This window comes from Arthrobacter sp. Soil_N43, assembly GCF_057655195.1.
Genome location: NZ_JBDGML010000104.1, coordinates 1 through 55,746 on the forward strand (window position 1 = coordinate 1; position 55,746 = coordinate 55,746).

General features: G+C 67.3%; 52 protein-coding genes and 2 pseudogenes (1 of these 54 only partly in view). 19 read left to right on the forward strand and 35 right to left on the reverse strand.

Annotated elements, in window-relative coordinates:
- Positions 1-1,689 (reverse strand): urocanate hydratase (hutU, locus tag AC3A3W_RS14010; protein WP_487443643.1); only part of this gene is annotated, 1,689 nt, incomplete at its 3' end.
- 285 nt (positions 1,690-1,974) lie between these two features.
- A pseudogene (locus tag AC3A3W_RS14015) lies at positions 1,975-3,647 on the reverse strand (HNH endonuclease signature motif containing protein).
- Positions 3,648-3,901: 254 nt separating this feature from the next.
- On the opposite strand from AC3A3W_RS14015, the gene AC3A3W_RS14020 reads away from it, so the two are divergent.
- Positions 3,902-5,455: an amino acid permease gene (locus AC3A3W_RS14020; protein ID WP_487443644.1), complete on the forward strand. Its 1,554-nt coding sequence runs from the start codon at positions 3,902-3,904 to the stop codon at positions 5,453-5,455.
- Between the two features lie 56 nt (positions 5,456-5,511).
- On the opposite strand, the gene AC3A3W_RS14025 is transcribed toward AC3A3W_RS14020, so the two are convergent.
- The gene (locus tag AC3A3W_RS14025; RefSeq protein ID WP_487443645.1) at positions 5,512-6,345 is read right to left on the reverse strand and encodes an IclR family transcriptional regulator; all 834 of its coding nucleotides are present in this window, start codon (positions 6,343-6,345) and stop codon (positions 5,512-5,514) included.
- Positions 6,346-6,544: 199 nt separating this feature from the next.
- Here AC3A3W_RS14025 and AC3A3W_RS14030 point away from each other — a divergent pair, with 199 nt between their 5' ends.
- The 3 genes from AC3A3W_RS14030 to AC3A3W_RS14040 all read left to right on the forward strand — a co-directional run bounded on the left by AC3A3W_RS14030 (position 6,545) and on the right by AC3A3W_RS14040 (position 8,180).
- A complete protein-coding gene (locus AC3A3W_RS14030) occupies positions 6,545-7,462 on the forward strand; it encodes an SDR family oxidoreductase (protein ID WP_487443646.1) in 918 nt (305 codons plus the stop codon).
- Between the two features lie 236 nt (positions 7,463-7,698).
- Positions 7,699-7,944 (forward strand): hypothetical protein, encoded by a 246-nt coding sequence (locus AC3A3W_RS14035; protein ID WP_205652166.1) that lies wholly within the window; start codon positions 7,699-7,701, stop codon positions 7,942-7,944.
- A gap of 41 nt (positions 7,945-7,985) precedes the next feature.
- Positions 7,986-8,180, forward strand: coding sequence for a helix-turn-helix domain-containing protein (locus tag AC3A3W_RS14040; protein ID WP_205652165.1), 195 nt, complete (start codon positions 7,986-7,988; stop codon positions 8,178-8,180).
- A gap of 36 nt (positions 8,181-8,216) precedes the next feature.
- Here the strand turns inward: AC3A3W_RS14040 and AC3A3W_RS14045 are convergent, their stop codons facing one another.
- From AC3A3W_RS14045 to AC3A3W_RS14055, 3 genes are all read right to left on the reverse strand, one after another.
- Positions 8,217-9,134, reverse strand: a complete 918-nt coding sequence (locus tag AC3A3W_RS14045; protein WP_487443647.1) for a hydroxymethylglutaryl-CoA lyase — start codon at positions 9,132-9,134, stop codon at positions 8,217-8,219.
- Entirely contained in the window at positions 9,134-10,405 is a 1,272-nt protein-coding gene (locus AC3A3W_RS14050; protein WP_487443648.1) for a CaiB/BaiF CoA transferase family protein, read from the reverse strand. The genes AC3A3W_RS14045 and AC3A3W_RS14050 overlap by 1 nt, the downstream gene beginning before the upstream one ends.
- 118 nt (positions 10,406-10,523) lie before the next feature.
- Positions 10,524-11,321, reverse strand: coding sequence for an IclR family transcriptional regulator (locus tag AC3A3W_RS14055; RefSeq protein ID WP_487443649.1), 798 nt, complete (start codon positions 11,319-11,321; stop codon positions 10,524-10,526).
- A gap of 210 nt (positions 11,322-11,531) precedes the next feature.
- Here AC3A3W_RS14055 and AC3A3W_RS14060 point away from each other — a divergent pair, with 210 nt between their 5' ends.
- The 3 genes from AC3A3W_RS14060 (at position 11,532) to AC3A3W_RS14070 (ending at position 14,370) form a co-directional block, all read left to right on the forward strand.
- Complete coding sequence (locus AC3A3W_RS14060; RefSeq protein WP_205652161.1) at positions 11,532-12,371, forward strand: ABC transporter ATP-binding protein; 840 nt, start codon at positions 11,532-11,534, stop codon at positions 12,369-12,371.
- Positions 12,372-12,463: 92 nt separating this feature from the next.
- Positions 12,464-13,213, forward strand: coding sequence for an ABC transporter permease (locus tag AC3A3W_RS14065; protein ID WP_487443650.1), 750 nt, complete (start codon positions 12,464-12,466; stop codon positions 13,211-13,213).
- Between the two features lie 74 nt (positions 13,214-13,287).
- A complete protein-coding gene (locus tag AC3A3W_RS14070; RefSeq protein ID WP_487443651.1) occupies positions 13,288-14,370 on the forward strand; it encodes an ABC transporter substrate-binding protein in 1,083 nt (360 codons plus the stop codon).
- A 45-nt stretch (positions 14,371-14,415) separates the two neighbouring features.
- On the opposite strand, the gene AC3A3W_RS14075 is transcribed toward AC3A3W_RS14070, so the two are convergent.
- Both AC3A3W_RS14075 and AC3A3W_RS14080 read right to left on the reverse strand, forming a co-directional pair.
- The gene (locus AC3A3W_RS14075; RefSeq protein ID WP_487443652.1) at positions 14,416-15,048 is read right to left on the reverse strand and encodes a flavin reductase family protein; all 633 of its coding nucleotides are present in this window, start codon (positions 15,046-15,048) and stop codon (positions 14,416-14,418) included.
- A 24-nt stretch (positions 15,049-15,072) separates the two neighbouring features.
- Positions 15,073-15,825: a 3-hydroxybutyrate dehydrogenase gene (locus AC3A3W_RS14080; protein WP_487443653.1), complete on the reverse strand. Its 753-nt coding sequence runs from the start codon at positions 15,823-15,825 to the stop codon at positions 15,073-15,075.
- Positions 15,826-15,954: 129 nt separating this feature from the next.
- Here AC3A3W_RS14080 and AC3A3W_RS14085 point away from each other — a divergent pair, with 129 nt between their 5' ends.
- Entirely contained in the window at positions 15,955-16,872 is a 918-nt protein-coding gene (locus tag AC3A3W_RS14085; RefSeq protein ID WP_487443654.1) for a LysR family transcriptional regulator, read from the forward strand.
- 28 nt (positions 16,873-16,900) lie between these two features.
- Here AC3A3W_RS14085 and AC3A3W_RS14090 read toward each other — a convergent pair whose 3' ends face one another.
- The 3 genes from AC3A3W_RS14090 to AC3A3W_RS14100 form a co-directional block, all read right to left on the reverse strand.
- A complete protein-coding gene (locus tag AC3A3W_RS14090) occupies positions 16,901-17,824 on the reverse strand; it encodes a spermidine synthase (protein WP_487443655.1) in 924 nt (307 codons plus the stop codon).
- Between the two features lie 112 nt (positions 17,825-17,936).
- Positions 17,937-19,520 (reverse strand): D-glycero-beta-D-manno-heptose 1-phosphate adenylyltransferase, encoded by a 1,584-nt coding sequence (gene rfaE2, locus AC3A3W_RS14095; RefSeq protein WP_487443656.1) that lies wholly within the window; start codon positions 19,518-19,520, stop codon positions 17,937-17,939.
- A complete protein-coding gene (locus AC3A3W_RS14100) occupies positions 19,517-20,944 on the reverse strand; it encodes an aldehyde dehydrogenase family protein (protein ID WP_487443657.1) in 1,428 nt (475 codons plus the stop codon). Before AC3A3W_RS14100 ends, rfaE2 (AC3A3W_RS14095) begins: the two co-directional genes overlap by 4 nt.
- A 224-nt stretch (positions 20,945-21,168) precedes the next feature.
- On the opposite strand from AC3A3W_RS14100, the gene AC3A3W_RS14105 reads away from it, so the two are divergent.
- On the forward strand, positions 21,169-22,401 hold the full coding sequence (locus tag AC3A3W_RS14105; RefSeq protein WP_487443658.1) for a glycosyltransferase family 9 protein: 1,233 nt from the start codon (positions 21,169-21,171) through the stop codon (positions 22,399-22,401).
- On the opposite strand, the gene AC3A3W_RS14110 is transcribed toward AC3A3W_RS14105, so the two are convergent.
- The 7 genes from AC3A3W_RS14110 to AC3A3W_RS14140 all read right to left on the reverse strand — a co-directional run bounded on the left by AC3A3W_RS14110 (position 22,367) and on the right by AC3A3W_RS14140 (position 29,273).
- Entirely contained in the window at positions 22,367-23,068 is a 702-nt protein-coding gene (locus AC3A3W_RS14110) for an SDR family oxidoreductase (RefSeq protein WP_487443659.1), read from the reverse strand. The two genes, AC3A3W_RS14105 and AC3A3W_RS14110, sit on opposite strands and share 35 nt — an antisense overlap.
- A gap of 81 nt (positions 23,069-23,149) precedes the next feature.
- Positions 23,150-24,592, reverse strand: a complete 1,443-nt coding sequence (rfaE2, locus tag AC3A3W_RS14115; RefSeq protein ID WP_487443660.1) for a D-glycero-beta-D-manno-heptose 1-phosphate adenylyltransferase — start codon at positions 24,590-24,592, stop codon at positions 23,150-23,152.
- Positions 24,589-25,314, reverse strand: a complete 726-nt coding sequence (locus tag AC3A3W_RS14120) for a D-sedoheptulose-7-phosphate isomerase (RefSeq protein WP_487443661.1) — start codon at positions 25,312-25,314, stop codon at positions 24,589-24,591. Before AC3A3W_RS14120 ends, rfaE2 (AC3A3W_RS14115) begins: the two co-directional genes overlap by 4 nt.
- Positions 25,311-26,558 carry a glycosyltransferase gene (locus tag AC3A3W_RS14125; protein WP_487443662.1) on the reverse strand — a complete coding sequence of 416 codons (1,248 nt, stop codon included), beginning with the start codon at positions 26,556-26,558 and terminating at the stop codon, positions 25,311-25,313. The genes AC3A3W_RS14120 and AC3A3W_RS14125 overlap by 4 nt, the downstream gene beginning before the upstream one ends.
- The gene (locus tag AC3A3W_RS14130; protein WP_487443663.1) at positions 26,555-27,655 is read right to left on the reverse strand and encodes a glycosyltransferase family 4 protein; all 1,101 of its coding nucleotides are present in this window, start codon (positions 27,653-27,655) and stop codon (positions 26,555-26,557) included. The genes AC3A3W_RS14125 and AC3A3W_RS14130 overlap by 4 nt, the downstream gene beginning before the upstream one ends.
- On the reverse strand, positions 27,652-28,728 hold the full coding sequence (locus AC3A3W_RS14135) for a glycosyltransferase family 9 protein (RefSeq protein WP_487443664.1): 1,077 nt from the start codon (positions 28,726-28,728) through the stop codon (positions 27,652-27,654). The genes AC3A3W_RS14130 and AC3A3W_RS14135 overlap by 4 nt, the downstream gene beginning before the upstream one ends.
- On the reverse strand, positions 28,725-29,273 hold the full coding sequence (locus AC3A3W_RS14140) for a D-glycero-alpha-D-manno-heptose-1,7-bisphosphate 7-phosphatase (RefSeq protein WP_487443665.1): 549 nt from the start codon (positions 29,271-29,273) through the stop codon (positions 28,725-28,727). Before AC3A3W_RS14140 ends, AC3A3W_RS14135 begins: the two co-directional genes overlap by 4 nt.
- 114 nt (positions 29,274-29,387) lie before the next feature.
- Here AC3A3W_RS14140 and AC3A3W_RS14145 point away from each other — a divergent pair, with 114 nt between their 5' ends.
- On the forward strand, positions 29,388-30,332 hold the full coding sequence (locus AC3A3W_RS14145) for a glycosyltransferase family 9 protein (RefSeq protein WP_487443666.1): 945 nt from the start codon (positions 29,388-29,390) through the stop codon (positions 30,330-30,332).
- Here AC3A3W_RS14145 and AC3A3W_RS14150 read toward each other — a convergent pair.
- A complete protein-coding gene (locus AC3A3W_RS14150) occupies positions 30,227-31,141 on the reverse strand; it encodes a sigma-70 family RNA polymerase sigma factor (protein ID WP_487443667.1) in 915 nt (304 codons plus the stop codon). The genes AC3A3W_RS14145 and AC3A3W_RS14150 overlap by 106 nt on opposite strands.
- A gap of 193 nt (positions 31,142-31,334) precedes the next feature.
- Here AC3A3W_RS14150 and AC3A3W_RS14155 point away from each other — a divergent pair, with 193 nt between their 5' ends.
- A complete protein-coding gene (locus tag AC3A3W_RS14155) occupies positions 31,335-32,381 on the forward strand; it encodes an NAD-dependent epimerase/dehydratase family protein (RefSeq protein WP_487443668.1) in 1,047 nt (348 codons plus the stop codon).
- Positions 32,382-32,438: 57 nt separating this feature from the next.
- Here the strand turns inward: AC3A3W_RS14155 and AC3A3W_RS14160 are convergent, their stop codons facing one another.
- Positions 32,439-32,972, reverse strand: coding sequence for a hypothetical protein (locus AC3A3W_RS14160; RefSeq protein ID WP_487443669.1), 534 nt, complete (start codon positions 32,970-32,972; stop codon positions 32,439-32,441).
- A 191-nt stretch (positions 32,973-33,163) separates the two neighbouring features.
- Between AC3A3W_RS14160 and AC3A3W_RS14165 the strand changes: the two genes are divergently transcribed.
- Positions 33,164-34,042, forward strand: a complete 879-nt coding sequence (locus AC3A3W_RS14165; protein ID WP_487443670.1) for a hypothetical protein — start codon at positions 33,164-33,166, stop codon at positions 34,040-34,042.
- A gap of 147 nt (positions 34,043-34,189) precedes the next feature.
- Positions 34,190-35,284: a YihY/virulence factor BrkB family protein gene (locus tag AC3A3W_RS14170; RefSeq protein ID WP_487443671.1), complete on the forward strand. Its 1,095-nt coding sequence runs from the start codon at positions 34,190-34,192 to the stop codon at positions 35,282-35,284.
- Between the two features lie 28 nt (positions 35,285-35,312).
- Here AC3A3W_RS14170 and AC3A3W_RS14175 read toward each other — a convergent pair whose 3' ends face one another.
- The 5 genes and pseudogenes from AC3A3W_RS14175 to lepB all read right to left on the reverse strand — a co-directional run bounded on the left by AC3A3W_RS14175 (position 35,313) and on the right by lepB (position 39,296).
- Entirely contained in the window at positions 35,313-36,068 is a 756-nt protein-coding gene (locus AC3A3W_RS14175; RefSeq protein WP_487443672.1) for a glycosyltransferase family 2 protein, read from the reverse strand.
- Positions 36,058-37,428 carry a PIG-L family deacetylase gene (locus AC3A3W_RS14180; protein ID WP_487443673.1) on the reverse strand — a complete coding sequence of 457 codons (1,371 nt, stop codon included), beginning with the start codon at positions 37,426-37,428 and terminating at the stop codon, positions 36,058-36,060. The genes AC3A3W_RS14175 and AC3A3W_RS14180 overlap by 11 nt, the downstream gene beginning before the upstream one ends.
- Positions 37,422-38,567, reverse strand: coding sequence for a hypothetical protein (locus AC3A3W_RS14185; RefSeq protein WP_487443674.1), 1,146 nt, complete (start codon positions 38,565-38,567; stop codon positions 37,422-37,424). Before AC3A3W_RS14185 ends, AC3A3W_RS14180 begins: the two co-directional genes overlap by 7 nt.
- Positions 38,568-38,586: 19 nt before the next feature.
- Positions 38,587-38,742, reverse strand: a pseudogene (locus tag AC3A3W_RS14190) (DNA starvation/stationary phase protection protein); the annotation flags it as partial.
- Positions 38,743-38,852: 110 nt separating this feature from the next.
- Complete coding sequence (gene lepB, locus AC3A3W_RS14195; RefSeq protein WP_487443724.1) at positions 38,853-39,296, reverse strand: signal peptidase I; 444 nt, start codon at positions 39,294-39,296, stop codon at positions 38,853-38,855.
- Between the two features lie 621 nt (positions 39,297-39,917).
- Between lepB and AC3A3W_RS14200 the strand changes: the two genes are divergently transcribed.
- Positions 39,918-42,080, forward strand: coding sequence for an FG-GAP-like repeat-containing protein (locus AC3A3W_RS14200; protein WP_487443675.1), 2,163 nt, complete (start codon positions 39,918-39,920; stop codon positions 42,078-42,080).
- Between the two features lie 100 nt (positions 42,081-42,180).
- On the opposite strand, the gene AC3A3W_RS14205 is transcribed toward AC3A3W_RS14200, so the two are convergent.
- Both AC3A3W_RS14205 and AC3A3W_RS14210 read right to left on the reverse strand, forming a co-directional pair.
- On the reverse strand, positions 42,181-42,858 hold the full coding sequence (locus tag AC3A3W_RS14205; RefSeq protein WP_487443676.1) for an O-methyltransferase: 678 nt from the start codon (positions 42,856-42,858) through the stop codon (positions 42,181-42,183).
- Between the two features lie 43 nt (positions 42,859-42,901).
- Positions 42,902-43,228 (reverse strand): thiamine-binding protein, encoded by a 327-nt coding sequence (locus AC3A3W_RS14210; RefSeq protein WP_487443677.1) that lies wholly within the window; start codon positions 43,226-43,228, stop codon positions 42,902-42,904.
- A gap of 110 nt (positions 43,229-43,338) precedes the next feature.
- On the opposite strand from AC3A3W_RS14210, the gene AC3A3W_RS14215 reads away from it, so the two are divergent.
- Together AC3A3W_RS14215 and AC3A3W_RS14220 are read left to right on the forward strand one after the other, a co-directional pair.
- Positions 43,339-43,959, forward strand: coding sequence for a TetR/AcrR family transcriptional regulator (locus tag AC3A3W_RS14215; RefSeq protein ID WP_487443678.1), 621 nt, complete (start codon positions 43,339-43,341; stop codon positions 43,957-43,959).
- Positions 43,960-44,217: 258 nt separating this feature from the next.
- Positions 44,218-44,442 (forward strand): hypothetical protein, encoded by a 225-nt coding sequence (locus AC3A3W_RS14220; RefSeq protein ID WP_487443679.1) that lies wholly within the window; start codon positions 44,218-44,220, stop codon positions 44,440-44,442.
- 62 nt (positions 44,443-44,504) lie between these two features.
- Here AC3A3W_RS14220 and AC3A3W_RS14225 read toward each other — a convergent pair whose 3' ends face one another.
- The 4 genes from AC3A3W_RS14225 to AC3A3W_RS14240 form a co-directional block, all read right to left on the reverse strand.
- Entirely contained in the window at positions 44,505-44,822 is a 318-nt protein-coding gene (locus AC3A3W_RS14225) for a hypothetical protein (protein WP_487443680.1), read from the reverse strand.
- 90 nt (positions 44,823-44,912) lie between these two features.
- Positions 44,913-45,224, reverse strand: coding sequence for an AzlD domain-containing protein (locus AC3A3W_RS14230; protein ID WP_487443681.1), 312 nt, complete (start codon positions 45,222-45,224; stop codon positions 44,913-44,915).
- Complete coding sequence (locus AC3A3W_RS14235) at positions 45,221-46,021, reverse strand: AzlC family ABC transporter permease (RefSeq protein ID WP_487443682.1); 801 nt, start codon at positions 46,019-46,021, stop codon at positions 45,221-45,223. Before AC3A3W_RS14235 ends, AC3A3W_RS14230 begins: the two co-directional genes overlap by 4 nt.
- Positions 46,022-46,052: 31 nt before the next feature.
- Complete coding sequence (locus AC3A3W_RS14240; protein WP_487443683.1) at positions 46,053-46,937, reverse strand: glycerophosphodiester phosphodiesterase; 885 nt, start codon at positions 46,935-46,937, stop codon at positions 46,053-46,055.
- A gap of 50 nt (positions 46,938-46,987) precedes the next feature.
- On the opposite strand from AC3A3W_RS14240, the gene AC3A3W_RS14245 reads away from it, so the two are divergent.
- Both AC3A3W_RS14245 and AC3A3W_RS14250 read left to right on the forward strand, forming a co-directional pair.
- Complete coding sequence (locus tag AC3A3W_RS14245; RefSeq protein ID WP_487443684.1) at positions 46,988-48,325, forward strand: DUF445 domain-containing protein; 1,338 nt, start codon at positions 46,988-46,990, stop codon at positions 48,323-48,325.
- A gap of 211 nt (positions 48,326-48,536) precedes the next feature.
- Positions 48,537-50,714, forward strand: a complete 2,178-nt coding sequence (locus AC3A3W_RS14250) for a M1 family metallopeptidase (RefSeq protein WP_487443685.1) — start codon at positions 48,537-48,539, stop codon at positions 50,712-50,714.
- A 21-nt stretch (positions 50,715-50,735) separates the two neighbouring features.
- On the opposite strand, the gene AC3A3W_RS14255 is transcribed toward AC3A3W_RS14250, so the two are convergent.
- The 3 genes from AC3A3W_RS14255 to AC3A3W_RS14265 form a co-directional block, all read right to left on the reverse strand.
- A complete protein-coding gene (locus tag AC3A3W_RS14255; RefSeq protein WP_487443686.1) occupies positions 50,736-51,485 on the reverse strand; it encodes a LamB/YcsF family protein in 750 nt (249 codons plus the stop codon).
- Entirely contained in the window at positions 51,469-52,296 is an 828-nt protein-coding gene (locus AC3A3W_RS14260) for a hypothetical protein (protein ID WP_487443687.1), read from the reverse strand. The genes AC3A3W_RS14255 and AC3A3W_RS14260 overlap by 17 nt, the downstream gene beginning before the upstream one ends.
- 100 nt (positions 52,297-52,396) lie before the next feature.
- Positions 52,397-52,987: a hypothetical protein gene (locus tag AC3A3W_RS14265; RefSeq protein WP_487443688.1), complete on the reverse strand. Its 591-nt coding sequence runs from the start codon at positions 52,985-52,987 to the stop codon at positions 52,397-52,399.
- A gap of 61 nt (positions 52,988-53,048) precedes the next feature.
- Between AC3A3W_RS14265 and AC3A3W_RS14270 the strand changes: the two genes are divergently transcribed.
- Positions 53,049-54,455 (forward strand): MFS transporter, encoded by a 1,407-nt coding sequence (locus AC3A3W_RS14270; protein ID WP_487443689.1) that lies wholly within the window; start codon positions 53,049-53,051, stop codon positions 54,453-54,455.
- 38 nt (positions 54,456-54,493) lie between these two features.
- On the opposite strand, the gene AC3A3W_RS14275 is transcribed toward AC3A3W_RS14270, so the two are convergent.
- A protein-coding gene (locus tag AC3A3W_RS14275) for a glycoside hydrolase family 65 protein (protein ID WP_487443690.1) crosses the window boundary here: on the reverse strand, positions 54,494-55,746 show its 3' portion. Its footprint extends 1,120 nt past the window's final position; the window shows 1,253 of its 2,373 coding nt (coding positions 1,121-2,373); its start codon lies beyond the right edge, outside the window — the gene reads right to left on this strand; its stop codon occupies positions 54,494-54,496.

The following is a 55,746-nucleotide window of genomic DNA, read 5'->3' on the forward strand; positions in this document are numbered from 1 at the left end:
TTCGTTCATGGGGATGCGGACGCCGCGTTCCTTGGCGACCTCGAGGGCGCGGTCGTAGCCGGCGTCGGCGTGGCGGATGACGCCCATGCCGGGGTCGTTGGTGAGGAGGCGTGCGAGTTTTTCGGCGGCGAGGTCGGTGCCGTCGGCGACGGAGACCTGGCCGGCGTGGATGGAGCGGCCGATGCCCACGCCGCCGCCGTGGTGCAGGGAGACCCAGGTGGCGCCCGAGGCGGTGTTGAGCAGGGCGTTGAGCAGCGGCCAGTCCGCGATCGCGTCGGAACCGTCGGCCATGGCCTCGGTTTCCCGGTAGGGGGAGGCGACGGAGCCGGAGTCGAGGTGGTCGCGGCCGATCACGATGGGAGCCTTGACCTTGCCCTCCTTCACGAGCTGGTTGAACAGCAGCCCGGCCTTGGCGCGTTCGCCGTAGCCCAGCCAGCAGATCCGCGCCGGCAGGCCTTCGAACTCGACGCGCTCACCGGCGGCGTCGATCCAGCGGTGCAGGTGCTTGTTCTCGGGGAAGAGCTCCTTAATCGCGGCGTCGGTGACGGCGATGTCCTCGGGGTCCCCGGAGAGCGCGACCCAGCGGAACGGGCCCAGGCCCTCGCAGAACAGCGGCCGGATGTAGGCCGGAACGAAGCCGGGGAATTCGAAGGCCCGGGTGTAGCCGCCCTTGCGGGCCTCGTCGCGGATGGAGTTGCCGTAGTCGAACACCTCGGCGCCGGCGTCCTGGAATTCCACCATGGCCTGGACATGCCTGGCCATCGAGGCCTGGGCCTTCTTGGTGAAGCCTTCCGGGTCGGCCTCGGCCTCGCGGTGCCATTCCTCGACCGAGATGCCCTCGGGCAGGTAGCTCAGCGGGTCGTGCGCCGAGGTCTGGTCCGTGACGATGTCCACGGTGAGCTCCCCTGCCTGGTGGCGGCGCAGGATCTCCGGGAACACCTCGGCGGCGTTGCCCACATACCCGACGGACCAGCCGCGGCGCTCTTCCTTGGCCGCCAGGACTTTGGCGATGGCGGCGTCGAGGTCGGTTTCCACCTCGTCGAGGTACCGCTTGCCGGCACGGCGGCGCAGCCGGGTCTCGTCGACGTCGACGATCAGGCAGGCGCCCTCGTTCAGGGTGACGGCCAGCGGCTGGGCCCCGCCCATGCCGCCGCAGCCGCCGGTGAGGGTCAGCGTGCCGGCGAGGGTGCCGTTCTCATCCCCGGTGAGCTTGCGGGCGATCGCGGCAAAGGTTTCGAACGTGCCCTGCAGGATGCCCTGGGTGCCGATGTAAATCCACGAACCAGCCGTCATCTGCCCGTACATCATCAGGCCCTCGGCCTCCAGCCGGCGGAACTCCGGCCAGTTGGCCCAGTCACCGACGAGGTTGGAGTTCGCCAGCAGCACCCGCGGCGCCCACTCGTTCGTGCGGAACACACCCACCGGCTTGCCGGACTGGACCAGCAGCGTCTCGTCCTTCTCCATGGACTCCAAGGTCCGGGTGATCGCGTCGAACGCGGCCCAGGAACGGACCGCGCGGCCGGTACCGCCATAGACCACCAGATCGTCCGGGCGTTCGGCCACCTCGGGATCCAGGTTGTTCATGAGCATGCGCAGCGGGGCTTCCGTCTGCCAGGACTTAGCGGTGAGCTCGGTGCCGCGGGCAGCTTTGACCGGGCGGGCACCGGTAGTGAAATCGGCGGGTGCCATAAGGGGCTCCTTCGTGTTGCTGGGTGGTTCGGGGAAGTGCTTCTGTATCAACTAAAGCCCCTCCCGGGCAGGCCGGACAGGGCTTTCGAGAGGGTGCTGTCCGGGATTCCAGACGGGGCGCACGCGCGGAATGTGACGGCAGCTGCCGCGGGAGATAAACCCAGGGTCCGTCCCGGCGGCGGCGATCGTGCCCCCCCCCAAGGGACACAGCTACCGCCGATGGCAGGACGAGGCGGCAAGGGACTCGTTTTCCTAGCAGCCGCTTTTTGTGCGGGCGGCGTGTGCCTAGCGGTCCGCGTATGCCTCTGACAGAAAGAGGGCCCAGTCGCGGAAAGGGTCCTCGGCCACGGGATGATCCGTCAGTTCGGCCTCGGGCAGTAGGTCCTCGAGTGTGATCACGTCCTCGGGTGTCACCGGGTCACTGTCCGTCCCCGGAGTTCCGGGCTCGGCGTAGTCACCGCGGTTCTCGACCTGCCCGGGCACGGCGGGCCCAAGGTTCTTAGCCATGGCAAGGAGCTGGCTTGGCCACCGCGGTGGTTCCCAGTCGGGTTGTTCACTGGCATATGTGCGGCCCGTGGGCGAGATCCAGCCAGGCGGATGATTGGCGCTGGCGCCGGTGGGCGTCCATGCGGTGGTATGTCTGAGGCGGTGGTGTTTGGGGCATGGTTGACCGAGGTTGCTGATCCCAGTGGACCCGCCGTGGGACCAGGCAAGGAGATGGTCTGCGTCGTTGTCCAGGGAATGGTTGCCGCAGCCGGGGAACGTGCATTTCGCGTCCCTCAGCCCAGCCATTGCCGCAGCGTTTTGGGAATCCGGTAGCTGGTCCGCCCGATCTCCAATGGCGCACCGTCGCGCGGATCAGTCAACACTCTCAGGAACGACGACGCCCCGTCGGCAACAAGGGCGCGCCCCATGGATGGTGGAATCGGGCCGTACCCGTCCAACATGGCCGGCTCCTCGGTCAATCCCAGCAGCGACAGCACCGGAACGGTGATGAGGACCTGGGCTGCCGGGGACGGAACATCGATAAATGATGGATGGCTGGCCGGCCCGCCCTCCAGCACGCCGTGCAGCAAGCCGTCTTCGAGGGCGCCGTCGTCGCTGCCTTTGGCAATGCCAGACGGCGTTTGTTCGAGTCCAGCGGTGAGGAGCCAGGTGGCGGCGACATCGGCACGAAGCTGCGCGAGGGTTCTAGCCTCCTCCGCTCCCTGCAGTGCTCTTGCGGCGGTGGTGATGCGGTCCCAGATGCCGGCGGCCTGGCCGGCAGGCAGGTAGGCGGAAAGCCAAGCCATGCCGTCGCGGTCCGGGGTGTACTCCACCCGGCGGTCGACGACGCTGCGGGCATGGCGCTTTTCGATGCTCACCGGGTGGTGCCGTTCCCTCCAGATCCGGGCCTTTGCACGGAACCGGGCCGGTGCAAGATCCCCGACCGGACAGCCCCTGGCGGAAGTGGGCGCCTCCTGGTCCAGGAAATGCGCCTCCATACCCGCAGCACCTCCGGCGTCGAGGTTGGCGGCTTCGTCGATCATGACCCGGGCGTGCTGCCACGAAATGCTCCCGGCCTGCAGCGCGGACAGTGTCAGCGGAAGAGCGGTGGTGAGCGTGTGGGCTTCAGAGAGAAGCGAGCCGGCAGTGCGTTCGCTGACCGTCAGGGCGCACGCGATCTCAGCGGTCACGGCCATGTCCTGGGCGGTATGTTCCTGCGGAGACAGTGCGGGTGCGGCCATGGCTCTGGCGGCGTTGGCATATCCTGCGGCAAAGTGCACTTTCAGGGCGGCCATTCTTGCTTCCACCCGGGCCACTTCAGCCATGCCGTCCAGGCACGCATCCGCCTGATTCCGAAGAGGGTCCACAGCGGCCGGGCCCAGGTTTTTCGCCCCGCCGCGGACCAAAACAGCCAGCGCAGCGACGGAGGCCTCGACGGCCTCCAACGTCTCCACAGCGGCTCTGCTTTCCATATGCAAAGCATCTCAGGAGGCACCGACATTAATGAGGACGCAGGCGGGGTCGCTACGCCGGGCCGCAAGTGCCCGTTCGCGCGGGGCCCCAAGTGTCCGTTCGCGCTTCGCTGCGCCCCCCGGATGGCGGATCGCGGATGGACGGCGGACAGTCTGGAATCAAAGACACGAAAGCTCCGTGAGGCTCATCACCTGCAGCCCGGAAATGGTCTGCTGGATAGCGATCCCCCTCCCAATGACGAGAAGGTATTGGCATGCAACAAGCGCCCACAGACAGCAGGACCACCACAGACGACGGTGCCACCACGGACGGCACGACAAGGGCGCCACAGGCCGCGGCCTCCTTCGGCGCGGCGCTGGAGAAATCCGCAGGTGCCGTCCTGAACCGCGGCCTCAACGTGCGCCACATCCGTTTCATGGCCCTGGGCTCGGCGATCGGCACGGGCCTGTTCTACGGCTCGGCCTCGGCCATCCAGAAAGCCGGACCCGCCGTGCTGCTCGCCTACATTATTGGCGGCGCGGCAGTGTTCATGGTGATGCGGGCCCTGGGTGAGATGGCCGTGCGGCACCCCGTCTCGGGCTCCTTCGGGCAATATGCCGGGCGGTATCTGGGGCCACGGGCCGGTTTCATCACCGGCTGGACCTACGTCTTCGAGATGGCGATCGTGGCTATCGCGGACGTCACAGCCTTCGGCATTTACATGGGCTTTTGGTTCCCTGACGTGGACCGCTGGATCTGGATTCTTGCCATCATCTTCTTCCTGGCCGCCCTGAACCTGCTCAGTGTCAAGGTCTTCGGCGAGCTGGAGTTCTGGTTCTCCCTCATCAAGGTGGCGGCCATCATTGCCATGATCGTCGGCGGGGCCGCCATCATCGTCTTCGGCTTCCAGGCCGGAGGATCCGCTGCCGCCCCCGGGCTGGGGAACCTCGTCGAACACGGAGGATTCCTTCCCAACGGCTTCGAAGGGCTCCTGGCCTCGTTCGCTGTGGTGATGTTCGCCTTCGGCGGGATCGAGACCATCGGCATCACGGCCGGCGAGGCCGCGGATCCTAAGAAGGTGATCCCGAAGGCCGTCAACACGGTCCCCGTCAGGGTGCTGCTGTTCTACGTGCTGACCCTCGGCGTGCTGATGAGCCTGTTCCCGTGGAATGAAATCGGCAGCAACGGCAGCCCGTTTGTACAGATTTTCAGCGGGCTGGGAATCCCGGCGGCACCCCACATCCTGAATGCCGTGGTCATCACCGCGGCGCTTTCCGCCATCAACAGCGACATCTTCGGCGCAGGGCGCATCCTGTTCGGGCTGGCGGGCCAGGGCCATGCCCCACAGAGCTTCGGAAAGGTGTCCCGCCACGGCGTTCCGTGGATGACCGTAGTCATGATGGCCGGAATCCTGCTGGCCGGCGTGGTCCTGAACGCGGTGATCCCGAAGGACGTCTTTGTGCTGATCGCCTCGATCGCCACGTTCGCCACCGTATGGGTCTGGGTGATGATCCTGGCCTCGCACGTTGCCATGAAGCGCGAGATTGCCCGCAGCGGCCTCCCGGCGTCCGAGTTCCCGTCCCCGTGGTGGCCCGCGGCGTCAATCCTGACCATCGCCTTCATGGCCCTCGTGATCGCCGTCCTGGGAATCTTCGAGGAGACCCGCGTGGCCCTCTATGTTGGCGGGGCGTGGCTTGCGGCACTGCTGCTGGCCTACCAGCTGTGGGTCCGCGGCCGCGGCCGCGCCCGTGCGGAACTCGTGGACGAGACCGCCCCGCTTCCCGTGGCGAAGTCCGCTCCGGCGGATGTGGCGCACGACCGGCCGTAAGCATGCCCATCCGCGGCCGCTGGCGCAGCCCTACTGAACCGGGCTACTGAACCGGACTACTGCGCCGGCCGGCCGTGGATGCGGACCGACAGGTCGTTCGCCACCTTCTGCACCCGGGCGGCGAGCGCCGGCCATTGGTCCGCCGGCAGTTTGTCCTCGAGGAACGTGACGGCGACTGCCGCCGTCGGCCATCCCAGGTGATCCGTGACGGCGGCGGCGATGGAGCCGAAGCCGGGTGTCACCTCTCCGTGTTCCGTGGCATAGCCACGCTGGCGGACCTGGTCCAGGTGAGAGGAGAGCGCAGAGTACTTCATGATGGCCCCCTCCACTTCATGCCGGGCGCTGAAGGCGGCGGCGTTCGGGTAGAGCGCCCGGACCTGGGACTTGGGCAGCGCGGCGAGGATGGCGCGGCCGCTCGCGGTGAGGTGGCTCGGAAGCCGGACGCCGACGTCGGTCACCAGGGACGGCCGGTTCTTGGCCCGTTCCTCGACGATGTAGAGCACGTCGCGCCCGTGCAGCACGGCCAGGTGAGCGCTTTCGCCGATCGCATCGACGAGCGAGGCGAGCACGGGCCGTCCGAGGCGGGACAGGGGCTCCTGCCGCGAATAGGCCGAGCTGAGCTCGAAGGCGCTGATTCCCAGGCCGTAGCGCTGTTCCTCGTGCAGGTGCAGGACGAAACCGTTCGCCTCCATCACCCCCAGGAGGTGGTAGACGCTGGAACGCGGCAGTCCCAGCGCCGTGGCAATGTTCGACGCCGCCATCGGCCCCCGCTTGGAGGCCAGCAGTTTGAGGATACGGAGGGTATTTTCGGCCGCCGGAACTTTCGACGTCACCTTCGCCGCCGTCGGGCGGCCCGCCGATTCCCGTCGCGCGGGCGCGCTGTCTGCCATGTCATCCTCCGTCGTTACAGCCGTCGTTACGGTCCCGAAGAGGCCCCCGAAAGGGGTTCTGTCCGGGATACCGTACTAACGCTTGACTTAACTGTGCACCCTGATGACGGGTCAGAAACACCCTCAGACGGGCACCGTGTCTGGAATCCCAGACATCCCCGCACTTCCGCTGCCGAAGGCCCCTGGGTTAGCGTTAGGCATGGACTTGCCGCTGGACGGGAAAGTGGCCCTCGTCGCGGGGGCGACGCGGGGCGCCGGGCGTGGAACGGCGGTGGCCCTCGGCGAGGCCGGGGCCACCGTCTACTGCACCGGGCGCACCACGCGGCACCGCACGTCGGAGTACGGCCGGCCGGAAACCATCGAGGAGACGGCGGAACTCGTGACCGCCGCAGGCGGCACCGGTATCGCCGTCGAGGTGGACCATCTGCAGGCGGCCGGCGTGGAAGCGCTGGTGCGGCGCATCGATGACGAGCAGGGGCGCCTGGACGTCCTCGTCAATGACGTCTGGGGCGGTGAAAACCTCGTTGAGTGGAACACGCCCGTATGGGAGCACAGCCTGGACGCCGGGCTGAAGATGCTGCATGGCGCCGTGGACACGCACCTCGTCACAAGCCACTTCGCCCTGCCCCTGCTCATCCGGCGTCCTGGCGGGCTTGTGGTGGAAATGACCGACGGAACGCGGGAGTACAACGCAACCAACTACCGGCTTTCAGCGTTCTACGACCTCGCCAAGTGGGCGGTGCTGCGTCTCGCCTTCAGCCAGGCAGAGGATTTGAAACCCTTCCAGTGCACAGCGGTCGCACTGACTCCCGGGTGGATGCGTTCGGAAATGATGCTGGAGCACTATGGGGTGACCGAGGCGAACTGGCGGGACGCGGCGGCCGTCAATCCCCACTTCGCCGCGATCTCGGAGAGCCCGCGCTTCGTCGGCCGCGCCGTTGCGGCACTCGCGGCCGACCCGGACCTGGCTAGCCGCACAGGGGGTTCTTTCTCCTCCGGGGGCCTGGCCCAAGAGTACGGTTTCACCGATGTGGACGGCTCGCGGCCGGACTGCTGGCGCTATCTCACGGAGGTGCAGGACGCAAACCTGCCGGCGGCAACCCAAGGATACCGCTAGGCCCGTTCTTTGGCGGCATCCTGGCACGGCGGTTTCCAAAAACAGGTAGTTGATACCTGTTCCGAGAGGCGCCCACGGGGGAAGTGAGGTAGTTGCTACTCGTGTGGCTCTTGGTGTGAGTGTCTACTGTTGTCCGCACGGTGCACTCCCGGATCGGAGCTCCCTCCGACAATCGCAACCGGATCCCGCACCGCCAGTGAATCGACGCCAGGTCACACTGCGAAGGAGTGGTCACGATGATCCAGTTCACCGCCGATGCCCCCATCCGAACCGGACGGCTGTCCGGGTTCCTGACTAAGACACTGAGCCGCGCACGCACGGCGGCCATCCCCTACAAGATCGGCGACGCCGTGGTGGGCGATGATCCCTTCAATGGCAGGAGGGAAGGCATCGTGGAGATCCGCAACGGAACGTCGGTGGGCCTGAGGTCGGGCGGCCGCGTCTATTTCTATGACCACCGGCAGCTGAGGCGGCCGGAGTAGCCGGTGGCCAGCATGCCGTCCCGACGAAGGAGCGCGTTTCCATGTCCATTGCCAATTTGCCCACCGCTTACCTGACCATCGCCGAAGTCGCGGCAGCGCTGCGGGTGTCAAAGATGACCGTCTACCGGCTGGTCAAGTCCCATGCCTTGGCCTCCGTCCGCTTCGGGAAGTCATACCGCATTCCCGAATCGGCCGTGGAGGACTACATCAGGCAGGCCGAAACGCCGGCCGAGTAGCAGCGCGGCGAGCTCGTCCCGGCGGGCTGGCAGGGCTCACGCGGCCTTCGGAAAAACGCCCGCCCCCGCGAGCCCCGAGCGAGGTGCAGTCTCGACCTTGGCACAGATCCAGCGGCCGAGTTCCGTGGCGGCCACCGGATCGATGGAGGTCTCGAACCCCGCGCGACCCAGCATCCACACCAGGTCCTCGGTGGAAATGTTGCCGGCGGCGCCCGGGGCAAAGGGGCAGCCGCCCAGGCCTCCGACCGCGCTGTCAAAAACCCCGACGCCGGCTGCCATGGCCGCGTAGGTATTGGCCAGGGCGGTGTGGCGGGTTTCGTGCAGGTGCGCCCTCAACTGGACGCCCGTTTCCGAGCGCAGCTCGCCGAACACATCGCCAACCTGCCAGGGGACGGCGCAGCCGATAGTGTCCGCAAGGGCAATCTCCGCCAGCGCTCCGCGCTGAAGTGCGCTGCGGACGACAGCGAGAGTCTGTTCCGTGGGGACGTCGCCCTGGTAGGGGCAGCCGAAAGCGACGGCAGCGGTCACCGTGAGCGGAATCGAAGCTCCGGCGGCGATCGATGACACTTCCTCGAGTGCATCGAGGGCCGCGGCCACGGTAGTGTTCTGGTTTGCGGCGGCGAAGGCGTCAGTCACCGGCAGCACGTAATTCATCTCGTCCACGCCGGCATCCACGGCCCGGACGGCGCCCTTGGTGTTCAAAACCAAACCGATGAAGCTGGCCCCGGCATCCCGGGGGACGCCCGCCATCACCGCATCCGCGTCGGCCATCTGCGGGACCTTCCTCGGATTCACAAAGCTGACTGCCTCAATCCGTCTGGCACCCAAGGCGATGAGCTCGTTGATGAGCCGCAGCTTGTCCTGGGTACTGACCGGCACCTTTTCGTTCTGGAGCCCGTCCCGCGGACTGACGTCCACGATGGAAACTGCCCTCGAAGCCTGTGCGTCATTCATCAGATGGCACCTTCATCCTTGGCGTCCTGCAGTTCCTTGTCAGAGAGCTTGAGCAGCCCCCCGTATATATCCCGGTTGTGGGAGCCCGGCACCAGGGGCCCGCTCCAGCCGATCTCGCCTGTGCTGCGGGTCAGCTTGGGTATGATTCCGGGCTGGACAACGGTGCCCAGCTGCTCGTCCGGCACTTCCACCAGCATCCCCCTGGCACGCAGTTGGGGGTCCTCGAAGATGTCTTCAATGCTGCTGACCGGGCTGTTGGGCACTGAGTATCCGTCCAGGAGCGAGGTCAGCTCCTCATGACGAAACCCCGCAGCCCATTCGGCAATCAGTGATTCCAGCTCTTCCTGGTGGGCCCCCCGGGCCGCGTGGTTGCTGTACCGAGCGTCCGACGCCAACTCCGGTCTTCCCATGGCGGCAGCCAGCCGCACGAACACCGAGTCTTGGTTCGCAGCGATGACCACCCACTTGCCGTCGCTGGAACGGAAGATGTTCGATGGCGCGATCCCCTTGAGTCCCGAGCCACTGGGACCCGGGACAACCCCGGTTGCCGCGTAGTCCGGCACGGCACTCTCCAGGAGCGAAAAGCAGGCTTCAACGAGGGACACGTCCACCACCTGGCCCGTTCCTCCCCGGGCGTCCCGCCAATACAGGGCCAACAGGATCCCCTGCAACGCATAGAGCGATGCGAGGCTGTCCCCCAGCGAAATGCCGCTGCGCGGAGGTGCCTGGTCCGGGTAGCCGTTGAGGTACCGCAGGCCTCCGCGCGCTTCGGCGACTGAAGCGTAGCCCGGCTTTTGCGCATCCGGCCCGGTCTGGCCGTAGCCGGACACCCTGGCAATAATGAGCCCCGGGTTCACCTTCCAGAGTTCCTCGGGTGCAAGTGCCAGCTTCTCGAGGGTTCCAGGCCGGAAGTTCTCCAGGATGACGTCTGCCTCCTTGCAGAGCTCCAAGAACAGTCCACGCCCGCGCGGAGATTTGAGGTCGAGCGTCACACATTTCTTGCCGCGCGACTGCACAGACCACCAGAGCGTGTGCCCTTGGACCCTCGCCCGGCCCCATTCCCGCATGGGATCTGGCCGGTCCGGCGACTCAATCTTGATGACTTCCGCCCCGAAGTCGGCAAGCTGACGGCCCGCAAAGGGACCCGCGATCAGAGAACCAAGTTCAAGGACGCGCACGCCAGCCAAGGGACCGGCGGCGTCCGGGCAATCGGGCCGGGCGGCGGTGCGCGGGGCGGCGCCGCGCGTGGTGGTCTCGGAAACCTTCGCCATCTTTGTGACTCCTGTTCTGCCGGCGTCGGCACAATCCGGGGCAGATGCTGCGGATTAGGTTAGCGGGGAGCCTATGGAGCCGTTCTTCTCTGGCACCAGAGTCTTTCATATTGTGGACCTAAATCCACGATGCGGATAGACCCTCCTGCGGAATCGTTCCTCCGATGACCCTCGTTGACTCTTCGGCCGCGGCCAGTACGGATTCCACCCAGGAGGCGCAGACATCGTAGGGCATCCGCATCGCGGGCCCCATGACCGTCAAGGCGCCGAAGAGTTCAGCTTGGGGCCCGAAGATCGGAGCCGAAATCCCGCTCGCCCCCGAAACGCGCTCACCCGTGGTGATGGCGAACCCCTCCGCCTTGGTTTTGGCTACGGCAGCCTCCAGGCTTGCGGCGTCCGTGATCGTCTGGTCCGTCAGGGAGTGGAGCCCCGAGCGGTATATCTGTTCGGCCACATCAGGGTTCCAGGCCAGGAGGACCCGGCCGGCCGAACCCACGTGCAGCGGCATGATTTCGCCCACCTGGACCACCCGCCTAAGCATCCGCCGGGTCTCAGCAAGGGCAATGCAAACCCGCTTCCCTTGGGACTCCCGGAAGATGCAGGCCGTCTCTCCGAGTTCGTCACGCAGCCTCCGCAGCACGGGAGTGAGCAATTCGAGGAAGTCGAGCCCTTGGGTGGCCGGGGCCGCCCAGTGGGCCATCCGGACTCCGACGCGGAACCGGTCCCCATGGCGGTCCAGGATGCCCTCCTGAACCATGTTCGCAACGAGGCGCTGAACCGTGGAGTGGGGTACGCCGGTAGCCGACCGGATTTCGCTCAGCGAAAGCTCAGGCTGGGCGAGCGAAAAGGCATCCAGGATGGACGTGATCTTTCTAAGAACCAGCAAAGGCGTGACCGAGGTTTCGTTGGAACTCATGGACAAAGTGTAGGAGCCCGCGGCCCGTTGAGTGTGACCTGGGTTACTGCTACCATCAAGTCCACATCATGATGGTGAACCCACGATGTGAAAATAATGTCCAAATCGTCAGAGCCGACGCAGCGGGCGTGGAAGCGACGCAACACGTTCCCGACCATGAGAATCCGCCGCGATAGCAATCGGCCAGCGCCGGCCGGGAAGAGTGCAATGATGCCAGCTGCACAAGCAGACACGTCAACGTACGCGGTGGAGCTCACCGGGTGCACCAAGCAATTCCCCACGCCCGGGGGCGAAACCTACGTCGCGGTCCGCGACATAAACCTCAAGGTCGAACCAGGCCGGTTCGTCTCGATTGTCGGCCCCACCGGCTCCGGCAAATCCACGATCCTCAACATGGCGGCCGGGCTTCTGGATCCCAGCTCGGGCGGTGTGAAGAGCTTTGGGCAACCCGTGAGTGGAGTAAACCGCCGGGCGTCCTACATGTTCCAGCAGGACCCCCTCCTGCCGTGGAAGACGGTGATCGACAACGTGAGTCTCGGCCTGACCATGGCCGGCGTGTCGAAGGCAGAGGCCCATGCGGAATCGCGGCGCTGGCTCGAGAAGGTAGGGCTCAAGAATTTCGCGGACCGCTACCCGCATCAGCTCAGCGGCGGCATGCGCAAGCGCACAGCGATCGCCCAGGCCTGGATCGTCAATCCCGACATCCTGCTCATGGACGAGCCCTTTTCAGCCCTCGACGTACAGACGCGCCAGATCATGGAGAACGAGCTTCTGCAGCTCTGGCAGGAATCCGGCAAGGCGGTCGTCTTCATCACTCATGACCTGGACGAAGCGATCGCGTTATCCGATGAAGTCGTCATCCTTGGCGCAGGCCCCGGAAGCACCGTGGTGGGAAGCTACACCATCGACATCCCCCGGCCGCGTGATCTCCTCGACATCCGCGACGACCCCAAGTTCGTCACTCTTCACCGCGAAATCTGGGGCAGGTTGAAGATCGAAGTCTCAAAGACCTACGAAACGGCACTGGCGGAAGAAGGCGAAGTCGCGTGACTCTCCTCGGATCAAGGAAAAACGGGCCCTCGGCGACACAGGACGGGAGCGTTCCCCGACGCCGCCCGCGCGGGGAGATGTCTGCGCTGGCGATGCGGAGCACACAGCTCCTCCTCACCGTTGCGGTCCTGGGCGCCTGGGAGCTTTCTGCGCGAGCCGGGATTGTGGACGAATTCTTCTTCCCGCTTCCGACGGACATCTTCCAGACGGTGTGGGTGTGGGTATCGTCGGGGTTCGTGTTCCCACACCTGTGGGTCACCATGCAGGAGGCCATCCTGGCCTTTCTGGTGGGTGCCGCCGTCGGCCTTCTCCTGGGTTTCGTCCTTGCGAGGGTGCGCTTCCTTGAGAGGCTCCTGGATCCGTTCCTGCAGATGTTCAACGCTCTTCCCCGCGTGGTGCTGGCCCCGATCTTCCTGCTCTGGTTCGGGCTGGGAATCTGGTCAAAGGTCGCATTCGGCTTCACACTCGTGTTCTTCATTGTTTTCTTCAACACCCTCGAGGGCGTCAAGAGCGTTGACCGTGTTCTGGTGGACAATGCACGGATGCTGGGGGCGTCCGAAAAGCAGCTCCTCCGCCATGTGTTTATCCCCAGCGCGCTGACCTGGATCTTCTCTAGTCTGCACATCAGCGTGGGTTTTGCCATCACGGGCGCCGTTGTGGGCGAATACCTCGGCGCTTCCGCCGGCGTCGGCTACGCGATCGCCCAGGCCCAGGGCGTCTTCGACACCAAGGGCGTCTTTGCCGGGATGTTCATCCTGATGATCGTGGTCCTGATCATCGACCTCCTCGTCAACCGCCTGGAACGGCACCTGCTCCGGTGGCGCCCAGTCCGGTCCTCGTAACAGACCAGCGCCCTGCACGGCCCGGCCCTGCAGGGCGTGAACCACGCACCATCACCGCCTGAAAGGGATACCCGATGACACAGAACACAAACCGGCAGAGGCGCCGGGGCATCATCCGGCCACTGACCCTGGTTGCCGCCCTTGCTCTCGTACTCTCAGCCTGCGGCGCTCCGGCCGCTGCGCCTCCGGGCCAGACCGGCACCGGAGCCGCCGGTGGTGGCGGCGGAGGCTCCAAGGTGGTCATCGGCATTGGCGGCCAGACCCTTCTGACCTACCTTCCGACCACCCTGGCGCAGGAGCTGGGCTACTACCAGGACGAGGGTGTGAACGTCGAACTCCAGGACCTCCAGGGCGGATCGAAGGCCCTGACGGCCATGATCGGTGGCAGCACGCACGTGACCAGCGGTTACTACGAGCACACGATCCAGATGCAGGCGAAGAACCAGAAGGTCAAAGCCTTCGTTGACATGGGCGAGTCCTCAGGCCTTGCCCTGCTCGTGGCGCCGAAGAATGAGGGCAAGATCAAGTCCATCGCAGACCTCAAGGGCAAGAACGTCGGTGTGACGTCTCCCGGGTCCTCCACGGACATGTTCGTCAAGTTCCTGCTGGCCAAGAACGGCATGCAGCAGACGGATGCGGCGGTTTCCGCCATAGGAGCCGGTTCCTCCGCTGTTGCCGCCATGGAACAGGGCCAGGTGGATGCCGCGGTAATGCTCGAACCTGACATCTCCGTTCTGACAAAGCGGATCGGACACGAACCGGTGCTTCTCGAGGATGTCCGCACTGCGGAGGGGCTCAGGGAAGTGTTCGACACCGACTCATGGCCTTCCTCGAGCCTTTACGCCAAGACTGAATGGTTGGACCAGAACAAGGAGACGGCCGGCAAGCTCGCCAAGGCCATCAAGCGCACCCTTGAATACATCGACGGACATTCCGGTGAGGAGATCGCGGCGGCGATGCCGGAGAAATTCTCGGGCGGAGACAAGGCTCTGTACGCCAAGGTGATCGAGGAACTGAAGGTGACGCTGAGCAAGGACGGTGCCTTCACCGAGGAAGGTGCCCAGGCGGTGCTGAAGACCCAGCAGGTGGCCAACCCTGAAGTCGGGGACAAGGACATCAAGCTGGAGGAAACCTACACGAATGAATTCTTGAAGTAGAGGCACCCGGCGGGCCTGTCATCCACAGGCGATGGTGGGCCCGCCTCACTCGTCCGGCGCGTCCCGCCGCCGGAAGTCCCCAGGCCATTCGGCCTTGCGGATCCTCCCCAGCTCCTTGACTGTTCCGAGGTGCCCCCACTCATCCCGCCCGAGCCGGGCGAGTGGTCCGAGGAGATCGATCCTCGGGTGGCTCCCTTCCAGAACCGCGGTGGAGATCGCAGCATGGGTGACCTCGCCGAACACCAGGACGCAGTCGCCCATTGCCAGTGTTGAATGCAACCGGCATTCGAGGGCCACCGGAGACTCCGCCACCCGCGGCACGCTGACCGTCAGGCCCGGTTCGCGGGTCACGCCAGCGGCGTCGAACTCGCTGACGTCGGGCGGAAAGTTGGTGCCCGTAGCGTTGACCTCGGCCATGAACTCAGCCGGCGCGAGATTGACCACGAACTCCCCGCGTGCCGAGATGTTCCGCAGCGAATCCTTTCTGCCCACCGAAGTGAACTGGATGATCGGCGGCGTCACCGAGGCGACGGTGAAGAAGGAATGGGGCGCGAGATTGTCGACACCCTCGGCGGAGGTGCTGGACACCCAGGCGATGGGGCGGGGAACAACAACGGCCGTCAGCAGCCGGTAGAACTCCGCGGACGGCAACTCAGCGGGACTGAAATCCTTGCGCATTCCGCCAGCCTAGCCGGGTGTTGTCTACCGTGCCGACCAGCCGCCGTCCATGGTGTAGCTCGCGCCCGTGACCATGCCGGCGTCGTCCGACGACAGCCAACCAACAAGGGAGGCGACTTCCTCCGGCTCCACCAGCCGTTTGATGGCGGACTCCGTCAGCATGACCTTGGCGAGGACCTCCGATTCGGGGATGCCGTGCACCCGGGCCTGGTCGGCAATCTGCTTTTCCACGAGCGGCGTGCGGACGTATCCGGGATTGATGCAGTTCGATGTGACGCCGTGCTCGCCGCCCTCCAGCGCCGTTACCTTGCTCAGTCCTTCCAGGCCGTGCTTCGCGGAGACGTAGGCGCTCTTGTACGGCGAGGCCCGGATCCCGTGCACGGAGGACACGTTGATGATGCGGCCGAAGCCATTGGCATACATATGCGGGAGGGAAGCCCGCACCAGCAGGAAGGGTGCCTCGAGCATCAGGGTGAGGATCCGGCGGAACGCTGCCGGCTCGAAGTCCTCGATGGGGCCGATGTGCTGGATGCCGGCGTTGTTGACCAGGATGTCGCAGTCCAGGCTCAGCGCCGCTAAGGCATCCACGTCCAGGAGGTCCACGCCCCAGGCCGTGCCGCCCAGTTCGTCGGCGAGGGCTGCGGCCCCCTCCTCGTCCACGTCGGCCACCACTACTTTGGCACCACGGGCAGCGAGCTCCCGCGCACAGGCCGCGCCTATCCCGCTGGCGCCGCCGGTCACCACGGCCTTGCGGCCGTTCAGGGTCTTTCCGCTCATGCTCTGCTCCTCTAAGTGTCCGCGCTGACACGTGCCGTCTCGCGGCACTTCCGGTTCACCTGAGTATTGCTGCAGAGACTTCCCGGCTCAATAGCTAATCCGGCACGTAATTCGTGCAAAATTGCAGATATGGAAGCCAACCCCGATGACCTGCTGGTGCTGCTCGCGGTGTCCCGCTCGGCGAAATTCACGACGGCGGCCCAGGTTTTGGGGCTGAACCACACCACCGTGTCCCGCAGGATCGCGGCCCTGGAAAAGGCGCTCGGAGGGCGTGTCCTCTCCCGGGCGGCGGGCGGCTGGGAACTCACCGAACTCGGCGCGCAGGCGGTCATGGTTGCCGAACAGGTTGAAACCGCGGTGCGTGCCCTCGGGCCTTCCGGCCGGCCGCCCGACCCGGTGACCGGCGTCGTGCGCATGACCGCCACGGACGGCTTCAGCGCATACATCGCCGCCCCGGCGGTGGCGAAGCTGCGCAGGGACCACCCCGGCCTCAGCGTGGAGATCGTCACTGTCACGAGGCGGGCGCTCCAGCAGCGCTCCGGGCTCGACATCGAGGTGGTGGTGGGTGAGCCGCAGGTGCACCGGGCCGAGGCCTTCCGCCTCGGCGAATACGTGCTGGGCATGTACGCCTCCCGCTCGTACCTGGTGGAGAACGGAACGCCGGACTCGGTGGAGTCCCTGACAACGCATCCGCTGGTGTACTTCGTGGACTCCATGCTGCAGGTGGACGACCTCGACGCTCCGCGGCGCCTCGTGCCGGCGATGCGGGACGGCGTGAGCTCCACCAACGTGTTCGTCCACGTGGAGGCCACCCGTGCCGGCGCCGGCATCGGGTTCCTGCCGTGCTTCATGGGAGACCGGCACGCAGACCTCGTGCGCCTGCTGCCGGAACAGTTCGCGGAGCGCCTCCCCTACTGGATGGTGCTCCGGCCGGACTCCATGCGGCGGCCCGCCGTCGCGGCCGTGGTCCAGGCCGTGCGCGAAGAGGTGACGGCCAACCGGGAGTCTCTGCTGGGGCGCGGCAGAACCCCATCGATTGCTCCGTAACTGCCCTTTTGAAGCGTGGGAAGGGCAGTTACGGAGCAGTCGATGGAGGTAAGGGCGGGGGAGGCAGCGGATCGTGGCGGACCGCCGCCCCGGCTGCGAAGGCGCGGACTCTCGCGTCGTCCCAGATATGGGCGGGGACGGCGCCCCCGAGGAGCCGGCGGGCCAGGTGGGGATCGTCGTCGAACGGCCGGTCACTGCCCGCCATCACCATGTTGCCGTAGCGGCGTCCCTTGAGCATGGCCGGATCAGCGATGATCACCGTGTGCTCAAAGGCGGCGGCGATGGTGGCGGCATCCTCGCGGGCGCTCTTGAGGTCCGGCCCGTCCCCCGAATTCACGACATAGACGCCGCCCGGTGCCAGCACCCGCTTCGCGTGTTCGGTGAACTCGGCCGTGGTCAGCGGCCGCGGTGTGAGGGCACCGGCGAAGACGTCCCTGACGATGAAGTCGCGGGTCTCTGGCGTCAGTGTTTCGGTCACGGCCCGGGCCTCCCCGACACGAAGGCGCAACAGCGGCGCTTTGGGGAGGTCAAACCAGCCGCGGACGTATTCGGCGAGTTTCCCGTCCAGTTCAACCACCACCTGCCGCGCCTCGGGATAGGCGGCGTGGAAGTAACGGGCCAGCGAACAGGCGCCGCCGCCCAGGTGGAGGCCGCGCAGCCTGGGCCGGGCTTCCGGAGGCCAGCGGGACTCGATGAGGGCGGCCATCCAGCGCATGTACTCGAAGTCAAGGAACAGCGGATCGGCGAGGTCGATGTGCGAGCTCATCACACCGTTGATGCGCAGCAGCCAGCCGCTGGAGTTGTCCTGGTCCGCGATCAGTTCGCAGTCTCCGGTGTCGATGTAGTAGACGCCCTCGACGGGCCCGTCCGGGCGGGCACCCTTGGGCAGCTCCACGACTCCACGGGCGCCGGCGTCGGCTGTCCGGCCGCTGGCCTTGCCGCGCCGTGCCATCAGTTTTCCGCCGCTTCGGTCATGCCTCAACCCTAGTTGACGGTGGGGCTTGGGCCTGCCGAAATCTGGGCTTGGACCAGCCCTCGATCTCGACAAGCCCGGTCGGCGGAAGCTACGGTTCAGAAACCGCCGTCTCAGAAACCACTGCGCCTTCCCCGTTGCGGATACGCTGCACCATCGCGGTGGTGGAGCGCTCCGCCACATAGTCCAGGATGCAGACCCGCCCGCCGTAGGCCTCCACTGCCTCCGTTTCGGCCAGCATCTCCGGCGTGTAGTCGCCGCCCTTGGCGTAGATTTCGGGACGCAGCTGCTCGATCAGGGGTATGGGCGTGGGGGTGTCGAAGACGGTCACGTAGTCCACGCAGCTCAGGGCGGCGATCACGGCGGCACGGTCCGCCACGCTGTTGATGGGGCGCTCCGGTCCCTTGAGCCTGCGCACGGACTCGTCACTGTTGAGTGCCACCACCAGGATGTCGCCCAGCTGCTTGGCCTGGTTCAGGTAGCGGGTGTGGCCGCTGTGCAGCACGTCGAAGCAACCGTTGGTCAGGACAACCCGCTGGCCGTCGCTGCGGTGGGCACGGATGTGCCGTTCCAGCTCGTCCGCCGTCAGAGCCGTGTCCGCGAAGCTTTCCAGGTAGCGCCCCAGCTCATCTGTGCCGCACACGGATGTTCCCGGGTGGTGCACCACGACGTCCGCTGCCGCCTGCGCCAGGTCGAGGCTGGCGGTCAGGGGGAGGGAAGCGGCGCGGGCCAGGGTCAGCGCGGCCACGAACGTGTCGCCCGCGCCGGAGGCCTGCTTCTCCGTGGCCGGCCGCGCCCAGGTCCGGTGGGAGGTGCCGTCGGCCATCACCAGGACAGTGCCGTCGCGGTCCAGGGTGACCACCACCGCCCGGGCACCCGTGGCCTTCAGCAGCTGCTGCCCGTGCCGAGTCACCACGGCGGCGCGCTCCGGACCGCCCGACAGGCAGCAATCCAGCAGCCTCGCGGCCTCCTGCGCGTTGGGCGTAGCGAGGTCCGGTTCCAAACGCGCCCACGGGCGGGGGTCATGGGCATCCACCACCACCAGCTGGTTCGGTCCGCGCCGGGCCAGGGCACCGGTGAGCCGGTGGCGGACGGGCCCAGCCAGCACGCCCGTCCCGTAATCGCAGATCACCACGGCGTCCTGGCGTTCGACGGCGGCCGGCAGCACAGCGGCGAGCGCCGCCAGCGCGTCTTCCGGGACTTCAGCGGCGGCATCGTCGAAGCGGAGCAGGACCTGCCCGCCGCTGCTGATGCGGATTTTCGTCGTGGTCACAAAGTCCGGGTCTTCCATCAGGAAGGTGGTGTCGACGCCGGCGGCCAGCAGCTGGCGCTTGAGCTCCGTGCCGGCGTCGTCCGTTCCGATGAGTCCGGCCACGCTCACCCGGGCACCTAAGGAAGCCAGGTTCATGGCGGTGTTCGCGGCGCCGCCCGGGGAGAATTCGCGGCGGTTGATGTCCACGACCGGGGCTGGAGCTTCACGGCACATCCTGTCGCTGGGGCCACTCCACCATCCGTCGAGAATCAGGTCGCCCACCACGAGGACTGCCGGGCGTTCCTCGGCAAGCCGCCGCGGAAGCCACGCCGCCAGGCCGCGCTGCTCCGAGAGCTCCGGCCCGTGCCCGTCAGGCAAGTTCTGGCCGCCAGCTCCCGCTTCGCCGGCACCGCCGGCCGTCATTCTGCCAGGCCTTCCGAGGAGGAGCCGCTCCCGCTACCGGGGGCCGCCGCCATGTGCACCACCTTGACCCTGGTGAATTCATCCAGGAGCTCCGGCCCGTAGCCGAAGCCCTGACCGCTTGCGCCGCGCGGCTGGGCGGAACCGCCCGGGGCCCCGCCGAACACGTCGTTGACCTTGACGGTGCCTACCGGAAGGGCCGCGATTGCCTGCTGGGCGTGGGCGATGCTCCCGGTCAGGACCGTCGCGGCCAGCCCGTACCGGCCCGCGGCGGCCAGCTGGAGGCCTTCCCCAAAGCTGTCCACGACGCGCACCGGGGCAACCGGGCCGAAGGTCTCCTCGGCCATGACCTCCATGGAGTCCGTGCAGTCGAGCAGGACTGTGGCGGGATAAAAGGCACCAGGACCGTCGGGAACCGTCCCGCCCTCGAGCGCCCGCGCGCCGAGCCGCAAAGACTCAGAGACATGCCGGTGGACCGTCTCCCGCAGCCGCGTGTCCACGAGCGGCGCGATCCCGACCCGGTTACGGGTTCGGGCCTGCGCCGCGAGCGCATCGCAAAACTGCTCCGCAACGGCCCGGTGGACATAGATGCGCTCCACCGAGGTGCAGATCTGGCCGCTGTTGCTGAACGCGCCGACGGCTGCCTGTTCCGCGGCCCATTCAGGGTCCACATCCTCATCAACCACGAGCGGATCGTTGCCGCCGTTTTCCCGGATTACGTGGGCGCCGGTGAGCACCGCGGCCTGGGCAATGCGGGCGCCGCTGTCGCTGGACCCAACGTGCGCAAAGACGTCTATGGACGGCTGCTGCGTGAGGAGTGAACCGACGTCGGCGCCTCCGGTCAGGGTCTGCAGGACATCCGGCGGAAAGGCAGGCGCCAGCACTTGGCCAAGCCGTTCGCCGACGCCGGGGCAGCGCTCGCTGGGCTTGTGGACGACGGTGTTCCCGGTGACCAGCGCGGCGCCGATCAGTCCGCAGGCTACGGCGACGGGATCGTTCCACGGCGTCAGCAGGACGGCCACGCCGCGGGGCTCCGCTGCCGTGTAGTCGGCCGCCAACGTGTTGCCCCGAAGGCTGTGGCCGCGGTGCACCGGCCCGAGCTCGGCATATTGCTCCAGCGTGGCAACTCCCGCAGCCACGCCGGCCCGGGCCTCCTCCACAGGACGGCCGGTTTCCCGCGCGTTGATCTCCGCCAGCTCCGCGGCCTTTTCGTCCAGGGCGGCAGCGGCGGCACGCAGGAGCCTGCCCCGTTCCGCCGGCGGCGTGGCAGACCAGGCCGGCTGGGCGACGCGGGCGGCCGCCACGGCACGTGCCACGTCCTCGCGCCGGGCAGAAGCAAACGTTCCCACAACGTCGCCGGTGCGGGGGTCCCTGATGGTGAGCTGAGCTGGTGCAGTTGTCTGGAAAGCCTGGGTAGTCGTGTGCATGGGGCTCCTCGCTGTGCAGGCTGCTGGTCCATGTGGCTCCGGTCCATGACGCTCCGGTTCGTGCCGTCTCCTGACCTCATCCGTACCCCTCCGCCGGTTCTTTACACGCCCGCACCATCACGAGTTTTCGGTGCTGGCGGCCCGCGAGTGCGGGGCCGTATGGTGGGCTCCACGGAAAGCGCACCGCCCCGTCCCGACCCGTCCGAACCCGAAGGGCTGACGCCATGGAGCAACTCACCGCAGATTTCGGCGGAGCACGCATCACCGGGCACGGAGTGGGCCCGGTCCTGGAGAAATTCGCCGGGGTCTCGCGGATCGCGGTGCTGCGCGGCGGCGGCCTGGGCGACCTGATGTATGCCCTGCCGGCCGTTGCGGCGCTGAAGGCCGCCTATCCGGAGGCCTCCGTCACCCTCCTCGGCACGCCCATCCACGCGGAGCTGCTGTCCCGGATCGACTCGCCGGTGGACGAAACGGTAGTCCTGCCGTTCTCGGAAGGTGTGCGGCCGGGAGTGGAGGGTGAAGGGGAGCTGACGGAATTCTTCGACCGCATGCAGTCCAGGAAGTTCGACCTTGCCGTCCAGGTGCACGGCGGCGGGCGCTTTTCCAACCCGTTCCTCCTCCGGCTGGCGGCCCGCCACACTGTGGGCACCGGCACCCCGGATGCGGCCCGGCTGGAGCGGACCCTCCCCTACCTGTACTACCAGCACGAGCCGCTCCGGGCACTTGAGGTGGCGGGCCTCGCCGGCGCACCGCCGGTGGGGCTGGAGGCCAGGATCCGTGCCCTGCCGGAGTTCCGGCAGCAGCTCACCGCGACGGTGGACGCGCTGTTTCCCGGCGCGCTTCCCTCAGCATTTCCCTCAGCCAGGGCTGTGGGCACCGTGGCAGGCGGCACCGTCGTGATCCATCCGGGCGCCACGGACCCACGCCGCCGGTGGCCGGCGGAGCGCTTTGGGGCGGTCGCCCGGAAAGCGTCCGACGACGGCTTCCGGGTCCTGGTGGTCGGTGACCGCACCGAAAAGGAACTGGCGGAAGCGGTGGTGGAGCACGCCGTCGGCCGCGTGGCCATGCACACCCCACCTCACGGAGCGCCACAGGTGGGGTCACTCGCGGGCGAACTTGGACTCGGGGAGCTCGCGGTCCTGCTCGCCGAATGCAGCGTGGTGGTGGCGAACGACAGCGGTCCGCGTCACCTGGCGCAGGCGCTCGGCACGCCCACGGTGGGCGTTTTCTGGGCCGGCAACGCGATCAACGCAGCTCCGCTGGGGCGCAGCCTGCACCGGATCCACCTCGGCTGGGCCACCCGCTGCCCCGTCTGCGGCATCGACATCACCCAGGTGGGCTGGACGGCGCCGCGCTGCCGGCACGATGAGTCGACGGTGGAGGCGGTCACCCCCGAATCTGTCTACGAGGACGTTCTCCAGCTCACGGCCATGAACCTTCCTCCTCGTGGCAGATGAGCATCTCGCGGATCTCGCAGCCGGCCGGCTGTGACAGCACGAACAGGATTGCCTGGGCAACGTTGGCGGGGTCGTTGAGGCGGGAATCGTCCTGCGGCTTGTACTGCTCGGCCCGGTCGTCGAAGAACCGCGTTTTCATGCCGCCCGGGATCATGGTGGTCACGCCGATCTCACCGCCCGTTTCGGCCGCCAGCGAGTGGCTGAACCCCACGACGCCGAACTTCGACGCGCAGTAGGCCGTGGCCTCCGGAAGCGCCCGCTTGCCCAGCGTCGAGGCGACGGTCACCACCCGCCCGCGGGATGCCTTCAGGTATGGCAGCGCCGCACGGACCACGGATACGGTTCCCATCAGGTTGACGCCGATGACGCGTTCCCATTCGTCTGCTCCGACGTCTTCGAGCTTTCCGCAGCGGTCAATTCCGGCCGCCGTGACCACTGCGTCCAGGCCGCCCAGCGTGTCGGCGGCCTGCACTACTGCCTCAGTCACGGCCGCGCGGTCCGAGACGTCCACCTCGAAGGCCTTCGCGGCGGCGACAGTGCGGATGTCCCGGTCCAGCACCACAGGAGTCCCGCCCGCCTTCAGGACGGCGTCGACGACGGCGGCCCCGAGGCCGGAGGCTCCGCCCGTAACCAGCACCCGGCCGGGCCGGAAAGTCGTTTCATTCATGGTGTTCCTTTCGTTCGGGTCTGTTCAGGTTTGTCTGGTGGCACGTGAGCCGGGCGGCACGGCCCGTCTTCGAAGGGCGCTTCAGCTGACCTTCGCGAGGGCGTCCGCCAGGATTGAGGTGGACCGGGCCGGGTGGAAAGGCACCGTCACGCACCGCCCGCCCCAGCTTTCGATAAGGCTCGCTTCGGGCAGCTTGGATGCCCGGTAGTCGCCGCCCTTGACCCAGATGTCCGGGCGCAGCTCATGCAGGCAGGCCTCCGGGGTGTCCTCGTCGAAGACCATCACTGCGTCCACGCACTCGAGGGCCAGGAGAAGCTCGGCCCGGTCCTGCTGGCTGACGATGGGGCGCTCTTCGCCCTTGATCCGGTGCACGGACTCGTCCGAGTTCAGGCACACGATCAGGCAGTCACCGAGCTTCCGGGCCGCCGACAGCGTCCGCGCGTGGCCGGCATGGAGCAGATCGAAGCATCCGCCGGTGGCCACCACGGTTCCGCCGTTCGCCCGGACCCTCCGGGCCAGGGCAGCCGCGTCCCTGTCTTGGCCCAGGCCGCCGTCCCAGACGCTGTGGCGCCAGACGGTGTCGTCCCCTCCGGGGTTGCCCCCTACGGGGTTGTCCCTTACAGGGTTGCCCCCTAAAAGGCGGGGGCGGTCCGGCAAGGAGGCCACTCCGCCGGCGCCGAGGAAGTCCGCCGCCTCGTGGATGGCGAGTTCCACTGCGTCTTGAAGGCCGCGGCCTTGGGCCAGGTGCACCGCCAGGCCGGCAGCGAGCCTGTCCCCGGCACCGCACGGATCGCTGACGGCCGTCGGGGGTGCCGGGATGGTCCGTGGCAGGCGGTCCCGTCCCAGCAGCAGCCCGCCCCGCTCCCCCAGGGTCACCAGCACGGCCTTGGCCTGCCACCGGTCGAGCAGCATGGTGCCCGCCGCCGCGATTTCCGCCGGGGTCTCCGCCGCCATGCCCGCGGCCTTGGTGGCTTCGGCGAGGTTTGGTGTGGCCACTGCAATGCCGGGCACCGGAACGGCGCCAGCGGGGTGCGGGTCCCAGACGATCGGAACGTCGTCTGCCAAGGCTGCGAGGAGGGACCTAATGTCCGGATTGGCTGCCAGGCCGCGGCCATAGTCGGCAACGACAATAGCCTCTGACTGCTCAATGGCTTTCAGCATGCCGGCCGTCGCTTCGGGAACTTCCGGCCGGCCGCAGTCCTCGTCAAAACGGACCACGGGGTGGCGTCCGGCCCGGACACGCGTCTTCACCGGGGTGCGCGCCCCAGAGGGTCCGGCCACAACCCGCACGCCGGTGAGCGCCTCCTCCAGTTCCAGGGACGCGTCGTCGTCCGAAACCACGGTCACCAGGGTGACCCGGTGCCCGTCCCGGGCAAGCATCCGTGCCACCAATCCGGCGCCGCCCGCCCGCCGTCGCACTTCAGCGATGTCCACCACCGGGACCGGGGCGTCTGGGCACAGCCGTGTGGCGTCGCCGTCAAGATCCACATCCAACAGCACGTCACCCACCACCGTGATCCTCATCCGCGATCAGCCTCCTGCCCTTGCGCGGTCCTGTCCTTGCGGGCGATCTCGGCCTCGAAGGACCGGCAGATGGCGTGCAGCGCAATGAGGTGCCCCTCCTGCGCGTTGGCTGCTATGGCGTCGATGGCCACGGCGTCGTCGCAACAGGAGGCCAGCGGATTCGGACCGGGTCCGGTGAGTGCCCAGGTGGTCACGTTGAGCCGGGCGGCGGCCTCGGCGGCGCGTAGCAGATTGGGGCTCTTTCCGCTGGTGGAAAGCAGCAGGAGGATGTCGCCGGAGCGCCCGTGCGCGCGTACCTGGCGGGCGAACAGCTCCGCGTAGCCATAGTCGTTGGCGATGGCCGTCACCGCCGAACTCTCTGCGTGCAGCGAGATCGCGGAGAAAGGCACCCGCTCGCCGTCGAACCTGCCCACCAGTTCGGCGGTCAGGTGCTGGGCCTCGGCTGCCGAGCCGCCGTTCCCGGCTGCCAGCAGCCGCTGGCCGCCGAGCAGCCGCCGGGCCAGCTCCGCGCCCCAGGCCGCCAGCCGGTCTGCCTGGCTCTCCAGCGACCGCAGGGCGGGGAGGACATTTTCCAGGTGGATGCGCACTGCCTCGCGGGACGCCGCGGTGACGGGGATGTCCGGACCGTGACGGCCCGCCAGGCGCCCGAGCGCCGCCGGGCCGGCATCCAGCGGGTGCAGGGGCGGAAGCTCAGCTTCCTGCAATGACCATTCGGTAGTCACAGCGCCGCTCCTTCCATCGGTTCCAGGCTCGTGGCTTCGGCGGTTCCCGCAACGGCCAGCTGGTACGCCTTTTCCGTTTCCGCCGCGACCCGGTTCCAGGAGAAGCGGGCCTTCGCGCGCCGTTCACCGGCCCGTCCAAGCTTCGCGCGGAGTGCGGGGCTGGCCAGCAGCATTGCCACGGCCTCGGCAATGGCGGCAGGATCCTTGGGCGGCACATGCAGGCCTGTTCCGTGGTCCACCACGCTGTCCGTGAGTCCGCCCACCGCCGCCGCGACCACCGGGATGCCGCAGGCCATGGCCTCCAGCGGAACGATGCCAAACGGCTCGTACCAGGGCGTGCAGGCCACGACGTCGGCGCTCCGGAAAATGGCCGGCATCGCTTCCCGGGGCACCTGGCCGCGGAGCTCCACCTGGTCCGCCACTCCCAGATCGTGCGCAAGGCCGAGCAGCCGTTGCGCCTCGGGATCCTGGCCTCGTGCTCCGCCGCCCACAATGAGGAGCTCGACGTCGGCGAAGCCCGCCGCTTTCAAGTACGGGAGGGAACGGATCACCAGATCCACCCCTTTCCGAGGGACCAGCCTGCCGACGGAAAGGATGCGGTGCGGGCCGGACCGGGCGTCGGCCGGGCCCTCGCTGGTGAACAGGTCCAGGTCCACACCGCACGGCGCGATGGATACCTTGGCTGTGTCAATCCCCATGGCCTTCAGTTCGAAAACCTCGTCGGAGCAGGTGGCAATAATGCGGTCCGCGGAGCGTCCCACTGACGGTTCGAGGAACCGGCGTTCGGGCGGGCTGGTATCGTCGGCGCCCTGGTGCCGGCGTTTGACCGTCCCGAGGGCGTGGAACGTCTGCACCACGGGAACCCTGAATCCTTCGGGTTCGCTGCGTGCTGCATTCAGCGCGGCGATGCCGGACATCCAAAAGTGGCCGTGGACGATGTCCGGTGGAGTGCGTCCCCAGTCCTGGACCACACCGTCTGCGAGCGCCTCCATGAAGGGCAGCAGCTCATCCTTGGGCACATGGGTGGCCGGACCGGCGTCGACATGCACCACCTCAAGCCTCGGCTGCACCCGCACCTTTGCGGGCACGTCGGGCGAATCGCGCCTCGTGTACACCGTCACCCGGTGGCCGCGCCGGGCCAAGGCTGTGGACAGCGCGGCGACGTGCACGTTTTGGCCGCCGGCGTCCACACCGCCAAGAGCTGCCAAAGGGCTGGCGTGTTCCGAAATCATTGAGATCTTCAATGGATGTTCCCTTCTCGCGCCGGGATGAGGGGCCCGGTTCCGGATCCCGTAAAAGTGCCTTTCCTGTCCGGGGTTTCATTCCCCGGCGGGGCGCCGTTCCCCTGCAAGGCGGTGCTCCCCTGCGGACGGCCTCGCCGGGGATGGAGGTCGGCCAGAACCGTGTCCCAGTCAGCGAGGAAGCGGTCGAGGCCGTAGCGCTCGAGGGCCGCTTCCCTGGCTGCCTTGCCCCGGCGCCTGGCCTCTTCGGGGTCGCTCAGGAGCCGTTCGGCACACCGGAGCAGCTCCCGGACGTTGGTTGAGATCGCACCTGCTTCGGCAGGCACTGCCCGCGCCGCTTCGGTGGTGGCCAGCGCGAGGACGGGCATGCCCAGGTGCATGGCTTCCAGCAGCGCGAGCCCCAGCGATGTCCACCGCAGCGGGTGGAGGTACACACGGCAGCGGGCCAGTTCGCGGTGGAGGTCCGCTGTCTTGAGGTCTCCGCGGATTGTCAGCCTGGACGGCGGGATCCCGGTGCCGGCGTGCAGACCGTCGCCGCCCATGCCGAAAACCTGAAGGGGGGCGGCCTCTGCGAAGCGGGACAGCAGGTCCGTTCCCGTCACGCGCCCCCGGCGGACGGGCTCGTTCACCACCACACCCAGCTCCGGCATCTCCCCTGTGTAGAGGTAGCCGGGGTCGGCGATCCCATGTTCGATGACGGTGGTCGTCGCCCTGCCGCAGTCCCAGAAGAGTTCGTTGAAATGGGTTACATGCACCACCGGAATCTCCTGCTGGTCCGCGAGCGGATGCCGGGTGAAGGGGACATCGCCCTTGGGGGTGTTGTGTTCCACGTACACGGCGGGCAGGTCGACGCCGGGACGCCGCCCCAGCAGGCGGGCCACTTCGGCGGCTTCTTCGGGACGCTGCAGGACGACGGCGTCAACGCCGGCCGCGTCGAGCGTCCCGGGGGGCACCTCGCGGACCGACGCCGGCCAGTTCCGGCCGGCGCGGCCCAAGCCCCACGGACCGCCGTCGGGCAGCACCGGCAGGAGGTACTCGTGCCGGCCGCGGACGAACGCGTCCGTCCACGACCCGTGCACATGCCAGAGGAGAATTCTCATCGCCTACGCACCTTTCTCCGCGTGTTGAGGGAGGAAACCCCGCTTATCAGCCGCTCAACGGCGTCCACCACCTGCTCCGGCGATACCGAGCCCAGGCAGGGATGCCCCGGAACCGGGCAAATCCGGGCGCGGCTGAGCCGGCACGGCGCGTTCTGGTCGCCCAGCAGTTCCAGCGGAACGCCGTACGGTGCCCACCGGACCGCCGGCACCACCGGTGAAAACAGGCTGACCACCGGTGTCCCGACGGCGGCCGCCAGGTGGGCCGGCCCCGTGTTGCCGGTGACCACCGCCTCCGCGCGTGCCAGCACCCCGGCGAGGCTCTGCAGGTCCGTCAGCCCGCCAAGGTCAATACCTGACGGCCCGGCCACGGTTGCCGTGAGTTCCGTTTCCCCGGGTCCGCCTGTCACCACGACGCGATGGCCCGCGCCTTCGAGCAGTTCCACGGCGGCGGCATGGTGCAGCGGAGGCCATGCCCGGGCCGGGACGGACGCGCCGGGATGCACCACCACGTACGGCTCCTCCCCTACCAGGTTCCGGACATCCGGCGGGTCCTTGACCATCAGCTTTCCGTCGTCGCCTTCCCTGAGCCGAAAACCGGCCGCACGGGCGATCCCCAGCGCCCGGACTGCCTCCGGCTGGTCCTCGGGGAAATCCTCGCCCGGCCGCAACCTGACGTCCAGGAGCGAGCCGGCATAATCAGTCGACGCGCCGGTGATGCGTTCCACGCCCGCCAGCCGCAAGAGCAGCGCGAGGGGAAGCGGGGACTGGTGGTACGACGTGAGGATGACCGCCTCGGTGATCCGGGAGTTGCGGACGAAACCCACGAGGCTGTCCACGCGCTGCCCGGTCACGGGAGGGGCGGGGTTGGTGATCCATGGGCTGTCCCAGGCGAAAACGTCCGACACCTCGGGCAACAGCCGCGCCGCGGGCTCCCCCTGCGGTCCGCAGAGCACGACGACGTCGTTGGGACTGCCGCCGTCGGCCCGCCTGCCGTGGGCCACCGCCCTGGCGGCGGGGCCAGCCAACAGCACGTCACCCACGCTGTCCAGCCGTGCCACCAGCACCCTGCTCATGCCGGCCCCCGCAGCAGCATCGCGACGGCCTGCTCGAGGTCAGCCGCGACCTCACCCGCCGCAGCAACCTCCTCAGTCCTGGTCAGGGGCGTCGGCACCAGTACTCCCCTGGCTCCGGCCGCCCGGGCTGCCTCGATGTCACTGCCGATGTCCCCGATGAACGCCGCCTCTGACGGATCGATGCCCAGGCGGGCACACGCGCTGTGGATCATGCCCGGGGCCGGCTTGCGGCAGCCGCAGAGGTCATCAGCGGAGTGTGGGCAGACCTCCCATACGTCAAAGGGCCCCAGCAGTTCCTCCACCCGTGCGTTGACGCCGGCAACCGCCTCCGCGGTCAGGATTCCGCGGGCGATCCCCGACTGGTTGCTGAGGACCCCCGTCGCCAGGCCAAGGCTGCGCAACCCGTCCAGGGCCCTGCGCGCGCCCGGAAAGGGCCGGACCATGCGCGGATCCCCGTTGTAGGGCACATCCACCACCAGGGTGCCGTCCCGGTCGAACAGCACAGCCTTGAGCATGGAAGCGTGCGGAAATTCGTTGCCTGCCATACCCCCTTCCGTTCCCCTCAAGACAGGAGCTAAACAGCCAGCCACCCACTTCTTCCGGCTAGACTCCTCGTCAGGCGGCCTGCCGGGGCAGCCTTCAGCAGAGGAGGCCAGACAGTGGAAACACCGGATGCCGACGGCGGACAGCCGATCCTGCTGGTCCTGCGGGCGCTGAAACTGGGCGATCTGCTCGTCGCCGTGCCGGCACTCCATGCGCTGCGGCGCGCCTACCCGGAACACCGCCTCCTCTACGCGGCACAGGACTGGCTCGCGGAGGCACTCGTTTTGGTGGACGGGTTCGAGCTGCTCCCCACCCACGGCCTGGACGTTCCGATTCCCATCGGGGCCGGACGGGTGGACGTTGCGGTGAACCTCCATGGCAGCGGGCCGGAAAGCGACCGCCGCCTGGCTGAAATCAGGCCTGGCACCATCTTGGGCCACCGCACGGCCCACAGGCCCGGCCCATCGTGGGTGGAGGACATCCATGAACGTGAGCGGTGGACGCGCCTGCTGCGATGGCATGGCATCGAAGCTGACGCCGCCGATTACCGGCTGCGCCGGCCAGCGGTTGCCAGCCCATGCCCGGCCGCCACGGTGCTGCACGTCGGCGCAGCCTACGGCAGCCGCCTGTGGCCCGCCGAAAGGTTCGCCGCTGTGGCCCGCCAGCTGGCAGCCGACGGGCACACGATAGTCTTCACGGGCAGCGCAGCCGAACGTCCCCGGGCCTTGGAGGTTGCACGGCTGGCCGGGCTCGCGGAGAGCCACGTCTTGGCCGGCGCGTTGCGGCTAGCCGAGTTCGTGGCGGCCATCGCCGGGGCCAGGCTGGTGGTCTCGGCCGACACGGGTGCGGCGCATCTTGCCTCAGCCTATTCGCGCCCCTCCGTGGTGCTGTTCGGCCCGGCTCCGGTGGAGGTGTGGGGGCCGCCGCCGGGACCGCACGTGGTGCTCACGGACGGTCAGGCACGGCGCGGCGACATCTTCGCTGCCGCGCCGGACCCTGCCCTCCTGGCTGTCTCGGTGGAGGATGTTCTGGCAGCCGTCCGGGGACTCTCGCTGGACTGATCCTCTTCAGCCAGCAACCGGTGCTGCAGGCAGACAAGAATGCGCGACAGTCGGCGGGACACCTGCATCTGGGAGATGCCGAACCGCTGCCCCAGTTCCGATTGTGTCTCTTCCCGAAAGTAGCGCCGGTAGAGCAGTTCCCGGTCATCGGCATCCAGCTCCTGGATCGCCTCATTCAGGCATACCAGTTCTTCCAGGCGTTCAATGGGGGCATCAGGGGAAACCAGTGCCTCGGCCATCGGCGGCCCGCCCCATGGGTCTGCGTTGTCGAGGGAATCGGGATGCATGCTGCTCCCTGCCGCCATGGCTTCCCTGATGTCGTCAACCGACACCCCCATGTCAGCTGCCAGTTCCTGGTCAGTGGGGACGCGCCCGAGGGATTGCGTCAGGTCCGGTGCCATGCGCAACATCTGGGTCCGGACCTCCTGCACCCGGCGCGGCGGCCGGACCGCCCAGCAGCGGTCCCTGAGGAAACGCTTCAACTCGCCGCTGATCGTGGGGGCGGCATAGGCGGGAAAGCTCTCGCCCTTGTTCTCATCGAATCCCTTGGCGGCCTTGACCAGCCCTAGGTAGGCAACCTGGACCAGGTCCGCCCGGTCCCGTCCCCGTGTGGCAAAGCGCGCGGCAAGAGACTCCGCCAGGTCGAGGTAGCTCAGGACGAGTTGATTCTGGAAGGCGTCGTGCAGGCGGCCGGCCTGTTGGGCAGGGCGCTTGGCACGGTGCGGGTCAGGCCCATGGCAGGCGCCTTCAAGTACGGGGTAACCATTCCGGGCGTGGTCCACGGTGGCATGGGGAGGATTCTCTGGCATTGTCGGGGATTCCTTCGACCTGGATCACAAGAAAGCCTGCGGCAAGACTCAACGCTAGGAAATCATAAGCCTGCTTATTACACAATGCCTCCCACGCGATAGGCTCGGGAAAGCATCAGGCGTACGGCGGTAAACCGATACCCCGGCAAATGCGCCGCCGGACAGGATCCAGCGCGTCCACGGAGGATATGACATGCGAATCGCCATCACAGGAGCGAGTGGAAATGCGGGCACCGCCCTGCTGCGCAGGTTGCAGCAGGATCCCGACGGCGGACCGGACGTGGTGGGCGTCAGCCGCCGGATGCCGGACACGTCGCGGGCCCCCTACGCCGGTGTGGAGTGGCACACGGCGGACGTGGGCCTGGACAGCGATCAGGGCGCCATCCGCGCAGCGTTCGCCGGGGTTGATGCGGTGGTGCACCTGGCCTGGCAGGTGCAGCCCAACCGCGACCTTGCAGCGCTGCACCGAACCAACGTCACGGGCACGGCCAACGTGCTGGCCGCAGCAAAGGAAGCGGGAGTCGGGCACCTGGTGTGCGCCTCGTCAGTCGGCGCCTACAGCAGGGCGGACAAGAATCGCCGGGTGGATGAAGGCTGGCCCGCCAGAGGCATGGCCGGCTCCCACTACAGCCGGCACAAAGCCGAGCAGGAGGCGCTCCTGGACCGGTTCGCCTGGGACAATCCTTCCGTCACGGTGGCCAGGCTGCGGCCGGGGCTGATCTTCCAGCGCGATGCCGGAAGTGAGATCGGACGGTACTTCCTGGGCATGGTCCATCCCCGGCTGGTGCCGCGCCGCCCGGCCCTGCCCATCCTGCCCATTCCGAACGAGCTCGTCTTCCAGGCGGTGCACGCGGACGACGTCGCTGACGCCTACTGGCGAGTCATTCAGCGCAGGGCCGGCGGGGCCTTCAACGTCGCGGCCGAGCCGGTGGTCACCCCGCAGAACCTGGCCCGCCTCTTCCATGCGCGGCGGGTGCTGCCCATTCCCGTGCGGCTCCTACACGCCCTCGTGGATGCGACATGGCGCCTCCGGCTGCAGGAGACAGATTCAGGCTGGGTCGAGATGGCCGCCGGCGCGCCCATCATGGACACGGCACGCGCCCGCAGGGAGCTCGGCTGGGAGCCCAGGACGTCATCACTCGATGCCATCCGGGAAGTAATCGAGGGCATGGGGGCAGGCGCCGGCCTCGCGCCGTCCCCGCCGTTGAGGCCCCGGCGCTCGCTGTGGGGGCGGCCCTAAGCGGGCAGTGCCCCGTCACAATGGGCCCTGCCAAAAAATGGGGCCACCTGCCTGCCGTTACTCCCGCGGGCTGTCCTTTCGCGCATCCGTCGGGCCAGGCCCGGCGGCAGGCCGGGTCTCGGATTCCGCGCGGGTATCCGCCCCCGTGTCGGCGCGGGTGTTGCGCGGGGCGTCAGCCCTCTGGTCCGGGTCCATCCTCTGGTCAGGGTCCATAGCCGCCCCCTGACGCCTGCCGCCCTCATCATCGACGTCCGGGTCCAGCGCGTTCGCCTTCGTCATATGCTTCTCCGAATCACTGCGAAGGCCCTGCGCCTCGGACTGGCGCTGCTCGGCTTCCTGCTTCAGCCTCGCAGCCTCGACCTGAGCCTTCTCGGCGTCCGACTTCGCACGCAGCGCCCGGGCCTCATTCTCCCGGGCCTCCAGTTCCGCATTCTCCGCCTCTCTGCGGATTTCCGCAGCGTGCTGGCGGTTGGTTTCATCCCGCTTCCGCCTAAACGCCTCCTTGCGCTTACGGCTCGTCATGAGGAGCACGACGATCAGTGCCACGACGACAATTCCGACAACGATCCAAACCCAGGCGGCTGTATCCACCGTGGATCCACCTCTCTCCATATCCATCGCGGGCCGGCCGATGTATGGAAGGCCAGATGCAGCCCCATACCCGGCCGATTGAACTAACGGCAATCGGGGTACTTACTATCTAATAGTAATCATGCTTACTATTTTACAGCGAGCAATGCCGATTGTGATCAGCAGCCCACCTTCATTGAAAGAGAGCGATGATGACACAGAACCAATGGCCGCAGGACGGGAGCCAGCCTGAAGCCTCGGCCCCGCAGCACTCGGCTCCCCACCACGCTCGTCCCTTGCACAGCGCAGCGGATTCGACTTTGCACAGCGCAGCGGATTCGGCCGGCGCCGTGGCCCACACGGCACGGAGCGAGGCAGCCAACGTTGCGGCCGAAGCAAAAACAAGCGCGCAGAGCTTGCTCGGCGAGGTGAGGTCCGAGCTGGCCGGCCAGGCCGTGAGCCAGCAGCGGAGGGCAGCTTCGGGCATCCGGTCGTTCTCGGACCAGCTGACCACGATGGCTATGGCCCCAGGCCAGTCCGGCGTTGCCTCCGACCTCGTGCGGCAGGCCGCTGAACGGTCAGCGGCCGCGGCGGCCTGGCTGGACGGGAAGGATCCCGGTTCACTGCTGGACGAAGCCACGTCATACGCCAGGCGGCATCCTGGTACGTTCCTTCTGCTGGCAGCCGGTGCCGGTGTCCTGGCCGGCAGGCTCACGCGCGGCCTCAGCGCCGGAGCACCTGCTTCATCGGGCACCCGCGGTCGCTTCGTTCCCGCGGCCGGCGGGGCGGTGCCACCGCCCCAGGTGGATCTTCCGGGGTCGGAAGCCGCTTCCGGACGCTACGTTCCCCCGGCGGACGCGTCGGTGCCGCCGCCGGTCGACCTTCCCGGCCCCGATGCCGCCACGGCCGGGCTCGGTGGAGCCGTCTCCGCCGCGGGGCCCCGCCCCGCCAATCCTTTGGACTCCCCCCAGCTGGCCGAAGACAGGCAGTCCCGAACACACCTTGCGAACGATCCGCTGGCAGGAAAAGAGCTCGCGGACGACCCCATGGGCAGTGACCCGCTCACGCGCGACCGGTCGAATCCCGGTTAGGCCCCCGCTGGGCGGTTCGCCGCAGAACGCTGAAGCGAAGAACGACACCAACCCCCGCCCACCCCTATTGAACTGCAGGACTGATCTGCAGCCAGTTCCGCCGCGACGCGGACCTTGCCGCCTGCACGTGCCCGAAAGGATGGTCCCATGGCCACGAAAGAAGCCCCGGAATCCAGTACAGCGAAGGCGTCCACAGCGCCCGCCCCGGACGACGAACGCAAGCCTGACAGCCCCACGGAGGTCACCAAGCCTTCGTGGAAGTACATCGCCAGGAAGACGCTGCGCGAGTTTACGAAAGACCAGTGCCCCGACGTCGCCGCAGGCCTCACCTACTATGCAGTCCTCTCGCTTTTCCCGGCGCTGCTCGCCCTGGTTTCGCTTCTGGGAATCTTTGGTGACGCAGAGAAGACGACGGCGGCGCTTCTGGACATCGCCAAAGGCATAGCGCCGGGTTCCACCATTGACACAATCCGCGAGCCGATCCAGGAACTGACCGCCTCGCCGGCGGCCGGCTTCACCCTTGTCATCGGCCTCGCAACTGCCCTCTGGTCCGCCTCCGGTTACGTGAACGCGTTCGGCCGGGGCATGAACCGGATCTACGAAATCGACGAAGGCCGCGGCTTCGTCAAGCTCCGCGGCACCATGCTCGGTGTGACACTGCTTTCCGTGGTGATCGTCGCGCTGCTCGCCGCCATGCTGGTGGTCAGCGGCCCGGTCGCAGAAGCCGTAGGCGGGGTCCTCGGACTCGGCGGGGTGTTCCTGACCATATGGAACGTCGCAAAATGGCCGGTCATCATCCTGCTGGTCATAGTGGTCATCGCGATCCTGTACTACGCCACCCCCAACGTCAAACAGCCGAAGATCCGCTGGATGAGCATTGGCTCCCTCATTGCACTGCTGGCCTTCGTCCTGGCCTCGCTGGGCTTCGCTTTCTACGTGGCCAACTTCAGCAACTACAACAAGACCTACGGGGCAATCGGCGGCGTAATCGTCATGCTTCTGTGGCTGTGGATCCTGAACATGTCCTTGCTTTTTGGCGCGGAGTTCGACGCTGAAATGGAGCGCGGCCGGCAACTCCAAGCTGGCATTGAGGCGGAAGAGACCATCCAACTGCCGCCCCGTGACACGAAGAAGAGCGACAAACTGCAGGAGAAGGAGGAAGAAGACATCCGGCACGGACGCGAACTCCGCGAACAGCACAGCGGCAAGCAGAACGGGCAGGACCGCGCCGATACCGAGTGAGATTCACGTCCCGCTGCAGGGGCCGCCGCTACCCGCTTCTCAGTGCCGCGGCGGCCTCCACGCCGATGGTCCGGAGATAAGCGCCGAACCCCCGGGGAGCGCGGGCCGCCGTTCGTCCCGAGGTGACAACGCGGATGGTATCCGTTGCCACTACGGCGAAGCCCCGGCGCCGGAGCCGCTCCGCCAGGATTCTGTCCTCGGCGGAGCGAATCTCCGGAAACCCTCCTGCGTGCAGGTAGGCCGAGGCCCGAACGCCAAGATTGGCACCATAAACGTGAGGGTGGTCTTCCCCGAACGGGTGCCTGGCGCGCCAGCGGCGGAGAACTTCGGGGTCCATGCCGCCCGGGTCAGGTTCCACCGACCCCAGCACCACGTCCCAGCCGGCGTCTGCGAACTCGAGTTGGCGCCACAGCCAGGTATCCGGGACGCACGAGTCTGCGTCGGTGCTGGCCAACCACGTCTTCTCCAGGGAGGACTGACGGCCCAGCAGGGCTGCGGCCACACCGGCCGCCCTGCTGGCGCCTGCATTACGGAACCGCCGGGATAACACCGTGATCCGGCGGTCCAGGCCGGCAAAAGCCGAGACGACCTCTGCCGAACGGTCGGTGCAATGGTCCAGCACGACGGTGATACCGACGTCGGTGCCGGGCCGCCGCCTCTCCAGCGCGGCGGCCGCTGCCTGGATGGCGCAGAGTGCCCGCTCCAGATGCCGCTCCTCATCGTGTGCCGGCATGACCACGTCCACACGGCCGATTCGCGCCAGGCCGCCCGGCTCAGGCGCCATGCACAGGCTCCGGCGCGGTGAACGTCTCCAGCACAAAGTCCCGTTCCGTATACAGCGCCGCCGTGGGCCATCGCAGCCCGGTCCTGGCCAGCGCGTGGACTGTGTCGCCGTCGAGCTCCCAGCCGGAAACGGGGTGCCGCCAGTGGCAAAGCAACAGCGTTCCGCCCGGCGCCAGCGCTGCGGCGATGTGGTCGAACAGCTCCGCAAGCTCGGGCGGTGCCAGGTAATAGCCAACTTCCGAGACAACGATCAGGTCAAAGCGGCCGTCCGGCCACTGCCGCGGAACCGTCAGCTGCCGTGCCTCGGCACCGGCGTGGGGAGCCAGCCGCCGCGCAGCCTCCAGCAAGGCAACGCCGCTGGCGTCCACGGCGAGGAACCGGCCGCACCGCTGCGCCAGCTCTGCGCTCAAGGTTCCGATCGAGCAGCCGACTTCCAGTCCGGCGTCGTACTGTGGCTCCGGCAGCGCAGCGAGGGTCAGCGCGCGCTTGCGCCGCTCATACCAGCTGTCCTCATACCCCCAAGGGTCGGCAGCCTTGCTGTGCACGGCATCAAAGATGCCCTCAGCGTCGCGGGCGCTCCGGGTTCCGGAGACCGGGTGCTGCCACGCAAAGACCTCGAAGGGACGCTCAAAATGGGCCCGGAACCGGTCCGTGAGGAGCGCCTCATCGCCAGGGTGTCCCGACAGCGCCCGCACCTGGGAGGTGTGGGCCAGCATGGCGGCACGCTTGGCCCGCTGCTCCTGCCCGGTGAGCGAAAGCCGTACCCAGTCCCGCCAGGCATCCTCCTCCGGCGTCGCCCAAAGCCAGTACCAGACGGGGTATTCCAGCAGACCGTGGCCACCGGCGTCCGCGATATCCGCAGCCACCGTTCCCAGAATCTCGTGGTCGGGGTGCCCGTCCTCCCGGTAGGGGGCAACGAGCACGAGCCGATCCGGAGGCCCGTGGTGTCGGTCCACAGCCAGCCTCAGACCGTTGGTGACAGATGTGCGATGTTCTGCCAGCCTGCCGTCGGGAAGGTCGAGGAACTGCCAGCGCCCCGCCAGGCCAAGCACGGACATCGCAGCGCCGAACTCAGCCAGCCGGACGGTCGCAAGCTGCTCGGGCGTTGTGGTGGGAGAGTCCGGGTGGGACGCTTCCCCTGCCGAACACAGCAGGACTTCCACGGCGGCGCCTGCTCCGGAGAGCCTCGCCAGGAGGCCGCCCCCGCCGAGCGATTCATCATCCGGATGGGCCGCGAGAAGGATGAACGCCATACCGGCCAGTTCGTCCGGACCCAGGGGCAGTTCGCCAATGCCGGCGAGCGCGCTGCCGGCCCAGGCCGCTTCATCCGTGCCGGCGTCCGCGTGGGAGAAGGTCACCACGGGTGTTCGCCGTTAAGGGTCAGGGCTCCGAGCTGGGCGTCGTCGCGCATCGCATGGTGCTGGCGTACGTAGAGTGACAGGTCCGCCATGCATTTTCCGTACCGGTCGTCGAAGGCCAGCGGTCCCGGCCCCAGATTCTGGCTCACCAGGAGCTGGACGCGTTCGACGGCGGCGGCAACGGTCCCGCGGACCCGGAGCGCCTCGCTCCACGCGCCGGCGGCCGGCCCGGCTCCCTCTGCTGCCTGTGCTTGTTCTGCTTGTGCTTGCGCCGGAGGTGCCCCGACGCTCCCCGGCCGCCCGCCGTCGATCAGTTCAGCCGCGCGGGCGAGGTACTGGGAGGTGGAGGTGAGGATCCTGTCCACCTCGCCCAGGCCGGCGAGGGCCACCTGATCGGGCTCCCGCTGGGATTGGGCGCCCCGAATCAGCGCGGCCTTGAAGTAGCGCCCGAGGGCAACGGCACCGCCCAACCAGCACGCCGCCACCCCCATGCCGCCCCAGGCGAATCCCGGGCGCTGAAAGTACCAGCCGTCATCGCCGAGCGGCACCGCCGCCACGCGGTCGAAATGCACGGTGCCGCTGGGGATTTCCCGCAGGCCCCGGCTCGTCCACTCGGGGTCCGTGCAGGTCACGCCTGCATCCCTCAGGTCAACGGCAAAGGCGGCTCTGCCTCCCGTTGCGGTGTGCGCGGTGACCACTGCATGGTCCACGAACTGGGCCAGCGAGCACCATGGCTTGGACCCGGTGAGTTGCACTCCCCCGGGCTGGTTACCGGGCTGGTCTGCAGGTTGCGCAGCCAGGCGCGTGCCGGGCGCCTCGGCAGCGAAGACGCCCCACGTTCCGGTGAAGGAGTCCGCCTTTCCGGCCTGCGACAGTATGGCACCGGCGTCGAGGTGAGGTTCAAGGATGCGTCCCGCGGCCACATCAATGGAGGCGACGGACGCCAGCAGTTCCCACAGCCGTGCGGTGCTCCCGCCACCCGGCGTCGGCGCGGATTTGCCGGCCTCGTTGGCTGCAGCGAGCAGCGCCGGGACGTCCTCCACAGCGGCGGCCACCGACTCCAGCGTCGGATCAAGCTCCGCGAGCTGTTCCGGCGTGGAGCTGATGCGGACCGCCTGCCAGCGGCGATGCGGCGGGTTCACGGGCTCAGTCTTCCGCGGGTGAAGTCACAGAGGCGGACGAGCTTCGGCCGTCCGGCAGGCCGTGGAAGTTGGTGCCCACCAGGTTCCAGTGCGCATGCTTCCCCTGCAGATGGAGTCCGATCAGATCCGTGAGAACCATTTGAAGGTTGGCGGCCAGGGTCTGGGACGCTTTCATTGCTTCCTCCGCTGCTGTTGACAGGCTCCGGCCGCGTACGGCCGGCCACGCTGATTCCCAGCATACTTATCTTCCGCGGTGCACGCCGTGATGTGCCTGCGCTCAGTCCGCTATGCCCCGGATGGCCATGCCACGGTGGCCTGCACCTGATCCAGCGGAACACTGCCGTAGGCCCGGGAGTCGACGGAGCCCGACCGGTTGTCGCCGAGCACAAAGACGTGGCCGGCAGGGACCATGACGGGACCGAAGTAGGTGCCGTCGATGCGGCTGTGGTCGATGCCGGGCTCAGGCTGCGGTGTCCCGTCCACAACGAGGACGGAGTCTTCAATGGCAACCGACTGGCCCTGGAAAGCGATGGCGCGCTTAAGTGTCGGGCGCCCGTCCTCGGGACTGCTGAACACCACCAGGTCCCCGGCCCTGAGCCCTCCCAGGAGCGGGCCGGGCTTGAACAGCAGGACGGCGCTTCCCCGGGGCACCGCCGGTTCCATGCTTTCGGAGCTGACCGTCATTGGCTCAAGAACCCACAGGCGGGTGGCGAGAAGGCCTGCCGCCAGGACTGCCGCCGTCGCGGTTTTCCTGCTCCGAACGTGCCGGAGGAACGTCCAAGCGGACCTTTCAGGCCGGGCCGCTGCGTGGCGTGCTAGCCGTCCCATGGGGGAAGTGCCTTTTGTGACAGTGCCGCCTGCAATGCCGCTGGGAGTAGGTGTCGTCGGGAAACGGACATGGCTGTGTCTCCTTTCGAGGGGACTGGCACGAGCATGATCGGCCGTTCTTGGAAAAAGCTGGGGTTGCGCGGCACAAGCACGGGCAGCCCCGGCGCCACCCCCATTTGGGCCCCCTCAAATCGATGGCTAAATTCGCGGGCGACGGCTGGCCCGCACTTGCCGCGGAAGGTCAACCCGAGGATTGCCAGCACCTGGACAGACACGAGGACCGCCTGACGCGCTGCCATATCCCCGTAGCGCCGGGCCCGGCGACCCGCTGATTGGCGCACATTTCCGGTCATTCAGGCATGAAATGGCAGTTCAAGCCGGGAAAACAGGGATACCAGCGTCTCCCGTCCGAGATTAATCCAAGGTCTGTTCGCCACTGTGGCGGTGGCAGGGAATCCGCTTCCTGGCCTGGCCTTGAAGGTACTGGGGGCCACTAATCGAGTGTCCATTTGAGGAGTCACCATGTTTTCCAAGTCTGTAGACCGGCCCAAGATGCCAGACGGAGCGCGCAGCGCACGTCGGGCACACCGCCAGCCGATGACGACAACCGCCCGCCGTCTCGCCGCCGTCGTCTCCGGCGCCCTGCTGGCCGCTTCGCTGGCACCGCTCGCCGCCGTCCCGGGCAGCGCCGCAACTGCCGGCATGGGTCCCGTGGACCAGACAAACGGTTTTCCCACCTGGTATTCGGACGGCACCGTCAAGCTGCAGCTCTGCTACGAAGCAGGGAAGGGCTGCCTGTCGGAGCCGCCCGACCCGGAGGCGCCCGTTTCCTACCCCGACAACTTCCCTGATGAAGCGTTCTGGTTCGCGGCGGCTGCCGACGTCGGCACCGGCTCCTACGAAGCCGCTCTCGAAGCAGCGCACGCCAACGAAGCAGTAATCGACGGCGACCAGATGGGTTTCGGCCGGCTGCGGTTCCGGTTTACCGACTTGGTGATTGGCGCTGAATACACCATCACCCACCCGTACGGCGTCCACACCTTCGAGGCCGTCGACGACGGCACCGGCGTAGGAGAAATCAACCAGACCCTGGACGAGGGCTGCGCACCGACCGCCACAACCGCCTGCGATTGGGCAGGAGTCGGCGCCGCCTTCCTGGGAGCGTACACCACCGGTTCCACAGCTACCTTCCTCCAGCAGGTCGGCGCAGAGGCCGGCACCATCGGCAGTATCGACACCGCCCGGCCGGTCACGGGAGCCCCGTCTGGCAACAACTTCGTCCAGGTGGACGGACCGGACGCCGGCGGTCCCGGCGTCGACACGGTGACGGCCAACCTGTTCACGGTGCAGGGCCTGATCGCCGAGGGCACTGAGGCTGGTCCCTCCACACCGGACCTGGCCGCCACCAGCGACAGCGGCCGCTCGTCGGCCGACAACGTCACCAACGTGACCACGCCGACGCTGACCGGCACGCTGCCGGCAGGCACCACCGGACCGGTGGAGGTAAGTGTCAACGGCGGCCCCGCGCAGGCGGCCACAGTGACTGGTTCCACGTACTCAATTGCGCTGGCACCGCTGGCCCAGGGCTCCCACAGCGTACAGGCCCGTGCCGGCGCCGAGAGCTCCGGGACGCTCAGGTTCACGGTGGACACCACGGCGCCGGCGGTCTCCGTCACGGCACCGTTCCCGTCCACGCCCAGCCTGGACAACACGCCCAGCCTGACCTTCAGCAGCCCTGATGCTCAGGCACGGTACGAATGCCGGCTGCTGCCCACCAACGGCGATTGGGATCCAACCTGCTCGTCGCCCAAGACCTGGGATGCGCAGACCAACGGCTTCTACACCTTCAGCGTCCGCGCCACTGATGTGGCCGGAAACATCGGCGTCGTTGCCAACCGGAACGTCCGCATCGGTACCGGCACCGGCGTCACCAGCGTCTCGCAGGACTTCAACGGAGACGGACGCGCCGACATGGTGGCCCGCGACTCCAGCGGAGTGCTGTGGACGTACATGGGCAACGGCTCCGGCAGCTTCCCCACCCGGGTCAGGGTCGGTTCCGGCTGGAACACCATGAATTCCATCAGCGCCACCGGTGACCTCACCGGGGACGGCCGGGCTGACATCGTGGCCCGCGACTCCAGCGGTGTCCTCTGGACCTACCGCGGCAACGGCTCCGGCACCTTCCCGACGCGTATTCGGGTCGGCGCAGGCTGGAACACCATGAAGACCATCAGCGCGGCCAGCGACATCACCGGCGACGGACGGAATGACCTGCTTGCCATCGACTCCAGCGGCATCCTGTGGAGCTACAGCGGCAACAACTCCGGCACCTTCCCGTCCCGCGTCAGGGCCGGCGCAGGCTGGGGCACCATGGCCATCAGTGCCGCCGGTGACCTCAACCGCGACGGCAACGCCGACCTGGTGGCACGGGATTCCAGTGGAGTTCTGTGGTCCTACATGGGCAACGCTGCCGGCGCCTTCCCCACCCGGGTCAGGGCCGGCGCAGGCTGGAACATCATGAACGCCATCAGCGGCGCCGCGGACCTCAACAGTGACGGACGCGATGACCTCGTGGCCCGCGACACCAGCGGAGTCCTCTGGTCCTACCTGGGCGACGGTGCCGGCACCTTCCCCAACCGGGTCCGGGTGGGCGGCGGCTGGAACGTCATGAACGTCCTCGGCTAACCTCGCAACAAAAGCACCGCCCGCGTACCCAGTACGCGGGCGGTGCTTTTGTCTGTTCCCCAGGGAACCGCCTCCGCGGCAACCTGCAGGGACAGGACTGCTAGCGGACCACGGCCAGCGCGAAGCCGTCCCAGCCCTTGGACCCTACGGTTTGGATGACGGTGGCATCCAAACGGCTGTCCTCCCCCATCAGCTTCAGCGCGTCGATGATCCCTGGCGCATTCACCTCGTCCATGGAGGGATCCAGCACCGCGCCCTCCCACACCACGTTGTCCATCACGATGGTGGTGCCCGGGCGGCCCAGCCGGACCGCCCAGTCCAGGTACCGGGGGTTGTTTTCCTTGTCAGCGTCAATGAAGACGAAATCGAACGGCCCGCCGCCCTCCGCCTCCAGCGCAGCCAGCGTGTCGAGCGCGGCGCCGATCCGGATCTCCACCTTGTGGCCCAGACCGGCCGCGTCCACGTTCGCCCGCGCCACCTCCGCGTGTTTGGCGAGGTATTCACATGTCACCAGCCGGCCGTCGTCGGGAAGCCCCTGCGCCATCCAAATGGTGCTGAATCCCGCGAGGGTGCCAATCTCCAGGACGCGCCGGGCCCCCGAGGCCCCGACGAGCAGCTTCAGCAGCTTTCCGGCGTTCGGCGTGACTTCGATCGGCGGCATCCCTGCGTCGACGGCGGATTGCACCGCGCGCTGCAGCGCACTGTCAGGATGCACGACGACGTCGGACAGGAACTCTTCTACGGCCACCCACTCGGGCCGCGACTTGTGTTCAAGCATGGCCCCAGTGTCCCAGCATCGGAACTGGCGGGCTAGACCCGCCCTACCCCTCGATGGCGCTTTCCAGCCGCTCCACCTTAGCCGTCAGTTCGCCGGAGTAGCCGGGCCGGATATCGGCCTTGATCACGAGGGAAACCCGGCTGCCGTATTTCCCTGCCTCCTCGGTGGCGCGCTTGACCACGGCGAACACCTCGTCCCATTCGCCCTCGATGGTGGTGAACATCGAGTCAGTCTTGTTGGGCAGCCCGGAGTCCCGGACAACCCTCACCGCAGCGGCGACCGCGTCATGCACAGAGCCGTCAGCGTCCCCTTTGGCATAGGTCTCATCGGCAGGAATTCCGGACGGGGCAACTGAAAATGCAAGCAACATAGGTTCAGTCTGGCATGCCGGAAAACGGCGGCGGGACGTGCGCTGCGTCATATTTGGAACTACCAATCGGTAACGAAGTAGCCGGGACGCCGCGTTGCTAACCTTTTACTATGAACCTCGCAGTCGAGCGCAAGCCCCTCCGTGCCGATGCTGCCCGCAATGTGGACAAGATCATTAATGCGGCCCGGGAGTGCTTCCGGGACTACGGACCGGATGTTCCGCTGCAGACCATCGCCACCACAGCCGGAGTGGGTCCCGCGACGCTCTTCCGCAACTTTTCCGACAAGGAAGAGTTGGTTCTGGCAGCACTGAACCGCCAGCTCCGGCTCACCGTTGATCCTGTCATCGACGTCGCACTGGCGGGACAGGATGCCGCCGACGGGTTGTTCCGTGTCATCGATGCCGTCATGGCAGCGGCAAGCGAGAACGCCAACCTGCTCGGCGCCGTTGCCGGACGCCGTGACCTCCTGACCGGCATCACCGGCAGCCTGATCGAATCCGTAGGGATCCTCCTGGGCCGCGGCCAGGGGCAGGGCACGCTCCGCACAGACATCTCGCTGACGGACATGGTCCGTCTCCTCGCCATGCTGATCGGCGTGGTTGACACCATGGAACCGGGTTCCGATGCCTGGCGCCGGCCGGCGGCGCTCGTCGAAGATGCCATTCGCTGGGAACGTCCGGTCCGCCAGCTGCCTCCCCAGGTACCGCTGCCGGGAACGCAGTTCGACTAACTTCGACTAACAAGGGCCTCAACTGTCCGTTCGCGCTAAGCCGCCACCGCGGGTTGAGCGCGAACGTACACTTGTGGCCCCGCCCAGCCCCGCCCACTCGCGGGCCGCTTCGTCCGGCCAGGGTTATTCCCTTGTCGTGGCAGGCACAGTAAGCTGAGCAGACCAGTGGTTAGGCAGCCAGCCTCGGGTAGAAATACTTTGCACGGAGCACATAATGGCATTCTTCACGTGTAATCGAGTCCGGCCGGTTGGGTCAGCATGAACCGCTCACAGCTCGCCCATTTCATGAACCATTCCGGCGATCCGGAAGAAACCCTCTCAGCTGCGTCCACCGAGGAACTGGGCATCATCGTGGACGCGCTGTACCGCAATCTGGACACCCCCAAACCGGTGTTGGGAGCCCAGGACTGGTATGACCTTGCTGTCGAGGAACTGGGCCGGCGGTCGGCGCCGGAATCACCGGACGCCTACGGGGCCGCCTGACGGCGGGGCCTGAGGAGTCACCAACCATCCGGCTTCAAGCGCGGAACGTCAGTCCGTGCCCGCTATGAATCCTCACCCTTGGTATCGGCGGCGTCCCGCGCCTTCTTCGTCTGGGAGCCCTTGTCGCGGATAGCCGACTCGTGGCCCGCCCCCTCCTCCGGATGCTGCTTCGCGTGAGACGCATGCTCCGCCTCATGGGCGTGCTCTTTCGCTTCCATCAGGTGCTGCTGCAGTTTTTCTTCGGCTTCGCGGCGCCGGCGTGACGTGTCGCGGAGTTCCCTCGTGGACTGGGAGCCGCTCACCTCAATGTACGGGGCGCCCGATTTTTCGTGGACATCCCTGTGGGCCCCTGATTCCTCCGGGGTTGATTTGTCATTCACTATGAGTCCGTCCTCTCAGAATTCAACAACACCAGGCTCCATCTCACGATCTACTCATTCACACCCAGCGTCACACGTCAATGCTGCCCCTCAGTTCCAGCCGGCCAGCCGCAGCAAGGCTGCAGTTCCCGCCCCCGCAATGACAACCACCAGAAAGGGAGCCCGGAACAGCAGTGCGACGGCGGCTGCAGCCAGGGCGCCGACGCGGGCGTCCAGGACCAGGGACGGGCCCGCCGCCACCGCGTTGACGATCGTCAATGAGGCCAACAGGCCGATCGTCATTGTTCCGGCGATCCGCGATGTCCGCGGATTTTGCAGCAGCGTGGCCGGCACGAGGTACCCCACGAGCTTCCATGCATAGGCGAACAGGCACGACAGCAGCAACCACATCCAGAGGTTCACCGGGCATCACCCGGCGCGGTCCCCGGTTCTTGGCTGGGCGTTTGTTTGTGCCCGTGGCCGGGCCCGTGATGGTGCCCGGTGTACGGATCGATGTCAGGCTCCAACCCTTCATCCCTGGGCCCATGGCTGAACCATCCGATGAGGGCGGCCACTGCCGCGGCTGCGAGGATCGGCACACCGGCCGGAACAAACGGCACCGCCAGCACGGTGGCGAGCGCGCAGACGATGGCGATGGCCACCGGTTCCCTGCCCTTCAGGCGGGGCCACAGCAGCGCCAGGAAGGCCGCCACCGCAGCGCCGTCGAGCCCCCACTGCTTGGGGTCTCCCAAGGCGCTCCCGGCCAGGGCCCCGACGGCGGTGAAGACGTTCCACAGCACAAAGATGCCGATCCCCGCGGTCCAGAATCCGCGCTGCTGTTCTGCCGGGTCCGTCTGCCCGGTGCTCGTGGCGGTGGATTCGTCGATGGTCAGCTGGGCGGCTGCGTACTTCCGCCACCCCGTCGGATGCAGCAGGACGTTGAGCTGCATGCCATAGATTCCGTTGCGCATCCCCAGCAGGGTGGCAGCTCCCATCGCGGCCAGTCCGGACCCGCCGCCGGCCACCACGCCGATGAACGCGAACTGTGAGCCTCCGCTGAACAGCAGCAGGCTAAGGGCCATGGTCTGCCAGAAGTCGAGGCCGGAGGTCACCGAAAGGGCGCCGAACGAAACGCCGTACAGTCCGGTGGCGACGCTGATGGACAGGCCCACGCGAACCGCCGGGGACCCCAGTAACCGGGCAGGCCAAGTGATGGGCATGGCTCCACTCAATCACAGCGGCGCACGGGAACTAAGCCGGCTGCAGCTGGGCCAGAACCTGGGCGGGCCTGTTCGTGGTGATCTCGTGAATCCCGAGCCCAATGCACAACGCCACATCCTTCTCGGCATCCACAGTCCACACCCGGAATCTGCGGCCCGAATCCAGCCAGCGCCGGACAGTGCCGGTGTGCTCGCGGACATACCCGATGCCGGGCCCGGCGATGCCGACTTCGCAATCGTTGAGGATCCGTTCGCCCTCCAGCTGGGCGGCCTTCATGACGTTCGCAACGGCGCCGCCCGTCAGCGGCCCAAGACCCAGCTCTTCCCGGATTCCGGCGACATTGACGTCATCCACCAGTTGGCAGATGAATTCAGGGGGCACCGCCTTCCGCAGGTGGCGCACGGCATCCGGACTGAAACTCATGAACGTGATGCTGATGTTGTCCAGCCGGGACGTCCGCGCGTCCCACCCCTCCGCCTGGAGGACTTCCAGCACCCGATCCTCGAGTTTCAGCTGGTAAGGGCTGGGGTGCTTCAGTTCGATGGCCAGTCCGATGTCCCGCCCGGAATCCCGGAGGAGGTCCAGCAGGTCGGGGAGGGTGAGGAACTGGTCCGAGCGGGGGCCGTATTCCTCCGGGATGCGGACGCCCTTCCACGACGAGAAGTCCAGCAGCCGCAGTTGGTTGATGGTCCGTTCGGCCACAGGCCCGGTTCCGTCCGAGGTGCGGTCCAGATTCGCGTCGTGCAGCAGGACCACGTGCTGGTCCCTGCTCAACTGCACATCGCACTCCACGCCGTCGGCACCGTCGGCAAGGGCCCGGAGGTAGGCCGCCCGGGTGTGCTCCGCGAAATCCGCGCTGGCGCCCCGGTGCGCATAGACCAAGGGACGGGGTCGAAGTGACTCGTCGGTTGTCATGCTGACACGTTAGCCGACTGCTGCCGGTGAAGCGGGGCTAGGCTGGGCACATGCAGGTGAATTCTGAGCCAACCACGCAGCCAGCCGCCCCACCCTCCGGCCCTCCCCGCCAAGCGGGTCCTGCCGTCGGGCCGCACCAGCTCAGCCCCGGAGACGCCGAAAAAGCCGCCGCACTGCGGAAGATGAAACTCGTGGCGCTCTCCCTGCTGATCGCCCTGGCCGTCGTGTTCGTCATCGCGTTTGCACTGCAGAAGCAGTACCCCTGGCTGGAATATGTCAGGGCCGCGGCTGAGGGCGGCATGGTGGGCGCCCTCGCGGACTGGTTCGCTGTGACGGCCCTGTTCAAGTACCCGATGGGCGTGAAGATCCCGCATACCGCCATCATTCCCCGGCGCAAGGACCAGATCGGGGCATCGCTGGGAGAGTTCGTGGAAACCAACTTCCTCTCCGAGCAGGTGGTGCAGGACAAACTCTCCAGCATCAACATCTCCGGCAAAGTGGGCCAGTGGCTGTCCGGGCCGGGCGGTGCCGAGCGTGTGGCCAAGGAGGGCGCTGCCGTCATCCGTGGCACTTTCAAGGTCCTGAACGACGACGACGTCCAGGCGGTCATCGAGAGCATGGTCCGAAAGCATCTGCTTACCCCGCCATGGGGGCCTCCGGTGGGACGGATGGCCGAACGGATTTTCGCCGACGGCCACCATCACCAACTCATTGACCTGCTGGTGGACCGGGCGGCGGACTGGGTGGCGGACAACCATGAGACCGTCAGCCGCCTTGTCACCGACCGCTCTCCCCAATGGGTTCCCAGCTTCGTGGATGGCCTCGTGGGCGACAAGGTCTACGTGGAGATCCTGAAGTTCACCCGTGCAGTCCAGTCGGATCCGCAGCACGAGGTGCGCAAGTCAATCGATAAATACCTGACGGACCTGGCGCAGGACCTGCAGTACGATCCCGCCATGATTGCCCGCGCCGAAAGCATCAAGGCGCAGGTCCTCGGAGATCCGGAAGTCCGCGAACTCGCCTCCCGGACCTGGGCGACCATCAAGGGCGCGCTCCTCGCCGCCGTCGACGATCCCGACAGCGAGCTGACCGTAAAGTTCAAGGCCGCCGTGCGCGATTTCGGGGCACGGCTCGTCGGCGACGACGAGCTGGCCGGCAAGGTCAACGCCTGGATCGGCGACGCCGCCGGATACCTCGTCCGGACCTACCGCTCCGACATTGCCGGCGTGATCACCGATACCGTGGCCCGCTGGGATGCGGACGAGACGTCCTCGAAGATCGAACTGCAAGTGGGCAAGGACCTGCAGTTCATCAGGATCAACGGCACCGTGGTGGGTTCGCTGGCGGGCCTGGCGATCTTCACAGTGGCACACCTGGCGTTCGGTTAAAGCCCTCAGGGCTGACACCCCAGTGCCGTCCCGGACGGGGCCGGGGCACGGACCAATCCCCGCTCGACCAATTCACCCTTGACAGGGCCAGCTGTCAGGCGCATTTTTGTGGCTACAGTACGCCCCGGCCGTTGTGCCGGCTTATCGCCCCCGGCACCGAGCCAGCTCGGCGCCGGCGCCGTGTTCCCACCGTGGTTTTGAATGAGGAGCGATGAAGTCCCTACCCTTCACTTCGGCGGCGGGCCGGCACGCCCGCTGTGGCCGGCCCTCCCAAAGGGCTGGCCTCTTGCTTTCCTGCCTGCTTTTAGCCACGGTACTGACGGCTCCGGCGACGGCAGCCGAAGGCAATTTCCAGCCCGGGGATCCGGGCATTGGCGATCCGTACTACCCTTCCGACGGCAACGGCGGCTACGACGTCACCCGCTACGTGCTTGACCTTAGCTATGACCCGGCTAGCGGCGGATTAGACGGTTCGGCCACCATCCATGCCCACGCCACGCAGAACCTCTCGTCGTTCAACCTGGATCTGGACGGGCTGGATGTGCACTCCGTCAAAGTCGACGGCCAGAGCGCGCCATACACACGCAGCGGAAGCGAGCTCACGGTGGCACCCGGGACCGGCATCCGGAACGGGACGAAATTCGAAGCCGAGATAGCCTACTCCGGCGTGCCGAGGCTTCTGATAGACCAGTTCGGCCCGTCCGGGTTCTTCCACACCGACGACGGCTCACTGGTCATCGGACAACCGCACGTGGCTGCCACTTGGTTCCCGGCCAACGACCATCCGCTGGACAAGGCAGCTTTTACCTTCCGCATCACTGTTCCCGAGGGGCGCGAGGTGGTGGCCAACGGGGTGCTCCGCGACCGTGTAACGGCGGACGGCAATGCCACCTGGACGTGGCAGGCAGACGAACCCATGGCCACGTACCTGGCGACCGCCAGCGTGGGCCAGTTCGAGCTCAATAAGTACACCAAAGACCGCATCAGCTACGTGGATGCCATCGATCCCGACCTGTTCAGCCCGGTGGTGAAGGCAAAAACCGGGAAGAACTTCGCCTGGTCCCACAGCAGCCTGGGCTCCTACGCACGCCTCACGAGAACGATCAGCGTCCCAAAGGCCGGGGCAGCACTCTCCTTCTGGCTCCAACGGAACATCGAAAACGCCTACGACTTCACCTTCGTGGAAGCACGCCCGGCCGGCTCCGACAAGTGGACCACGCTGAAAGACGACACCGGCCACACCAGCAGCGACCCGGGGATCGCCTGCCCCGCCAGGCTGGCCTTGCACCCGTTCCTCACGCACTACCTGACCGACCAGGGCGACGGCACGTGCAAGTCGACCGGCACCAGCGGACACTGGTGGGCCGCCACGGGGCCGAGCTCCGGCTGGGAATCATGGGGGGTCAACCTCAGCCGCTTCGCCGGAAAGGACGTGGAGGTTTCCATCACGTACGTGAGCGACGGCGTCCTGCCCTTCGACGGCGTGTTCGTTGACGACATCGGCGTCTCCACCGGGGAGGGCACCACATCGTTCGAGGATGACGGGAACACCAAGGACGGCTGGGCCGCCTCAGGGCCGCCCGAGGGGAGCCCGCCGAACGAGGACGGGTGGACCGCAGGCAGGGAAGGGCCTCCATCACTCGGTGACCGCGCACAGGCATCCTTCGACAGGCAGCCGGAAATCATCAGCTTCCTGTCCGGGTACTTTGGCCGTTATCCCTTCAAGGCGGCCGGCGGCATTGTGGATGACCTGGACCAGCTCGGCTTCGCCCTGGAGAACCAGACCAGGCCGATCTACTCCAAGTACTTCTTTGCAGACCAGCTCAGCGCTGACTCTGTAGTGGTCCATGAACTGGCCCACCAGTGGGTGGGCGACGACCTCGCAGTGGAGACGTGGCGCGACATCTGGCTGAACGAAGGCTTCGCCACATATGCCGAATGGCTCTGGAGCGGGCACGAGGGCCGGGAAACCCCGCAGCAGATCTTCGACTTCTACGCGGGTGCACTCCCGGCCGAGTCCCCGTTCTGGACGGTCACCATCGGCGACCCCGGGGCGGCCGCCCTGTTTGACTTCGCGGTGTATGCGCGCGGTGCCATGACCTTGCACGCCCTGCGCGCGCTGGTGGGTGACGGGGTCTTCTTCGACATTTTGGAGGAGTGGACTGAGTCGAATGCCGGAGGCAACGTTTCCACCGCCGACTTCATCAAGCTTGCCGAACGGCTCGCCGGCCGGGATCTGTCCGAGTTCTTCACGATTTGGCTGTACACCCCGACCAAACCAGGAGGGCTGAGCCCCGTGGACCGCCAGGCCCTCGGGCAGCAAAGCGGTGCACCCGGCACGGCGCGCCTGCTGGAGGAGCGGCTGGAATCCGGGATCAAGCCCCGGTAGGCCTCGCTTCAGTGCGGCCGGTCAGGCGAAGGGCTGAAGCTCCACTCCGGCGTCCTGGAGGCCCGAGCGCACCGCGGCGGCCATGCCCACGGCGCCGGGGGTGTCGCCGTGGATGCACAGCGAATCCGGGTCAACCCGCACCACCGTGCCGTCCACTGCGACCACCTCGCCTTTCAGTGCCAGGCGGACAGCCCGCTCAACGATGGGGCCGACGTCGTGCAGTACGGCACCGTCCTGCGACCGCGGCACCAGGGTGCCGTCCGGGAGGTAGGCGCGGTCGACAAACGCCTCGCGGAAGACGGGGTGGCCCGCGTCGTCGGCGTGCTTCAGCAGTTCCGATCCGGGCAGTCCGAGAACCGGCAGGCCCTCGTCATAGGCATGGATGGCGGCCACGACGGCGGCTGCCTGCTCCGCATCATGGAACGTCCGGTTGTACAGGGCGCCGTGGGGTTTGACGTAGTCGACAGACGCTCCCACGGCGTGCGCCACTCCGTCCAGCGCCCCCAGCTGGTACAGGACATCGCCGAACAGCTCGTCGAAGGACATGTCCAGGGACCGCCTCCCGAAGCCGGCGAGGTCCCGGTATCCAACATGGGCACCCACCGTGACGTCGAGCTCGAAGGCTGCCCGGCAGCTGTCCAGCATGGTGACAGGGTCCCCGGCGTGAAAGCCGCAGGCCACATTTGCGCTGGTGACAAACCGGAACATGGCGGCGTCATCGCCCATGCGCCAGGAGCCGAAGGACTCGCCCAGGTCAGCGTTCAGATCCACCGTTGCCACCTTCCGTCGTCGGAGCCGAGGGGCCCTTTCCTTCCGTTGCCGGCGCCGTGGCCCGCAACTCACCCGGAATGGTGTCCGGCATTGGGCCGAACGCTTCCTTGGCGTTGGCCACGACGGCCCGGCCCATCATGAGGTTGCCTGCTCCGCCCACCACCGCGCCGATTCCGAACGGCAATGCCCGGCCGAAGAGCGCTGTTCCCTGGCGCTTCAGCAGGCTCCGCAGGAAGACTTTCTGGACGTGTTCGCGAATGGAGCCGAAACCCGATGAGGGCATCTTGCGGGCCAGGACGTTTCCCCAGGCCTGGGTGGCGCCCTTCCCCTTGCCGAGTGCCTGGCCGCTGAGTGATCCGAGCAGCGCAGTCCCTTCCTCACCCAGCATCACGGCCATGACCAGGGTGCTGGCTTTGTCGGGGTCGGTCATCCTGATGCCGTGGAGTTCGGCCAGGGACGTAGCGTAGAGCGCCGTCGCCTCGAGGAAGGCAACCGTGGCTGCCGCCGACAGGCCGAGCGAGGCGATGGTTCCCACTCCGGGCACCACGGCGGTGGCACCCACCAGGGCGCCTCCGCTTGTGACAGCAGCCAGGTAGTCGCGTTCCAGCCTGTCGGCAAGCTTTGCGGCGGAGGCATGCGGATCGCGCCGCTGGAGCCTGCGGATGTTGGCCACCACCAAGGGCCTCTGGATGTCCACAGCCCGCAGCAGCAGATTGTGGACACCGGGCTTGGGATTGCCGTGGGCATCGAACACGGCATTGTGTGCCGTTTCCTGTGCGATTCTCATCGCCGGGTTGCGTCGCTTGGCCATCTTCACCTCTACCTCGGAGCAGCCGGCAGCAGGTTGCTGCCGTCCTGCCTTAACACTAGGCCACGCCCTGGCCCTGCGGGCCGGACGCTGGGGGCACCGGCTAGACCATCCAGGATTCAGCCACCGCAAGATAAGCGGAGGAGGAGGGGCCGCGTGGTCCCGGATAGACCGTGGGCGCGCCCGGCCATTCAACGCCGAACTCGGACAGGCGGCCTGTGCCGCACGGCAGGTAGACGTTGGTCAGGGAGGCGCTGGCGGGCCCGAGCTGGAAGTCCGGTGCGGTGAACTGCCGCCGGTCCAGTACGCCGGTGATCTCCAGCGCAGCCCGGCGCCCGGTGGCTTTGAACCCCCGCTCAAGGTCCACCCTGACCTCGAAATCGTCCTGCGTGTGGCTGATGCCGTTGAGAGGGAAGCGTACGGCCTCCGGGAAATAGCGGGTCAATTCATTGGCCAGCGTGGCGGCGAAGAACTCGTTGGAGCCGTAGCTGCGCCAGCCTTGGAGCGTGGCCACCAGCAAGGCTGTCCCTGTTCCCCACTTGGACCAGTCGGCGACCCAGAAGGATGCAAAACAGCTGGCCGGTTCACCAGGAACATGAACCCCGTGGCGGTCCACGGGGTGCAGGGCGAGGCCGTAATTGGCCCCAATCAGCGCCACGCTGCGCCGCCCGGGCGCGGCCGGTGTGTTCCCCATGCTCCGAGCCTATCCCGGCGCACCGGTTACCCTGCGGAGATGTCCGGCCTAAGATTGCAGCGTGCCCCTCCCCCGCGCTCTTCGTCCCTTTGCCCACCGCGAGTACCGCGTGCTGATCGCGGCCCTTGCTGTGTCCATCTTCGGCTCAGGAATGTGGGCCGTGGCGATGGTGTACCAAGTCATCCATCTCGGCGGCGGCCCGCTGGAGCTTTCGCTGGTGGCCACAGCGGGAAGCATCGGACTGGTCGCCTTCGTCCTTGCCGGCGGGATCGCCGCGGACCGGTTTCCGCAACGGCTGTTGATCATCGGTGTGGAAGGCGCCAACCTGGCGGTGATCGCCAGCATCAGCGGGCTTGCCCTGGCAGGATGGCTGCAGATGTGGCACCTGATGGCGGGAGCGTTCGTCCTGGGAGTGGGGGCCGCATTTTTCTTCCCGGCCTACTCCGCCATTCTTCCCCGCATCCTGCCGCCCGGCGACCTGCTGGCGGCAAACGGCATGGAAGGGACGATGCGCCCCATGCTGCAGCAGGCCGCGGGTCCTGCCGTGGCCGGCATTGTCGTTGCCGCGCTCTCCCCGTCGCATGCCGTGACGGGCGTGGCCGCCTGCCACCTGCTGGCCTTCGTCATCCTGAATTTCCTCGGCCAGCACGCCCTCGAGGCCCCGGGCAACGGCGCCGCCCGGGAATTTCATGGACACCCTCCTGACGCACACGCTGAAAGCCTGCCTGGCCGTGACCACGACGCGGCGCCTGCCGGCAGCGAGCCTGTCCCCGCGGGTGCGGAACCGCACAAGGCGTCCTTCTTCCGGGAACTCCGGGAGGGCATCAGCTACACGCTGCGGACCCCCTGGCTGCTCTGGACCCTCCTCTGGGCCTGCATCTCGGTCCTCTTCCTGATCGGCCCCATCGAAGTGCTGCTGCCGTTCGTCGTCCGCGACCAGCTGAACGGGGATTCCAGGATGTTCGGTTTCCTGCTGGCCGTCATGGGCGTGGGCAGTGCCGTTGCGTCGCTGGTTACAGCGTCGTTCAGGCTGCCGCGGCGCTACCTGACGGTGATGATGGTTTCATGGGGTGCCGGCACGCTCCCGCTGGCTGCCGTGGGAATCATGGACAGCTTCTGGTTGCTGGCCCTGGCGCTCTTCATCTTCGGCGCCACCGGCAGCGTGGGCATGGTCATCTGGGGAACCTTGCTGCAGCGTCGCGTTCCCCCGCATTTACTGGGCCGCGTCTCGAGCCTCGATTTCTTTGTCTCCCTCGCGTTAATGCCGGTGTCCATGGCACTGGCGGGACCTGCCGCGGAAGTGCTCCCTATCTGGGCGATCTTCCTCTTCGCGGGGGGCGTCTGCCCGGTAATGGCCATCGTGGCCCTGGTTGCCGCCCGGATGCCGGCCGACGAGACGGCCCACCCGCTGGACCGGCACCACGATTTTTCCGCGGACGCCGATGCGGGCGCCGACGCCAGACGCTGAGGACTTCCGTCCGCAGCCATCCGGATAAGTCCGCGGTATCAGGCGCGGGCGGCGCGCACCACCGGGATGCTTGCCGTCGGAGGGCCACTCGGGAAAACCGATGGCTCGGGCACCTCGACAGGATCGAGTGCCACGCGGACGGCATCGCTGCCGACAGCATGCACGCCTCCCCGCACATCGATATCCAGCGGCTCCCCGTCCAGGACACGCAGGGTGATGCCGGCGGGGTCGAGGTCCACTGAGAGCAGCCGTCCCTGCAGCTTCAGGTGGAAGGAGAGGCTGTCCCATTCCTCGGGAAGCCGCGGGTCGAAGTACGGGACCGGGCCCTGGTCGCGCAGGCCTGCGAAGCCGCACACCAGGGAACTCCACACGCCGCCCGTGGAGGCAATGTGCACGCCGTCGATCGTGTTGCCGTGGGAGTCATCCAGGTCGATGAATGCCGCATTGGTGAAGTGGTCCAGGGCTGCCTTCCGGTAGCCCACCTCGGCCGCCATGATGCCCTGCACGCACGCGGAGAGCGTCGAGTCGCCGGTCGTGATGGGGTCGTAGAAGTCGAAGGCGCGGCGCTTCTCCTCGGGAGTGAACTCCTGCCACTGCAGGAACATCGCGAGCACCGTGTCCGCCTGCTTCAGGACCTGGTGCCGGTAGATCACCAGCGGGTGGAAGTGCAGGAGCAGCGGGTACTTGGAGCGGGGCGTCGTCCAGTCCCATGCCTCCAGCGTCATGAAGTCGTTGTCCTGCGAGTAAATCTGGAAATGCTCGTCGAACGGCAACTGGATCCGGGCGGCCGCCGCTTCCCACAGCTGCCGTTCGGCGTCGTCAATCTCCGGGTGGTCCAGAGCGGCCGCGGCCCGCAGGTTAAACCGCGCCATGACGTTGGTGTAGAGGTTGTCGTTCACCACGGCCGTGTACTCGTCCGGGCCGGTCACGCCGTGGATGTGGAACATGCCATCCTTGCCGAAGAAGCCCAGCGACGCCCACATGCGCGCGGTTTCGATCAGCAGGTCCGCGCCCATGCCGCTGCGGAACTCGGCGTCGCCGCTCGCCCACACATACCTGTTGGCGGCAAAGGCGATGGCCGCGGCAATGTGGAACTGGGCGGTGCCGGCGGCGTAGTACGCACTGGCCTCCAGCCCGTTGATGGTGCGCCACGGGAACAGTGCCCCGTCCACGCTGAGCTCCTTGGCCCGGATCTTTGCCTCCGGCAGCATTTCGTGACGGAACTCCAGGACCTGGCGGGCGCCGTCGGGGTTTGAGTACGTCAGGTACGGCAGGAGGTAAACCTCCTGGT

Excerpts from the sequence above, each read along its gene's own strand:
- AC3A3W_RS14020 (WP_487443644.1), top strand. The coding sequence starts at position 3,902 with ATGCAACAAGCGCCCACAGACAGCAGGACCACCACAGACGACGGTGCC.
- AC3A3W_RS14025 (WP_487443645.1), bottom strand. The coding sequence starts at position 6,345 with ATGGCAGACAGCGCGCCCGCGCGACGGGAATCGGCGGGCCGCCCGACG.
- AC3A3W_RS14030 (WP_487443646.1), top strand. The coding sequence starts at position 6,545 with ATGGACTTGCCGCTGGACGGGAAAGTGGCCCTCGTCGCGGGGGCGACG.
- AC3A3W_RS14035 (WP_205652166.1), top strand. The coding sequence starts at position 7,699 with ATGATCCAGTTCACCGCCGATGCCCCCATCCGAACCGGACGGCTGTCC.
- AC3A3W_RS14040 (WP_205652165.1), top strand. The coding sequence starts at position 7,986 with ATGTCCATTGCCAATTTGCCCACCGCTTACCTGACCATCGCCGAAGTC.
- AC3A3W_RS14045 (WP_487443647.1), bottom strand. The coding sequence starts at position 9,134 with ATGAATGACGCACAGGCTTCGAGGGCAGTTTCCATCGTGGACGTCAGT.
- AC3A3W_RS14050 (WP_487443648.1), bottom strand. The coding sequence starts at position 10,405 with ATGGCGAAGGTTTCCGAGACCACCACGCGCGGCGCCGCCCCGCGCACC.
- AC3A3W_RS14055 (WP_487443649.1), bottom strand. The coding sequence starts at position 11,321 with ATGAGTTCCAACGAAACCTCGGTCACGCCTTTGCTGGTTCTTAGAAAG.
- AC3A3W_RS14060 (WP_205652161.1), top strand. The coding sequence starts at position 11,532 with ATGCCAGCTGCACAAGCAGACACGTCAACGTACGCGGTGGAGCTCACC.
- AC3A3W_RS14065 (WP_487443650.1), top strand. The coding sequence starts at position 12,464 with ATGCGGAGCACACAGCTCCTCCTCACCGTTGCGGTCCTGGGCGCCTGG.
- AC3A3W_RS14070 (WP_487443651.1), top strand. The coding sequence starts at position 13,288 with ATGACACAGAACACAAACCGGCAGAGGCGCCGGGGCATCATCCGGCCA.
- AC3A3W_RS14075 (WP_487443652.1), bottom strand. The coding sequence starts at position 15,048 with ATGCGCAAGGATTTCAGTCCCGCTGAGTTGCCGTCCGCGGAGTTCTAC.
- AC3A3W_RS14080 (WP_487443653.1), bottom strand. The coding sequence starts at position 15,825 with ATGAGCGGAAAGACCCTGAACGGCCGCAAGGCCGTGGTGACCGGCGGC.
- AC3A3W_RS14085 (WP_487443654.1), top strand. The coding sequence starts at position 15,955 with ATGGAAGCCAACCCCGATGACCTGCTGGTGCTGCTCGCGGTGTCCCGC.
- AC3A3W_RS14090 (WP_487443655.1), bottom strand. The coding sequence starts at position 17,824 with ATGGCACGGCGCGGCAAGGCCAGCGGCCGGACAGCCGACGCCGGCGCC.
- rfaE2 (WP_487443656.1), bottom strand. The coding sequence starts at position 19,520 with ATGACGGCCGGCGGTGCCGGCGAAGCGGGAGCTGGCGGCCAGAACTTG.
- AC3A3W_RS14100 (WP_487443657.1), bottom strand. The coding sequence starts at position 20,944 with ATGCACACGACTACCCAGGCTTTCCAGACAACTGCACCAGCTCAGCTC.
- AC3A3W_RS14105 (WP_487443658.1), top strand. The coding sequence starts at position 21,169 with ATGGAGCAACTCACCGCAGATTTCGGCGGAGCACGCATCACCGGGCAC.
- AC3A3W_RS14110 (WP_487443659.1), bottom strand. The coding sequence starts at position 23,068 with ATGAATGAAACGACTTTCCGGCCCGGCCGGGTGCTGGTTACGGGCGGA.
- rfaE2 (WP_487443660.1), bottom strand. The coding sequence starts at position 24,592 with ATGAGGATCACGGTGGTGGGTGACGTGCTGTTGGATGTGGATCTTGAC.
- AC3A3W_RS14130 (WP_487443663.1), bottom strand. The coding sequence starts at position 27,655 with ATGAGAATTCTCCTCTGGCATGTGCACGGGTCGTGGACGGACGCGTTC.
- AC3A3W_RS14135 (WP_487443664.1), bottom strand. The coding sequence starts at position 28,728 with ATGAGCAGGGTGCTGGTGGCACGGCTGGACAGCGTGGGTGACGTGCTG.
- AC3A3W_RS14140 (WP_487443665.1), bottom strand. The coding sequence starts at position 29,273 with ATGGCAGGCAACGAATTTCCGCACGCTTCCATGCTCAAGGCTGTGCTG.
- AC3A3W_RS14150 (WP_487443667.1), bottom strand. The coding sequence starts at position 31,141 with ATGCCAGAGAATCCTCCCCATGCCACCGTGGACCACGCCCGGAATGGT.
- AC3A3W_RS14155 (WP_487443668.1), top strand. The coding sequence starts at position 31,335 with ATGCGAATCGCCATCACAGGAGCGAGTGGAAATGCGGGCACCGCCCTG.
- AC3A3W_RS14165 (WP_487443670.1), top strand. The coding sequence starts at position 33,164 with ATGACACAGAACCAATGGCCGCAGGACGGGAGCCAGCCTGAAGCCTCG.
- AC3A3W_RS14170 (WP_487443671.1), top strand. The coding sequence starts at position 34,190 with ATGGCCACGAAAGAAGCCCCGGAATCCAGTACAGCGAAGGCGTCCACA.
- AC3A3W_RS14175 (WP_487443672.1), bottom strand. The coding sequence starts at position 36,068 with ATGGCGCCTGAGCCGGGCGGCCTGGCGCGAATCGGCCGTGTGGACGTG.
- AC3A3W_RS14200 (WP_487443675.1), top strand. The coding sequence starts at position 39,918 with ATGTTTTCCAAGTCTGTAGACCGGCCCAAGATGCCAGACGGAGCGCGC.
- AC3A3W_RS14205 (WP_487443676.1), bottom strand. The coding sequence starts at position 42,858 with ATGCTTGAACACAAGTCGCGGCCCGAGTGGGTGGCCGTAGAAGAGTTC.
- AC3A3W_RS14210 (WP_487443677.1), bottom strand. The coding sequence starts at position 43,228 with ATGTTGCTTGCATTTTCAGTTGCCCCGTCCGGAATTCCTGCCGATGAG.
- AC3A3W_RS14215 (WP_487443678.1), top strand. The coding sequence starts at position 43,339 with ATGAACCTCGCAGTCGAGCGCAAGCCCCTCCGTGCCGATGCTGCCCGC.
- AC3A3W_RS14220 (WP_487443679.1), top strand. The coding sequence starts at position 44,218 with ATGAACCGCTCACAGCTCGCCCATTTCATGAACCATTCCGGCGATCCG.
- AC3A3W_RS14235 (WP_487443682.1), bottom strand. The coding sequence starts at position 46,021 with ATGCCCATCACTTGGCCTGCCCGGTTACTGGGGTCCCCGGCGGTTCGC.
- AC3A3W_RS14240 (WP_487443683.1), bottom strand. The coding sequence starts at position 46,937 with ATGACAACCGACGAGTCACTTCGACCCCGTCCCTTGGTCTATGCGCAC.
- AC3A3W_RS14245 (WP_487443684.1), top strand. The coding sequence starts at position 46,988 with ATGCAGGTGAATTCTGAGCCAACCACGCAGCCAGCCGCCCCACCCTCC.
- AC3A3W_RS14250 (WP_487443685.1), top strand. The coding sequence starts at position 48,537 with ATGAAGTCCCTACCCTTCACTTCGGCGGCGGGCCGGCACGCCCGCTGT.
- AC3A3W_RS14260 (WP_487443687.1), bottom strand. The coding sequence starts at position 52,296 with ATGGCCAAGCGACGCAACCCGGCGATGAGAATCGCACAGGAAACGGCA.
- AC3A3W_RS14265 (WP_487443688.1), bottom strand. The coding sequence starts at position 52,987 with ATGGGGAACACACCGGCCGCGCCCGGGCGGCGCAGCGTGGCGCTGATT.